Genomic DNA, 54,759 nt, shown 5'->3' with positions numbered 1-54,759 from the left:
CCGATCGCGCCGACCGGCACGCACAAGATCACCAGATCGGCATCGATCACCGCCGCGCCGGCATGGTCGCTCACATCGTCGAGCAGCCCCAGCGCGCGCACCGTCTCGCGCGCTTCCGCCGAGGCGTCATGGCCGGTGAGGCGCACGCCCGGCATGTCGGCGCGGACCGCGCGGGCGATCGACGATCCGATCAGCCCCAGCCCGAGGATCGCGACCCGCGCGAACGGCAGCATCAGCCGCCAACGATCTCGCGAAGCGCGGCGGCGACGCCGCGCACCTCCGCCTCGGTGCCGATCGAGATGCGCAGGCCGTTGGCAAGTCCCTGTCCGGGCAGCCAGCGGGTGATGAAGCCCTTGTCCATCAACCCCTGATAGGCGTCGCCCGCGCTGACCGGTCCATCGAACAGCACCAGCACGAAATTGGCCTTCGACGGGACGGCGCGCAAGCCCGCGTTGCCCATCGCGGCGATCTCGCCTTCGAACCATGTCCGCCATTGGCGGTTGTGTGCGCGGCTGGCCTCGACGAAGCTGGTATCGCGCACCGCCGCGATCGCCGCCTGCTGTCCGGCGGTCGTCACGTTGAACGGCGCGCGGATGCGGTGCATCGCGTCGATCGCCTCCGCCGAGCCATAGCCCCAGCCGATCCGCTCGGCGGCAAGGCCGTGGATCTTGGAAAAGGTCCGCGTGACCAGCACGTTCGCCTGCGTCCGGGCGAGGTCGAGGCCGTGATCGTCCTCGTGATCCTCCAGATATTCGGCATAGGCCTGATCGAGCACCAGCAGGATGTCGGGGCGCAGCGCTGCGTGCAGCCGGGCGATCTCCGCGCGGGGGCAATAGGTGCCGGTGGGATTGTTCGGATTGGCGACGAACACCACGCGCGTCCGGTCGGTCACGCAGGCGAGGATCGCATCGACGTCGGTCGCATGATCCTTGTCCGGCGCCACCACCGGCGTCGCGCCGACGCGCCGCGTCGCGATCTCATAGACCGCGAAGCCGTAGCGCACGAAGATCACCTCGTCGCCGTGCCCGGCATAGGCCCCGGCGGCCAGATGCAGCACCTCGTCCGATCCGGTGCCATAGATGATCCGCGCCGGGTCCAGCCCATGCGCCTGCGCGATCGCCGCGCGCAGATCGGCGGCACCGGGATCGGGATAGCGCTCAAGGCTGCGGTCGGCCTGCGCGAAGGCGGCGCGGGCGTGCGGCGAGGTGCCGAGCGGGTTCTCGTTCGACGAGAGTTTCGCCACCTGCCGCCCGTCGTCGGTCTTCGACCGGCCGGGGACATAGGGGGCGATGTCGAGGATCCATGGCTTGGGAGCGGGAGCGTTCATGGCCCCGCCCCCTGCGCCAAGCCGGCCATGAACGCAAGATCGAGGGACCGGGACCGCTACACCAAGAACACCAAGACCCGTTAACCATCGCCTGCTATGGCCGCTGCAACGCGGGACAAGCGGAACAGGGGCGGCAATGCGGGCGGGCGACACGATCTGGCGGGCGATGCAGGCGGCACGGCGTGCCAACCTGATCGATGAAGGTGCGCCCGCGCCTGTCCCAGCGAGTTGGAGCGCCACCCGGCGCGCGTTGTTGCAAGGGCTGGCAGCGACCGGGCTGGCCGGCGTGGCCGCGCCGCTGGCTGCCCGGCGGACCGCGCCTGGCCGTGTCGCAATTCTGGGCGGTGGCCTCGCCGGGCTGACCGCGCTGCACCATCTACGCGCGGCCGGGGTCGATGCGTGGCTGTACGAGGCGAAGGCGCGGCTGGGCGGGCGGGTCCATACCCGTCGCCTGCCCGACGGCGTCGCGTTCGAGCGCGGCGGACAGTTGGTCAATACTGACCATGCCGACATGCACGCGCTCGCCCGCCGCTTCGGCATCGCGCTGATCGATCGCAAGGACACCGCCCATCGCACGATTATCGTCGAGAATGGCGAGAGCGTATCCGACGCCCGGCTGGCGCGCGCGCTGCGCCCGATCGCACGGCGGATCGACCTCGACGCCAAGGCGCTGTCGGACAATTTCGAGGGCACCGCGCGCCGGCTCGACCGGCTGTCAATGGCCGCCTATTTCGATCTCCACGCCGCGCTGCTGCCCGACCCGTGGGTCCGTCGGCTGCTCGAACAGACCGCGCGCACCGAATATGGCGCGGAACCCGATCGGGTTTCGGCGATCGGGCTGTTGTTCAACCTGCCCGTCGTCGACGGGGACCGGGTGGAGGTGCTGGGCGGCAGCGACGAACGCTATGTGCTGTCGGGCGGCAGCTCGACGCTGGTCGAGGCGCTGGCCGCACTCCACGCCGACCGCATCGCCACCGGGCGCGAGGCGATCCGGGTCGAGGCGAATGGCCGACGCGCGGGCATCGTGTTGCGCGACCTGTCGCGCATCGCCTGCGATCATGTCGTGCTGGCGCTTCCCGCCAACGTCGCCCGCCGGATCGAGATCGCCGCCCCCCTGCCCACGCCATGGCGGCAGTTCCTCGGTTCGATGGAACTGGGCCGCAACGAAAAGCTGCAATGGGCGATGGCGAGCACGCCATGGCGCGCGGCGATCGGCGAGGGTGGCGAGCTGTGGTCGGCCGACCCGGAAGCCGCCGCGGCGCAAGGGTGGGACGCGACGGTACGCGGCGGACCCGAACGCCCGGTGTGGAACTGGTTCTTCGGCGGCGATCAGGCGGCGGGCTTCACCGCCCATGGCGCGCCGCCCGCTCCGGGGCAGCTCGACGCGCTGTTCGCCCCCGCGCTGGTGGCGCTGAACGCGCACCGCAGCGCCGACTGGAGCTTCGATCGCACCGGATGGAGCGCCGATCCGCTGATCGGGGGGGCCTATGTCAATTATCCGCCGGGGATGCTGACCCGTTTCGCGAAACTGTTGTGGCTGGAGGAAGCCGACGGCCGCGCGACGCAGGTGGCGCGCGCGGGGCGGATCGTGTTCGCGGGCGAGCATCTCTCCGATGCCTATCCCGGATACATGAACGGCGCAGCGCAGACCGGGCGGCTTGCCGCCGCCAGCCTGCTCGGACGGCGGATCGCCCCCGACGCGGCTTGAACCGGCCGGCGCGGACCGGTAGCGGCAAGCCCATGGATTCCCGTTTCGGTCCCGATCGCCGCGTCACGCTCGACACCCCCCTCGCGCTCGACGGCGGGGCGGTGCTCGACCGGATCGACATCGCCTATGAAACCTATGGCACGCTGAACCCGGCGCGCGACAATGCGGTGCTGATCTGCCACGCGCTGACCGGCGACCATCATGTCGCCTCGGCGCATCCGCGCACCGGCAAGCCCGGCTGGTGGTCGCGAATGATCGGGCCGGGCAAGCCGATCGATCTGGATAAACAGTTCGTCATCTGCTCGAACGTGCTGGGCAGTTGCATGGGATCGTCGGGTCCCGCCAGCATCGATCCCGCGACCGGCCGCCCCTTTGCGATGCGCTTTCCGGTGCTGACCATCCGCGACATGGTGCGCGCGCAGGGGATGCTGCTCGACCATCTCGGCATCGAACGCCTCCGCGCGGTGGTCGGCGGGTCGATGGGCGGCATGCAGGCGCTGTCATGGGGCGCGACGCTGCCCGACCGGGTCGAGGCGGTGGTGGTGATCGCCTCGACCGCGCGGCATTCGGCGCAGAACATCGCGTTCCACGAGGTCGGGCGGCAGGCGATCATGGCCGATCCCAACTGGGCCGGCGGCGAATATTACGACGGCGCGGCCCCGTCGGCCGGCCTGTCGGTCGCGCGGATGGCGGCGCACATCACCTATCTGTCCGAAGCGGGCCTGACCGCCAAGTTCGGCCGCAAGTTGCAGGCGCGCGCCGACGGACAGGCGGGGTCCAAGACGTTCGGCTTCGATGCCGATTTCCAGGTCGAAAGCTATCTGCGGCATCAGGGCCTTGCCTTCACCGACCGGTTCGATGCCAATTCCTATCTCTACATCACCCGCGCGCTCGATTATTTCGATCTGGCCGAGGAACATGGCGGCATTCTCGCCAACGCCTTTCGCGCGACGAAAGCGCGGTTCTGCATCGTCAGCTACGATACCGACTGGCTTTATCCGACGGCGGAGTCGCGCAGCATCGTCCATGCGCTCAACGCCGCCGGCGCGCCCGCCAGCTTCGTCGAGCTGTCGTCGCCGTTCGGCCATGATGCGTTCCTGCTCGAATCGCCCGATCTCGACCGGGTGATGCGCGGCTTTCTGGAGGCGCGGGCATGACGCTTCGCCCCGATCTGGCGATTATCGCGGCCCATGTCGCGCCGGGATCGCGCGTGCTCGACGTCGGCTGCGGCGACGGGCAGTTGATGGCGGCGCTGCGCGACACGCGCGGCGTCGATGCGCGCGGGCTGGAGATCGACGCGCGCAACGTCGCCGATGCGATGGCCAAGGGGCTGTCGGTGATGCAGGGCGACGCCGACCGCGACCTCGCCGACTATCCCGACGCCAGCTTCGACTATGCGATCCTCAGCCAGACGCTCCAGACCGCGATGCGCCCGCATGTCGTGCTCGACCATCTGCTGCGCATCGGTGGGCAGGCGTTCGTGTCCTTCCCCAATTTCGCGCACTGGCGGGTACGCGCCTCGCTGTTGTGGGGCGGGCGGATGCCGGTGACGAAGCTGTTGCCGCTCGAATGGTATGACACGCCCAACATCCATCATGTGACGATCGACGACTTCCGCGCCTTCGTCGGCAAGCGCGGCATCACCGTGGTCGACGCTTGGTTCCTGTCGGGCGGCAAGCGCACCACGGCGGCGGCGGCGAACTTCCGCGCCGAACATGCGGTATTCCTGCTGAAGCGCTGAGCGATCCGCCTTGTGGCTCCCCTCCCTGACAAGGGAGGGGTTTGAGGGTGGGTTGGTCCGCGAGGGAACGATACGCCTGCCACCGGCCGACCCACCCCCGGCCCCTCCCCTGTCAGGGGGGGAGTACAAATCACTGTCGTTAACCAAGCCTAAGTCATTGATGCCGATAGTCGTCACCGTCCGGGGTTCGGGGCAGAACGGGATTCGGTTCGATGCGTACACGGCTTTTCACGCTATTCCTCGCGGGCGGGGTCCTGCTGAACGGGTGCGCCAGAAAGACGCCCGAGGCGGTCGCTGCGCCGCCGGTGCCTCCAGTGGCCGCCGTGCCGCAACCGATGCCCAAGCCACCGCTGGGGGCGGCCGCCAACCTCGCCATTCCCGCCGCCACCCCCGATGGTGGCTATGCGACGATCAACCGCACGCTCTCTACCGACGCTGCGTTATGGCATCTGCGCTCGGCGCTGAATGTCGCCGCGCTCCAGTGCGACATCGGCGATCCCAACGGCGTCGCGCAGTATAACCGGTTGCTGAAGGTCCACGCCGCCCGCTTCGCCGCCGCGCACCGCGCGCTGGAGGCCGAATACCGGCGCGGCGGCGGCGACTGGCAGGACCGGTTCGACGATTCGATGACGCGGGTGTATAATTATTTTGCCCAGCCGCCGGTACGGGCACGGTTCTGTGCGACCGCGCTGCCGATGCTGGCGCAGGTCGCCGACCTGCCCGCCGGCAGCCTCGACGGCTTCGCCGCGCCGGGCCTCGGCTCGCTCGACGAGCCGTTCGTCGAATTCTACCGCGCCTATGACGCCTATCGTATCGCGCTCGCCCAGTGGCAGGCGGGGCAAGGGCCGAAGCTGGCGGTCGATCCGCAGGTGCTGGTCGCCTCGACCGAAGTGACCGGCGGCAGCTACCGCGTGGCGGCGCGCTGATTTCCCGGGCATACTGGCGGTAGAAAGAACGCCCGCGCGATACGCGCGGGCGTTCTTCGTTGGCGTTGGCGGCGTCCTGCTACTTCGCCGCAGCGCGACGCGGGGCCGTTCGCGGTGTCACGACCGGCCCCGCTCGAACGCCGGCTGGATCAGCCGCCGAAGCCGCGCGTCGTCTGATACAACAGGGTGATCGCGACGCGACGGTTGCGCGGATCATAGGGGTCCTTGACGATCATCGGTTCGCGATCGGCGACGCCCTCGATCCGTTCGAAACGGCGTTCGCCGACCCCGCCCAACGCCAGCCGGCGGCGGGTCGCCTCGGCGCGGCCCGACGACAACATCCAGTTGTTCATGTCCTGCGGCCGGCCATAGGCGACGGCATCGGTATGACCGCGGATCATGATGGTGTTCGGCAGGTCACGGACGGTATCGGCGATCAGGCGCATCAACTGGCTGGCTTCGGGAGCCAGCGCGGTGGTGCCGAGCGCGAACATCGAATAATCGGCATTGTCGACCAGATCGATCCGCACCCCGTCGCGCGTCGGCACGATGCGGACGTTCTTGGCAAGCTTGGCAAGGCGCACGTCGCTCTGCATCCGGCGCGACAGCGTGCGCTTGATCTTGTCGAACGCCTGCTTGTCCTGCGCCGCCAGTTGCTGGCGGTTCTTCATCGCGCCCTTGTCGCCGGCACCGGTCTGGGTGCCGCCGGTCGCATCGACCGGGATGGTCATCGACCGGGTGCCGGTCTGCTGCGCCTTGTGCGGATAATTGTCCTTGTCGATGATCGATTCGCCGCCGAAGATGCCGTTCGAGCCGGCCGAGTTCTGCTTCAGTTCGACCAGCGTCGGCGCGAAATAATCGGCGAGCGCCTTGCGCTGCTTCTCGTTGGTCGCACCGAGCAGCCACATCAGCAGAAAGAACGCCATCATCGCCGTCACGAAATCGGCATAGGCGACCTTCCACGCGCCGCCGTGATGGCCGCCGTGGCCGGCGTCGATGATCTTCTTGACGATGATGATCTTGGGCGGCTGGTTGTTGCCGTGCGGAGCGCGGGCGGCCATCAGCGGGTCCTCCTGGTCATCACCCTCACCGTCCGCGCAGGCCGTCGAACACCTCGGCGAAGCCGGGCTGGTTGTGATGGGCGATGCCCGAGCGCGCCGCTTCGATCACCAGCGGCTGCGGATGACCGTGCAGCGAGGCGATGATGATCTGCTTGACGACGTGATAGATCGCGGCGTCGGCATCGATCACCTGCTGCAACCGCGTGGCGAGTGGGCCGACGATGCCGTAGGCGAGCAACACGCCGAGGAAGGTGCCGACCAGCGCCGAGCCGATCATGCCGCCCAGAATCGACGGCGGCTTGTCGATCGAACCCATCGTCTTGACCACGCCGAGCACGGCGGCGACGATGCCGAGTGCGGGCAGCGCGTCGGCGAGACCCTGGAGCGTACCCTGCGGCCCCTGCACCTCATGGTGGTGGGTCTTGATCGAATTATCCATGACCTCCTCGACCGCATGCACGTCGAGCGTACCCGACGAAACGACGACGAGGCGCAGCGTGTCGGCGATCAGGTTGACCAAGGTGTGATCGGCCATCAGCCGGGGATATTCGGAAAAGATCGCCGACGACTTCGGGTCCTCGACATGCGGTTCGAGCGCGATCGGCCCTTCGGCGCGCAGCATCTTCATCAGTTTCGACACGAGGAAGATCGCGTCGAGATAATCCTGTTTCTTGTATTTCGGACCCTTCATCACCTTCATGAAGCCGCCGCCCATCGCCTTCAGCTCCTTGCCGGAGTTGCCGATGATGAGCGCGCCGACCGCCGCGCCGCCGATGATGAGCATCTCGTGCGGCAGTGCGTGCATGACGGGGCCGAGCGCGCCGCCGGTGATGGCGAACCCGCCGAACACCATCGCGATCAGCACGACGAAACCGATGGCCGGAAACATGTGGCACTAGCCCCTTTGGAATGGGATCGCCGAACGCGCGATCATGCTTTCCCGGTTATTCACCATGAAGGTCGAGAAATGGTTACCAAGGCCCCGAGTCGGGGTGGGTCGCGCTTATTTCAGGTAATCGAACAACGACATGCCGGCCAGTTTGGCCACGCTGGCCTGCGTCGCCTGCAGCACCGTCATCGTCTTTTGCAGCTCGACCATGGCGCTGGGCAGGTCGGTCGCCTCGATCGCGACGCGGGCTTCGGTGCGGTCTAGCGCAACCGTGTCGAGTCGCGCCGATTCGACCTCCAGCCGCGCGGCGCGGGCACCGGCCGAGGCGCGCGCGGTCGTGACCTGCGATTCGACCTTCGTCAGATCGTCGAGCGCCTTGCCGGCGGCGGCGGGCAAGGCGGCGGCGGGATCGCGCAGCGTGGCCACCAGCGTGGCGATGGTCGCGAAGATGTCGGTCGCGTCGGCGGCACCGCCGAACACCCGTCCGCCGTCGGCACCGACCTGTACCTGCGCGCCCTCGCCGATCGGCAGCGTCGCGACGTCGCCGGTGCCGGCATAGCCGATCGCGCCGCCCGTCCCCTTCGTGAACGCCGCATCGCCGGTGCCGCCGAAGATCGGCTGACCGCGCACGTCCTTGCTATTCGCGACCGAAAGCATGTCGTCGCGGATCGCCTCCAGTTCGGTGGCGATGCCCGCGCGGCCGTCCATGCTCAGCGTGCCGCTGTTGGCGCTGATCGCCAGTTCGCGGACGCGGACCAGCCGGTCGCTCACCTGTTCGAGCGCGGTATCGGTCTGCGACAACAGCCCGCGCGCCAGCGTGATGTTCGCCTTGTACGCGCCGTCGGCCGCGTCGTCGCGCTTGATGCCGCCGAGCCGGGTCCAGCCGGTCGCGTCGTCGGAGGCGATGTTGACCTTCTTGGTCGCGATTTCGGTCTGCAACCGTTCGGTGGTCGACGACAGGTCGGCCATGCGGGCGGCGGCGCGGTTGTAGAAGCCGGCGGTGGAGATTTGCATGGGCGGCCCTATCGGATCTGGAGCAGCGTATCGAGCGTCTCGCGCGCGACCTGGATCACGCGGCTCGACGCCTGATAGGCCTGTTGGAAGCGCATCAGGTCGATCGCCTCGGCATCGAGGTTGACGCCCGAGGCGGCATCGCGCGCGGCGACCGCCGAGTCGTGGATCGACCCTTGCGCCTGCGCCACCGTCTTGCGCGCGGCGAGCGCCGAGCCGTTGGCGGCCTGTAGCGCGACGGTGCGCGTCTCGAACTTCGCGGTCGAGCGCAGGTCGGCAAGCTTCGACAGATTGCCGTTGTCGCGCGTGCCCTTGCCCGGCGATGCGGCGGCGATGGCGGCGGGATCGCTCAGCACCGCCTTGATGGTGCCGCCGGTTTCCAGCGCGAACATCGGATTGCCGCCCTTGCCGGCAAGATCCTGCCCCCTGCCCTGCACGTCGTTCACGCCGTTCACGAATTCGGTGGCGAGCGTGGTGATCGACGCGCGCGCCTCGCCCAGCCGCGCCGCGCCCTCGGCGATGCCGGCGAGCGAGCCGCCGGTCGGCGTCAGGATCGATTCGACCCCGGCGCGGCTGCTGACGAAACTGACCGCGCCATCGGCGTTGCGGGCATAGCCGATCTTCGCCGCGTCCGACCCATGGACCAGCAGCGCGCCATCGGCCCCGCCGCCACGCACGCTGGCGCGGCCGGCGGAATCGAAGGTCGTGGTGACGTCGGTAAGGCCGCTCATCTCCTCCAGCAACCGGTCGCGCTGGTCGAGCAGTTGCGCCTGTCCCGCGCTGCCGTCGCTGACGCGGCCGAGGCCCTCGTTGATCTTGGCGAGGCCGCTCGACAATTCGCCGAGCTTCGCCGCATCGGCGGCGGCGGCGGTGTCGAGGTCGGCGATGGCCGAGTCGATCGCGCGGACCGTGCCGGAGAATGCCTGCGCGACACCGCTTGCCGCTTCCAGCATCGCCGCGCGCGGCGCGGTGGCGGACGGATCGGCGGCCAGCGCGGTGCCGGCGTTGAAGAAATCGCCCATCCGCTCGTCGAGCGCCTGCCCGCCCAGCGCGCTTTCGATCCGGTCGAGCCAGACCATGCCGGTTTCGGTGCGCGCCACGTCGCTGCCGGCGGCGCGGACCTGTGCCGAGCGGAACGAGTCAGCGGCGCGGGCGATGCCCGATACCGCGACGCCCATCCCTGCCCCCAAGCGGACCGAGGTGCCGCCGACCTGCGTCAGCGTGGCGGTGCGCCGGACATAGCCCGGGGTCGCCGCGTTGGCGATATTGTCGGAGGTGGTGGTCAGCGCCGCCTGATGCGCCCTGACCCCGCTCGCACCGATCGACAGCAGGTCGCTCATCCGTTCTTCCCTTCTCCAGAAGTAACGGCAGAAGCCGGCGCGGTTTCAGTGGTATTCGCGCCCTGTCCCTTCATCAGAAAGTCGGTCATCGCCTTGCCGATGCCGAGCGGCGTCGACACCGCCATGCTCTCGGCGACCTTCTGGTCCCACATGTCGCGGAACTGGTCGGCGGCCTTGCTCTCGAACAATGTCTCGGCGAGCTTGGTCTTGCGCATCGATTTCAGCATCATGCCGGTGAAGACCGCCTCGAAGCGTTCGCCCGCCGCCTTGAGGTTCTTTTCCCCGCCCAGACGGCTGGTGTCGGTATCGATGCCGGTGGTGGCGCCGATGATGCTCACAGGACCACCAGTTCGGCCTTGAGCGCGCCCGATTCCTTGAGTGCCTCAAGGATCGCGACGAGGTCGGCGGGCGAGGCACCGATGGCGTTGATCGCTTTCACCACATCCGCCAGCTTGGGGCCGGGGTCGAGCAGGAACATCGGTCGCGCCTCCTGTTCGATCGTCACGCCGCTCTTCTGTTCGAGCGCGGTCTGGCCCTGGCTGAACGGGGCGGGCTGGCTGACGCGCTGATCCTCGTCGATCCGCACGGTCAGCTTGCCGTGGGTGACGGCGGCGGGCGACACGCGCACCGCCGAGTTGATGACGACGGTGCCGGTGCGCGCATTGACGATGACGCGCGCCGCCGTCTCCGCCGCCTCGACCGCCAGATTCTCGACCTCGCTCATCAGCATCGACCGGGTGGTGGCCCCGGGCGCGGCGCGCATCGCGACCGATACCGCGTCGATCGCGGTGGCGGTGCCCATGCCGAAGCGGCGGTTGATCGCGCTCGCGACATTCTGCGCGGTGGTGAAATCGGCCTGCGCCAGATTGAAGGTCAGCGTCGGCGCGGTGGCGAAGCCGGTGTCGACGGTGCGCTCGACGGTCGCCCCGTCGGGAATGCGCCCGGCCGAGGGGATGTTGACGACGATCTTGGAGCCATCGGCCCCTTCCGCGCCCAGCCCACCGACCGCGAGATTGCCCTGCGCCATCGCATAGATCTGGCCATCCGCGCCCATCAGCGGGGTCATGACCAGCGCGCCGCCGCGAAGCGACTTGGCCTTGCCCATCGACGCGACGGTGACGTCGATCCGCTGGCCGGGCTTGGCGAAGGCGGGCAGTTCGGCGGTAATCATCACCACCGCCGCGTTCTTGAGGCCCGGATTGGCACCGGGCGGCAGTTGCAGCCCCATGCGCGACGTGATCGCCTTCACCGACTGCACAGTATATTCGAGATTGTCGTCGCCCGTCCCCGGCAGCCCGACGACGATGCCGTAGCCGGTCAACTGGTTCGAGCGGATGCCCTGGAACCGGCCGAGGTCCTTGACCCGTTCGGCATGGGCCGGCGCGGCGGCGACGAGAAACGCGAGAAGCGCGAGCAGGAAGCGCATGGATGCGGGTCCTAGAAAGGGCTGACGACCTGGAAGAAGCGGCTGAGCCACCCCTGCCGGCTGGCGCGGGCGACATCGCCCTTGCCGGTATAGGCGATGCGGGCATCGGCGACGCGGGTCGAGGGAACGCGGTTGTTCGCATCGACGTCGGCGGTGCGCACGATCCCCTTGATCGCGACGAATTCGTCGCCGCGATTGAGCGTCACCCGCTTCTGCCCCTGCACCAGCATGGTGCCGTTGGGATAGACGGCGGCGACCGTGACCGAGACTTCGCCCGACAGCGCATTGGCCTGATCCGCCTGACCGCCACCGTTGAAGTTGCGGTTGCCAGAGGCGCGCGCGATGTTCGGGTCGAACGACAGCGGCCCGACCGACGGCGGCGTGATGCCGAAGCCGCCGCCGCTGTCGAGCTTCGACGCCGCCGATTTCGACGCCGTCGTCCGTTCGACCAGCACGATCGTCAGCGGATCGCCGACTTTGCGCGCGCGCCATCCCTCGTACAGCGCGGCATAGCCGTCGTCGGCCTGAAAGATCGCGCCGGTGGCGACGCGCACCGGGGCGGGCGGCGTCGACAAGGTCGCGCTGTAATCCTCGGGCGGCGCTTTCTTGCCGAACAGCGGGCGCGCGGTCGCCGGGCTTGCCGCCAGCGCGACCACCGCCAGCGCGGCGAGCGCGTCAGATGTTCTGATTGACATATTTCAGCATCTCGTCGGTGGCCGAGATCATCTTGGAATTGACCTCATAGGCGCGCTGCGTCTCGATCATGTCGACGAGTTCCTCGACGACGTTGACGTTCGATCCTTCGAGCATCCCCTGCCGGATCTGGCCGCGACCATCCTGTCCGGCGATGCCCATCGCGACCGCGCCCGAGGCCGCCGTCTCGATCAGGTAATTGTCGCCGGTCGCCTGCAACCCCGCCGGATTGGCGAAGTTCGCGATCTGCACCTGGCCCAGTTGCTGCGCCTCGGTCTGGTTCGCGACCTTGGCCGATACCGTGCCGTCGCCGCCGACCGTCACCGCCGTGGTGCCTTCAGGGATCGTGATGCCGGGCATGACCTGATAGCCCTCGCTCGTCACCAGCAGCCCTTCGGCGCTGCGCGAGAAATTGCCGGCGCGGGTGTAGCCCAACTGCCCGTTGGGCAACTGAATCTGGAAGAAGCCGTCGCCGTCCATCGCCATGTCGAGGCTGTTGCCGGTCGTCTGGAGCGAGCCCTGCGTATCGATGCGCGCGGTGCCCTGCACCCGCACGCCGGTGCCGAGGTTCAGGCCGGTCGCATAGCGCGATTCCTGCGTCGATTGCGATCCGGCCGCCGTCACGACCTGATACGACAGCGTCTCGAACGCCGCGCGGTCGCGCTTGAAGCCGGTGGTGTTGACGTTGGCGAGGTTGTTCGAGATGACGCGCATCCGCATGTCCTGGGCGTCCAGCCCGGTGCGCGCGATGTGCATTGCCGCATTTGCCATGATCTAACTCCCTCTTATGCCTGGACGCGCATGAGGTTGGCGGCGCTCTCGTCCATCGATTTCGCCTCCTTGAGCAGGTTGGCCTGCACCTCGTAGCTGCGCTGGTTCTCGATCATGTCGACCAGCGCCTGCGTCAGATTGACGTTCGATTGTTCGAGCGCACCCGAACGGACCTTCGCCAGCATGTCGGCGGGCAGCGCGCCGCCCCCTTCGACATGCAGCAGATTGTCGAGGCCCTTGACGGTCTTGCTGCCGGTCGCGCTGACCAGCTTGACCTGTCCGATCTCCTGCGGCGGCGCGCCGCGCTCGGCACCCTGCGGCACGATCAGCACGCGGCCGTCCTCGGCGATCTCGATCGACTGGTACGGCGGCACGGTGATCGGCCCGCCGGCACCCATGACCGGGAAGTGATCCCCCGTCTCCAGCGTGCCGGCCAGCGTCACCTGAAGGTCGCCGCGCCGCGTATAGGCCTCCGAACCGTCGGCCGCCTGCACCGCGATCCACGAATCCGACTGGACCGCGATGTCGAGCTTGCGCCCGGTGGACGTGATCGCCCCGGCGCGCCGGTCCATGTCGACCACTTCCTCGGCGGCGGGGGCACGCGAGTCGAGCTCGTTGTTGCCGCCCTTCATGACCAGCCGCTCGAAGTTCACGCGGTCGGCACGGTAGCCGATCGTCGATGCGTTCGCGATATTGTTCGCGATCGCCGCCTGCGACGCGAGATGGCTCTTGAGCCCCGACAATGCGGTATAGACCAGACGGTCCATCGATGCTTTCCTCCGAATGACCCCTGCTTCGCAGCAAGGGTCATGCCAGTTTCATCAGGTGCGGATGTTGATGATCGATTCGGTGATCTGCCCGGCGGTATCGAGCGCCTTGGCATTCGCCTGGAAATTGCGCTGCGCCGCGATCAGCCCGACCAGTTCCTCGGTGATGTCGACGTTCGATCCCTCGATCATGCCCGATTTCAGGTCGCCCGCGCCATTCTGGCCCGAGGCACCCGCCACCGGCTGGCCCGACACGCCGGTCGCCGACCAGGTGCTGTCGCCCAACTGGCGCAGCGCGGCGGGGTTGACGAAGTTGACGATCGCCACCTGTCCCAGCGTCTTGCTCTCGCCGTTCGAATAGCTGGCCTTGACCAGCCCCTTCTCGTCCACCGCCACGCTCTGCAATTCGCCGACCGCCACGCCGTCCTGCGTCTGGGTCGCGACCTTGAACGGCGTCGCCAGCGACGTCGACTGGGCGAGGTTGAGCGAGAATTGCTGCTGCGCCACGCCGCTGGGCGGCATGAACGCCCCGAACGTCACCGCATCGGTCGGCGTGGTCAACTTGCCCGCCGCGTCGAACGTCATCTGGACCGACGTATTCTCGCCGGCTTTCAGCGGCTGGTCGCCGATGAAGCTGTGGACGTTCCACGTGCCCGACAGGTCGGCGGCGGCACCCGCGGCGGTTTCCACCGGCGCGGTCGCGCGCTGGAAATAGCTGGTCATCGTCATCGGATTGCCGCCCGCGTCATAGACGGTGGTGGTCGTCACCTGATTATAGCTGCTGGCATCGAAGCGATCGAACTGGGTGTTGGTCGGCAGCGTCGACTTGGCAGCGAGATTGACGTTCAGCCGGACCTCGCCGGTCGGCTTCGCCGTGCCCGACGTCTCGGCGAGCTTGAGATCGGTCAGCGCGCCCATCGTCTGGCCGATGACGTTGCCCGATCCGTCGACCGGATAGACCTGCAACCGCTTGCCGCCGGCGTCGGTCACGAACTGGTCGGCATCGACCCGGAACGATCCGTTGCGGGTATAGTTGACGCCGCTGCCCGCGCCCTTGACCGCGAAGAAGCCGTCGCCGGCGATGGCGAGGTCGAGCGCACCCGACGACTGGGCCAGGTTGCCCTCGCCGAACTGCTGGCGGTTGGCCTTCATCACGCTGCCCTGCCCGATCATCTGCGTCGGCGAGCGGGTGAAGTTGCTCGCCATCACATCGGCGAATTCGGCGCGGCTCTTCTTGAAGCCGGTGGTCGAGACGTTGGCGAGGTTGTGGCTGATCGACGACATGTCGTTCTGCGCCGACTTCAGGCCGGAGAGCGAGGTGTAGAAGGACATCGGATGCTCCTGTGGAGAAAGGGCTGGCTCAGGCGGCCTGGCGGATGGCGGCGGGGGCGATATGGCCGACCCCGGTGACGTTGAGGACGGGCTGGCCATCGGTCAGCGTGACCGAGGTGACCGGTGCCCAGACGAGATTGCGCGCGGCCACGGCCTTGCCGTCGGCCCCGGTGGCTTTCGCGGTGATGGTGAACGGACCCGATCCGGCGGGCGCGCCGCTGTCGGTCGTGCCGTCCCAGTCGTAGCCGACCGCGCCTTTCCCTTGCGCGCCCATCGCGACCTGCCGCACGACAGTGCCTGCCGCGTCCTTGATGGTCAGGTCCACGGCACTCGCATCGCCGTCTAGCTCGACCGCGCCGGTCACGCCGCCGTCGGTGCGGGGGTACGCGGTGGCCCCTTCGGTCAGCACGGTCTTGCCGACCCACGACAGCGCGTCGGCGGGGGTGGTGGCCCCCAGCTTGTCGGCGATCGCCTTCATCGTCGTCGACATCTCGGTGATGCCCGCCAGCGACGAGAATTGCGCCATCTGCGCGACCATCTGGGTATTATCGACCGGCTTGAACGGGTCCTGATTCTTCATCTGCGCGGTCATCAGCGCGAGGAAATCCTCCTGCCCCAGCGAACGCTGACCGAGCTTCGCGGTGCTGGTCGCATCGGTGCCGGTGCGCTGGATGCCCAGACCGGCGACGGTGGTTTCATAGCTCATGGGGTCAGCGTCCCAGCTTCAGGGTTTCGGTGATGAGCGTCTTGGCGGTCGACATCACCTCGACGTTGTTCTGGTAGGTGCGGGCGGCCTCCATCATGTCGACCAGCTCGCGCGATTCATCGACCGCGCTTTCCCACACGTTGCCGTTGGCATCCGCCATCGGGTTGCCAGGATCGTAGCGCTTCGTCGGGTTCTCGCCGGCGGTCACGACCTTCTCGACATCGACCGTCGCAAGTCCCGTCGCGCGATCGAAGCTGGTGCGGAACACCGGCTTCATCGTGCGGAACGCGCCGCCTTCGGTCGACGATACCGCGCCGGCGTTGGCGAGGTTGGAGGCGGTGGTGTTCATGCGGACGAGCTGCGCCGACATCGCGCGCCCGGCGACTTGGAACAGGTTCATGGGACCGGGCATCGCCTATTCTCCCTTCAGCGCGCGGGTGATCGTCGAGATGCGGCCGTTCAGGAACGAGAGCGTCGTCTGATACGCCACCGCGTTTTCGGCAAAGGCGGTCTGTTCGGTCGCGAGTTCGACGGTATTCCCGTCGAGCGATGCCTGGAGCGGCAGGCGATAGAGCGTGTTGCGCCCGATCGTCGCATCGGCGTCGCCGCCCATCTCGACGCCCGACAGCGCGGCGCGAAAGTCGATGTCCTTCGCCTTGAAGCCGGGGGTGGAGGCATTGGCGATGTTCGACGCCAGCACGCCCATGCGCTGTCCGCGCACTTCGAGCGCGGCACCATGTACCCCGAACAGACTGTTTTCGGCCATCGACCCTTGTTCCCCAACCGGCACGCCCGCTGCGCGTCGGGCATGGATCAGCAAGGGGCGTGCCAGTTTCGGGGTGTGAGCCGGGCGAGTGTTGCAGCGTACCCCCTCGTCATTCCCGCGAAGGCGGGAATCCATAGCCGCTGGGGTCGCGGCAGGAGCGTAAACGTCAGCGCATATGGATTCCCGCCTTCGCGGGAATGACGAAAAGAAGGAGGGCACGGTACGCATCAAAAGCCGTCATTCCGGCGCAGGCCGGAATCCATGGTTACGGGCGGCATCGAAGGAAGCGCATCGGCCCGTATCCATGGATTCCGGCCTTCGCCGGAATGACGGACGTGGTGAGTGCAACGCCGACCCGCGCCCGACCGGCAAGGCGGCATGCCGCCCGGCAATCGCTTGCCGCCCGCAAACTGGCATCGTGCTTGCAAGACCGAACGCGATGCTTGCCGCCCTTGCCCCCTTCGCCGATCCTCTCGCCGCCGCGTTCGTCGTTGGCGGGACGACGCTGGCGATCCTGATCCGCACGCCGGTCGCGGTCGTCGCCCGCGCGCTGCGCGCGGTCGGCGCGATCGGGCGCGCGCCGTTCCTCGCCGAACCGGTGCTGGAGCAAATCGACGCGCTGGGGCGGATCGCCAAGCGGCACGGAGTGATGGCGCTCGACAAGTCGCGGATCGCCGATCCCGATACCGCCGCCGCGATCGCCGCGATCGTCGATGGCGCCGGGCCGGGCCAGGTCGAGGCGCTGGTCCGCCACCGTGTCGCCGCGCGCGCCGAACGCCATCTCGCCGCCGCCGAGATGTGGGGCGCGGTCGCCGAGCTTGCCCCCGCGTTCGGCATGGTCGCGACGCTGGTCGGGCTGGTCAGGATGTTCATGGCGATGACCGACCCGGCGACGATCGGACAGGCGATGGCGATGGCGCTGCTCGCCACCTTATATGGCGCGGTGATCGCCGCGCTGGTCGGCATGCCGGTCGCCGGGCGGCTGCGCGCGCGCGCGCGTGCCGAGGCGTTCGAGCGCAGCCGGCTGGAAACGCCGCTGGTCGCGCTGGCGCGCCGCGAACGGCCGCAGTTTCGCGAGGCGGCGGAATGATGCTCGCCCGTTTCGATACCGCGCCGGGGCGGCCGCTGTGGCTGACGACGCTGGCCGATCTGTCGCTGCTGCTCGTCGGCTTCTTCGTCTTTCTACAGGCGACGCAGGGGACCGATCGCCCGGCGCTGGCCGAGGGTATCCGCGCCGCGTTCGATGCGCCGCCGATGACCGTCGCCGGCCTCGCCCTGCCCGGCTTCGCGGCCGGATCGGCGGTGTTGCCGCCCGATCACGCCCGGCTGGTCGCCGAGGTGCGCGATGCCGCGCGCGATCCGCGGATCGCGGTGACGCTGACCGGATCGAGCGACGGCGACAGCGATCCCGCGACCGGCAGCGCCGCGATCCTCGCCAGCGACCGCGCCCGCGCGCTCGCCGCCGTGCTCGTCGCGCAAGGGGCGGTCCGCCCCGCACAAATCGTCCTTGCCGCCCCGGCCACCGGCGGGCGCGGCGTCCGTATCGATCTGGGCTTTGCCGGCGACCCGGCAAGCGCTTGCCGCCCGGCAGATGCCGGTTGCCGGCCATCCACAGGAGTGACCCGATGATCCGCCCGTTCCTTGGCATCCCGCTGCTCGCGCTGGCGCTGCCCGCGATCGCGCAGGGGTTCCAGCCGACCGCGCAACTCGATGCGGCGGTCGCGCAGTTCACCGGCGTGGGCGTGGGTCAGGAAGGCGGCGCGCAGATGCCGGTCGATCCGCGCCTGAAGCTGGCGCGCTGCGCGATGCCGCAGTTCGGGTGGCTGTCCGATCGCAAGGACGCGGTGGTGGTGAGCTGCATGGCCCCGGCGTGGAAGATCTATGTGCCGGTGCGCCGCGCGGTGCCGGTGGCGCCGAGCGCACCGGCAGCGGCGGTGGTCGCCGCCGCGCCGGTAAAGGCCGAACCGGTGATCCGGCGCGGCGACCCGATCATGGTCGAGGCCGGCGCGCGCGGCTTTTCGATCACCCGCGACGGGGTGGCGATGGGCGACGCGCCCGCCGGGGGACGGTTGATGGTGAAGGTCGATCCCGCCAAACCACCGATTCAGGCGGTTGCGATCGAGGCGGGCCGCGCCGCGCTGCCGGGCTTTGCCGGCTAAATATTGCCCTTCGAAAAAATGCCGGTAATTTTTCCTAAAGGACTTTGCCGATCGGCCGTTACCCTCTGTGTCAGCAGTTCGTACAAGGACGAGGGACATGGTAGACCCGATCGGCAATCGCCCGATAGTAACGACAGGCCCGCGTGGCGTCACGCGGGTGCAAGCCCCGTCGCCGACCGCGCCCGTCGCGAGCGTCGATACCACCGCCCCCGTCGACAAGACGAGCGCGGTCGCGAAGACCGCCGCGTCGCTCGCCCAGTCACCCCCGGTCGATGTCGACCGGGTGGCGATGATCCGCCGCGCGATCGAGGAAGGCCGCTTCCCGATCTCGCCCGCGACCATCGCCGACAATCTCATCGCTCTCAAATTCGATTGGATCAGCCGTGAACCGTCGTGAAGCCCTGATCCGCGTCATCGACAGCCTGCATGCCGAGATCGCGGCATTGCAGGCCAACGACATGACCGCGCTCACCACCGCCACCGCGACCAAGCTGGCCAGCGTCGAGGCGGTGGCCGCCAACGACGACACGCCGATGGACGACGAGCTGCGCATGCTGACCGGCGAGGCGAAGCGGCTGAACGAGACCGCGCGCATCTACGTCAACCTGATGGCCGCCAACGTCCGTCGCCGGATCGAGCAACTGGGCGGCGGGGCGTTGCCGTCCTACCGGCCAACGGCTGCCGCCCGCAGCCCGCGCATGGCGCTGGTGGGGTAGAGTTGCATTACTCCCCTCCCTGACAAGGGAGGGGTCGGGGGTGGGTCGGCCCGCGAGGGAACGTCGGCACCCGCCCCGAGCCTACCCACCCCCAGCCCCTCCCTTGTCAGGGAGGGGAGCGGTTTAATCCCGACAACCGTTGGAACTGGCACGCCCCTTGCTCTGCGTATCCCCGAACAGGGGAAGCAAAGTCGAGCCGATGAGCGTCGTTCCGCTACACAACCGAGCATCCGTCCAGAACGCCATCGCCAGCGCGAGCGCGCGGACCGGCGTGGACTTCCACTATCTGCTGGGGCAGGCGCAGGTCGAAAGCGGCCTGCGCGCCGATGCGCGGGCGGGCACGTCGTCGGCGACCGGCCTGTATCAGTTCGTCGAGCAGAGCTGGCTGGGCGTGGTGAAGGCGCATGGCGCCGAACATGGCCTCGGCTGGGCGGCGGACAGCATCCAGCGCAGCAGCTCGGGGCGCTATTACGTCGCCGATGGCGCGACGCGACAGGCGATCCTGGGGCTTCGCAACGATCCGCAGGCCGCCTCGCTGATGGCCGCCGAACATGCCGCCGACAACAAGGCCGCGCTGGAAGGCACGTTCGGGCGCGAGGTGAGCGGCACCGACCTCTATATGGCGCATTTCCTCGGGCTGGGCGGCGCGCGGCAATTCCTTGCCGCCATGGCAGAAAATCCCGGCCGGTCGGGCGCGGCGATGTTTCCAGCGGCGGCTCGCGCGAACCGTTCGATCTTCTTCGGCGAGGGCGGGCAGCCGCGCTCGCTCACCGACATCTACCAGCGCTTCGCCGCCAAGCTCGATCGCGGAACGGTGGCGGGCGGCGGTTCGGGCAACGCATCGGGGATGATGCAGCGCGCGGTGCAGTTGAACGGCTTCGATGGCGAGGTCGTGCTGGGCAACGAGGCGCAGGGCAATGACGATGCGTGGCTGGCGACGACGCTCGCCAACCTGAACGTCGTACGCGGCAAGCGCAGCACGATGAACGTGCCGCTCTCCGTCGCCTCGCTCTATCGCCCGACGCCCGATTCGGCGCGGCTGGCCTATTCGATCCTCGCCAATCTGGGAGTGTCATGATGCAGGCGGTGCTGAGCAACCCCCGCCTGCTGCTGCCGATGCTGCGCGGATCGGCGCTGCCCGGCGCGATCCTGCTGCTTGTGCTGCTGATGGTCGTGCCGATCCCGGCGTTCATGCTCGACATCTTCTTCGTCATGAACATCATGATCTCGATCGCGGTCCTGATGGTCGCGCTCAACGCACAGAAGCCGCTCGACTTCTCCGCCTTCCCGACGGTGCTGCTGTTCGCCACGCTGTTTCGCCTGGGGCTGAACGTCGCGTCGACCCGCGTGGTGCTGGTCCACGGGCATGAGGGCGAGGCGGCGGCGGGCCATGTGATCGAGGCGTTCGGATCGTTCCTGATCGGTGGCGACTATGTCGTCGGGCTGTTCGTCTTCTCGATCCTCATCATCATCAACATGATCGTCGTGACCAAGGGCGCGGGGCGCGTGTCCGAAGTGTCGGCGCGCTTCACGCTCGACGCGCTGCCCGGCAAGCAGATGGCGATCGACGCCGATCTGAACGCCGGGCTCATCACCCCCGACGAAGCCCGCGCCAAGCGGATCGAGACCGGGGCCGAAGCCGATTTCTACGGCGCGATGGACGGTTCGTCGAAGTTCGTGAAGGGCGACGCGGTTGCCGGCCTGCTGATCCTCGCGATCAATATCGTCGGCGGCCTCATCCTCGGCGTGGTCAGCCACCAGATGGCGGTGGGTCAGGCGGCGCAGACCTATGTGCTGCTGGCGATCGGCGACGCGCTGGTCGCGCAGGTGCCCTCGCTGCTGCTGTCGATCGCCGCCGCCGCGATCGTCACCCGCGTCGCCTCCACCTCCGACCAGGATCTGGCCGGACAGATCGCCACGCAGTTCGCCTCGCACCGCACCTGGGCGCCGGTCGCCGGCATCCTCGGGCTGCTGGCGATGCTGCCGGGGATGCCGTTCCTCGTCCTCGCCCCCGCCGCCGGCATCGCCGGCTATGGCTCGTGGCGATTGAGCCGCGCCAAGGCCGCCCCCCCGCCCCCGCCGCCGGTGCCCGAAGCGGTCGACCTGTCGCGGATCGGCTGGGACGAAGTGGCCGACACCTGCAACATCATGCTCGACGTCGGCTATGGCCTCGTGCCGCTGGTCGACGAGCGCAAGGGCGCGCCGCTGATGGGGCGGATCACCGGGGTGCGCCGGCAATTGTCCAAGGATCTGGGCTTCGTGGTGCCGCAGGTGCGGGTGCGCGACGACATCAATCTTGCCCCCTATACCTATCGCATCATCATCGGCGGGGTCGTGGTGGGCGAGGACGTGGCGTCGGCGACCGAGATGCTGGCGCTCGATACCGGACAGGCGGTCGGCATGCTCGACGGCAAGCTCGCCAAGGACCCGACCTTCGGATTGGACGCGGTGTGGATTCAGCCGGGTGACGCCGATGCGGCGACCGGTGCCGGATACCTCGTCGTCGATCCGAGCACGGTGATCGCCACCCACCTCAATCATATCCTGACGACCAACGCCGCCGACCTGCTGGGACCGGACGAGGCGCAGTCGCTGCTCGACGGGTTGAAGGAGCGCGCCGCCAGCCTCGTCGCCGCGATCTGCCCGCAGCCGCTGACGCTGACCACGCTGACGCAAGTGCTGCGCGCGCTCTTGGCGGAGAACATCCCCCTGAAGGAGTTCCGCCGGATCGCATCGGCGATCGCGGTCGTCGCGCAGCGGACGCAGGATGCCGACGAGATCGTCGAGTTGATCCGGCCGCAACTGGGCGCGCTCATCATCCAGAAGCTGTGCAGCGTGCGCGAGCCGCTGCGGGTGATGACGCTCGACGGGCATCTGGAGGCGCTGCTGGGACAAGCGATGCGCGCCGATCCGTCGCGTCGCCATGCGATCGAGCCCGATCTCGGCCGGCGCATCGTCGACGCGCTGACCCATGCCGCGCAGCCGCTGATGGCCGAGGCCAAGCCGTTCGCGCTGGTCGTCCAGCCCTCGATCCGCCTCGCGATCCGCAAACTCGTCAAGACCTGCCTGCCCGACACCCCGGTGATGAGCTTCTTCGAGGTTCCCGAGGACAAGGCCGTCGAAGTCGTCGCCGTGATCGGCGCACCGGAGGCACTCGCCGCATGACGCAGCTTCAACCCGCGCCCGCGCTCTACACCCGTACCCAGCGGGCGAGCGGCGATACCGATGCGATCGTCCGCCGCCACCTTCCCCTCGTCCGCCGGATCGCGTGGCACGTCCATGGCCATATGAGCAGCATGGTCGACGTCGAGGATCTGGTGCAGATCGGCCTCGTCGCGCTGGTCGAGGCGGTGCCGATGTTCGAGGACCGCGGCCAGGTGACGTTCGAGCAATATCTCTCCACGCGGCTGCGCGGGGCGATGATCGACGAACTGCGCCGGCAAGCGACGATCAGCCGGGGGGCGATGCAGCGCCGGCGGCAGTATCAGAAGGCGGTGACGAGCCTGACCACCGAGCTGGGCCGGGCACCGGTGCCGGGCGAGATCGCGACGCGGCTCGGCGTGCCGCTGGCCAAGCTCCGGCAGGACTATGCCGACATCCAGTCGCTGCATTTCGATTCGATCGACGATGTCTATACCGACGAAGGGCCGTGGTTCATGGACGAAGGCCCCGATGCGTTCGAGGCGCTGGCGGAAGGCGAGTTGCGCACCCGGCTGATCGCGGCGATCAGCGCGCTGCCCGAGCGCGAGGCGCAGGTGGTGCAGCTCTATTACGTCGAGGAACTGAACCTCGAGGAGATCGGGCAGGTGCTGGGCGTCGGCGCGGCGCGGGTGTGCCAGATCAAAAAGAGCGCGCATGATAGGTTGAAGAAGGCGATGCGCGCCGGGTGAGGCGGAGCGCAGCTACGCCGAACCGCCCGAGGCGCGCACGGCCGGCGGCGCTGTAGGCGCCGTCCGACGACACGGGCTTTGCCCGTGGCGGGCCATGGGTCCGATCGACCTTCGAGTGGAACGCCGGCGATCTTGCCTCCCAGTAGGAAGGTTGCGCTCCACAACCGGCCGACCCACCCCCGCCCCCTCCCTTCCAGGGAGGGGAGGAACTGAACCACTGACGGGCAGGAGCCGCGACGTCAGCGTGTATGGATTCCGGCCTTCGCCGGAATGACGATGGTGGGTGGTACGGGCGGTTTGCCCTCAGTCGCCCGGGTCCGATCGATATTCGGCGCTCCGCAGCGCACCACCCGCTACTTCGGATCGAACGTGCTATCCGCTTCGTCACCCCGGACTTGTTCCGGGGTCCACCCGGCCGCACACGCTGCCGCACGAGGCTAGGGCGACACCGATTGCCGGACCGTGGACCCCGGAACAAGTCCGGGGTGACGATACGGGGCGGAATGTCGCGTCCGCCGTGGCATCCAATTCCCCCCAAAGTTGACAAAGTTTACACTAACGACGCGCCGGGCAAGGCGTAGCGCAGCTACGCCGAGCCGCACGAGGCGCGTCCGGCCGGCGGCGCGGAAAGCGCCGTCCGACGACGCGGGCTTTGCCCGTGGCGGGACCTCGAGTCCGTCGGAACCGCTCCCGGTCAGGAACCGCAGCGTCGGCGTATAGGGATTCCGGCCTTCGCCGGAATGACGATGGTGGGGGGTACGGACGGTTCGCCATACGACGCTCGCCGCCCGCGGGCTGCGAGCGAGCAGCACGGATCGCGGTGCGGAGCGGCGGCGGAGCGGCATCCGCCCGGCCTAGTATAAGGCGTACCCTGTAGGACAGCGCACGCGCGAAACCCCCGGGGGCGCATGGGCAACCGGGGGTTCGCGGTTCGCAGCCTTGGTCCGGTCCCGCCGCCTGTCGAGCAGGGGGGAGACGTCGGGACCGGACAGCGTGGGGCTTAGCCGAGCAGCTTGAGCACGCCCTGCTGCGACTGGTTCGCCTGGCTGAGCATCGCGGTCGAGGCCTGGGCGAGAATCTGCGACTTGGCGAGCTGCGTCGTTTCGGTCGAGAAGTCGGCGTCCTCGATGCGGCTGCGCGCGTCGGTGAGGTTCGTCATGTTCTGCGTCAGGTTGTTGACCGCCGAGCTGAGGCGGTTCTGCGTGGCGCCGAGCGACGCGCGCAGGCCGTTCACGTCCTTCAGCGCATTGTCGACGTTGGTCAGCGTGGTCGCCGATGCGGTCGCCGCCGATGCGTCGGCCGACTTCTGCGCGGTCGACACCACGATGTTGGCCGATGCCAGCATCGCCTTGGTGCCTGCCTTCAGCGCTGCGTCGGTCGCCGAGGGATCGCCGTCGACGACCTTCTGCGCGTCGTCGACAGCGGTCTGCTGTGCGGCGGTGTTGGTGCCCTTGGCGGTCGAGATGGCGAGCGATGCCTTGGCATCGTTCAGCGACTGCAGGCTGGCGTCGTAGTTGGTCTGCGCCGAAACCTGCTCGGTCTTGGCGGTCTTGAGCGCCGTGGCGGTCACGGTCGAACCGGCGACGTTCAGGCCGTCGGCGGTCAGCTTCGTGGCGTCGAGCGACTTGATCTTGATGTCGACCGTGTTGTCCGAGGTCGCGCCGACCTGGATCGTCAGCGACTTGCTGTTGGCGTCCTGGCCGGTCTTATCGAACAGCTTCACGCCGTTGAATTCGGTGCGGTCGAGCACGTCGTTGATCTGTGCGGTCAGCGCCGAGACTTCGGTCTGGATCGTGGCGCGGTCGTCGGTGCTGTAGGTGCCCGACTTGGCCTGCACGCCCAGTTCGCGAACGCGCTGCAGCATGTTCGACACTTCGTTCAGCGCGCCGTCGGCGGTCTGCGCGAGCGAGATGCCGTCGTTGGCGTTGCGGACGGCCTGGTTCATGCCGCGGATCTGCGAGGTCATCGACGACGAGATCGCCATGCCGGCGGCGTCGTCCTTGGCCGAGTTGATGCGCTTGCCGGTCGACAGGCGCTCCATGGAACTCTTCAGCGCTTCGTTCGCCTGGGTGTTGGCGTTGGCGGCGCGCAGCGAGCCGATGTTGGTACCGATAACACTCATGGTAATGTTCTCCAGTCTGTCTTCGGCGACCCCGCATCCCCCCTGAAAAGCGTTCGGGAACGAAGCTGCCACAGGGAGTAACGGCGGCCCGGCGGCGGATTTAAGCGAAAAAATGCGGGCTTTTCCGGCGGCTCGCGCGCGCGCGAGTACGTACGCGGAGTACAGAGCCGAATCGGGAGTCATTTTACCGGGTGTTAACCAGACTCGCGGCAAAGGATTGTCATCCAGTGGGGAACCATTCGCCGATGCGCTCGATCTATCCATCCGCCGCCGTGCTCGCTTCCAAGTTCACGCTCGTCTCGTCGCTGCGTGCGCAGGGCTTCGCGCTGGCGAATGCCGGGCAGAAACCGGGACCGGGCGATGTGTTCGTGGTGATGGACGGCGAGGTGCCGCCGATCGCGGCGCGCACGCTGATCCTCGCCGATGGCCCCTGCCGCGCGGTGCCGTTCGCCGACGGGCGTCCGGCGCGGCTCACCTACACCAACGGCGATGCCGAGCTGGCGCATGCCTTTGCCGCCGCCCTGCTGCGCGGCCGGCACGAGGCGGTGGCGGCGGACCCGGAAAGCCTCGCGCTCTATGCGCTCGCCCGCCGGGTGGCGACCGCCGACATCACCGTGCTGGTGAACGGCCCGACCGGCACCGGCAAGGAAGTGCTGGCGCGCACGATCCATGCCGAGAGCAACCGGTCGGACGGCCCGTTCATCGCGATCAATTGCGCCGCCCTGCCCGAATCGATGCTGGAGGCGATGCTGTTCGGCCATGTGAAGGGCGCGTTCACCGGGGCGGCGGCGGCGGGCGAAGGCTTCTTCCGCGCGGCGAACGGCGGCACGCTGCTGCTCGACGAGATCGCCGAGCTGCCCCTCTCCCTCCAGGCCAAGCTGCTGCGGGTGTTGCAGGAGCGCGAAGTGGTGCCGATCGGCGCGACGCAGGCCGAGGCGATCGACGTGCGCGTCGTCGCCTGCGCCAACCGCGACCTGCAGGAAGAGGTGGCGGCCGGGCGGTTCCGCGCCGATCTCTATTACCGGCTGAGCGTCTTTCCGCTCACCACCCGCCCGCTGAGCGAGCGGCCCGACGATGTGGCGGCACTGGCCGCCGCGATGATCGCGCGCCATGCCGGGCACCGGGGCGAGCTGCCATGGGTCAGCGACGACGCGCTCGCCGCGCTGGTCCGCCACGACTGGCCGGGCAATGCCCGCGAGCTGGAGAATGTGATCCAGCGCGCGCTGCTGCTGGGCGTGGGCGAGGCGATCGAGGCGCGCGACATCATCTTCGACCGGCCCGCCGGATCGGCGCGCGGCGCGATCGAGACGAAGGCGGGGACGCTGGGCAACATCGTGCAGATCCACGAATTCGCCGCGATCCGCCGGACGCTGGAGGAATGCGGCGGCAGCCGGATCGAAACGGCAAAGCGGCTGGGCATTTCCGAGCGCACGCTGCGCTACCGGCTGGCGAAGGCGCGCGAGGCCGGTGAGCCGATCGCCCGTGCGATGGCGGTGTCGGCATGAGCGGGATCGGCGGTGTCGGCGGTGCGATGAGCATCGACCGGGTGATGCAGCTTCGCGCGCAGATCCTCGAACGCAACCAGGCGCTGTCGCGCGCCAATGCCAGCATCGCGCCGCAGCCGATGCCGGCGGTGGCCGAACCGGTCCGCCCGGCGAGCTTCACCGATACCTTCACGCAGGCGCTGAAGGGGGTGAACACCCAGCAGAACCGTGCGAGCGAATTGTCGGCGATGTACGAGCGCGGCGAGACGGTCGACATCGCCAAGGTGATGATGGCGCGCCAGCAGGCATCGGTCGGCTTCGAGGCGACGCTGCAGGTCAGGAACAAACTCTTGTCCGCCTACAAGGACATCATGAGCATGCCGGTCTGATATGGAAAACGCGATCACTCCCGCCGCAGGTGGCGGTACCCCCGCCGCGCCCGGCCGCTTCGCCAATCCGGTGGGGCAGTTGGGCGGCCTGCTGAAACAGCCGGCGGTCAAGCGCAGCCTGCCGATGATCTTCATGATCGGCCTGATCCTGTCGGCGGCGATCGCGTGGATGGCGCTGGCCACCCCGCCGCAGCGGGTGCTGTTCCCGCAACTGCCCGACAGCGACAAGCAGGCGGTGGTCGATGCGCTGAGCGCGGCGAACATCGAGAACCATGTCGACGATTCGGGCGGCGTGACCGTGGCCGAGGACGATTACCACCGCGCGCGCATCCTGCTCGCCGGACAGGATCTGCCGAAGGCCGCGCCGGGCGGCTATGCGATCCTCGACCAGTTGCCGATGGGGGTGAGCCGCGCGGTCGAGGGCGAGCGGTTGCGGCAGGCGCGCGAAACCGAACTGGCCAAGTCGATCGGCGAGATCGATTCGGTGTCCGACGCCCGCGTCCATCTGGCCATGCCCGAATCGAGCGTATTCGTACGCGACAATGCCCAGCCGTCCGCCTCGGTCATCGTCCGGCTGGAGCCGGGACGCAGCCTCACCCAGTCGCAGGTGCGCTCGATCGTGAACCTCGTCGCCTCCTCGGTGCCGGGGATGAAGGCGGATCAGGTGACGATCATCGACCAGATGGGCGCGCTCCTCTCCAAGCCCGGCGATGGCAGCGGCAATGATTCGCTGACCGATGCGCGGATCGATTACCAACGCCGCGTCGAGGACAAGTATCGCGCGCAGCTGACGACGCTGCTCACCCCGCTGCTGGGTGCGAACAATTTCTCGGCCGAGATCCAGGCCGACGTCGATCTGGACGAGAGCCAGGCGACGCGCGAAAGCTATGACAAGCAGGGCACGGTCCGCGCCGAACAGGGCAACTGGCAGGGCAACAGCCCGGAAGCGGCGACGCCCGGCGGCATTCCCGGTGCGCTGAGCAACACGCCGCCCGCCGCTTCGACGCTCAGCGCGGCGACGCCGGGTCCGGCGGGGGCCACGGTCCAGCCGGGCACCGCGCCGGGCGCGACCGCCCCGGTCAAGACCGCCGAGAATTTCAGCCGCGCCTATGACACCGGCAAGGAAGTGTCGGTGACGCGCGCCGCGCCGGGCGGCATCCGCCGCCTGTCGGTCGCAGTGCTGCTGCGCGAGGCGGAGGGCGGCAAGCCGCGTTCGGCGGCCGAGGTGCAGCAGATCAACGATCTGGTGAAGGCGGCGGTCGGCTATAACGCGCAGCGCCAGGACACCGTCACCGTCATTAGCCGCAAATTCTCCCCCGACGTCGTCGAGATGGCGGCGCGGCCGTGGTACGACGCGGGATGGGTGCCGATGGCGGCGCGCAACGGCACCGCGCTGCTGATCGCGCTGCTGGTCCTGTTCCTCGGCGTGCGGCCGATGGCCAAGGCGCTGCTCAAGAAGCGCGAGGCGCCCGCCGACGCGGGGATGCCGATGGGCGGCGCGCTGCCCGCGCCCGATGCCGTGACGCTCGATGAGAATGGCGAGCCGCTGGCCGGGGCCGCCCCCGGCGCGCCGCCGCGCGAGGCGGTGAGCATCGAGATGCTGGAGAGCGCGCGCAGCTACGACGACCGCGTCGGGCTGGTGCGCGGCTTCACCCGCGACAATCCCGCCCGTGCCGCGCTGGCGGTGCGGGACATGATCCAGTCGGATGCCAAGCAATGAACGCGCCCACCCGAATCTATTCCGGCGTCGAACGTGCCGCCGTCCTGATGATGCTGGTCGGCGAGGAGGAAGCCGCCGCGATCCTCCAGAAGCTGGAACCCGAGGAGGTCCGCCAGCTCGGCAAGGCGATGTTCGCGGTGGCCGACGTCAGCGAACATGAAGTGACGCTGGTGCTCGACGATTTCGTCGACCGCGCGCGCGAGCGGACGGCAGTGGGCTTCGACCCGCGCCCGCATATCGAGACGGTGATGACCCGCGCGCTGGGGCCGGACAAGGCCGAGAGCGTGCTGGCGCGGATCATCCCGGCCGAAGCGGCGTGCGCGATCGACCTGCTCGACTGGCTGGATGCGGGCGAGATCGCGGGGCTCATCAAGGACGAGCATCCGCAGATCGTCGCCGTGCTGCTCGCCAACCTCGACTCCGGCATCGCCGCGCAGGTGCTGGAGAGCATGCCCGAGGCGATCCAGCCGCAGATCCTGCACCGGATCGCGCGGCTGGGGCCGATCACGCCCGAGGCGATCGAGACGCTGAAATCGATGCTGTCGCGGCGGATGGGCGCGCGCCAGTCGTCGGCCGGGCTGCAACTGGGCGGGACCAAGGACGCCGCGCGCATCCTGTCGTCGGGCCGCAAGGCAACCGAGACGCGGGTGATGCCCAAGATCGCCAAGATCGACCGCGACGTGGCCAAGGCGATCGAGGAAGCGCTGTTCGTCTTCGACAACCTGCTGGAGATGGACAACAAGAACCTCGGCGTGCTGATCCGCAACGTTGACAGCGACATGCTGGTGCGTGCGCTCAAGGGCGTCGACGAGAGCATCCGCGAACGCTTCCTCGGCTGCATGTCGGCGCGCGCCGCCGACGGCATCCGCGACGAGATGGAAGCGCGCGGCCCGATGAAGCTGTCCGAGGTGCTCGACGCGCAGAAGGGCGTCATCACCGTCGCCCGGCAACTGGCGAAGGACGGCACGATCATGATGGGCGGAGGCGAGGACGATTATGTTTGAGGGTGCCGTGCCGATGTCCCCCGCCCCCAGCGCCGATTTCGTCGCAGGGTTCGCCAGCCGCCATGTCGCCGCCGCCGACATCCTCGCGCGCGCGTTCGGCGCGCCCGGCCCGTTCGCGGCGACCGGCGTGGTGCCGGCCCCGCCGCGCGGCTTTGCCGGTGCGGCCCCCGAGCCGACCCCAAAGCATTTCCACCCGGCCGATCCCGATAGCAAGGCGACCGAGGGCTGGGACCCGTTCGACACGGTGGTCGAGGTGCCCGTCGTCAACGTGGTCGCCGAGGCGCATGCGGCGGGGTTCGCCGAGGGACAGGCGGCGGGCGATGCCGCCGCCCGCATCGACATGGCGCGCGATCAGGCGCTGCTGGTCCATCTGGCCGACGCGCTGGGCAAGGCGACGCATATCGACCGCGACGCGATGGCCGAACGGCTGCGACTGACGGTCATGACGCTGGTGCGCCAGATCGTCGGTGAGATCGGCGTGTCGGCCAATCACCTAGGCGACCGGATCGACGCCGCCGCCGACCTGCTGGCGGACGGGGCGGAGTCGGCGATCCTGCGGATGCACGCCGCCGATATACCGCTGGTCGAGGGCAAGCTGCCCAAGGCAGTGTTCCCGGTCGCCGACCCGGGCGTCGAGCGCGGCGGGTTCATCCTCGAATCGGCGTCGACCGTGGTCGAGGACGGACCGTCGCTGTGGCTCGACCAGTTGGGCGTGGCGATCGACCGCGTGCCGGTGCCGGCTTCATGCTGAATCATTTCGCCGAGGATTATCTGGGGGCGCTCGCCCCGACCGGCTATCGCCCGCAGGCGCGGGTCGCCGGGCGGCTGGCGTCGTATGACGGATTGCTGATGGAGGCGGTCGGGCTGTCGCTGCCGGTCGGCACCGTGTGTCAGGTCGCGACCGGCGACGGCGGCCATATCGAGGCGGAGGCGATCGGTTTCCGCAACGGGCGCACGCTGATGATGAATCTGGGCGGCCCCGCGCCGCTCCTGCCCGGCGCACTGGTGCGGCCGGGCGGCGCGCCGGGCGAGGCGGAGATCGGCGACGCGCTGCTCGGCCGCGTGGTCGATGGCGCGGGCAAGCCGATCGACGGCAAGGGACCGATCCGGGGGGCGGGCCGCTGGCCGCTGGGCGGCAAGCTGCAATCGCCGCTCGACCGGGGGCGCGTGCTTGAACCAATGGATGTCGGCGTCCGCGCGATCAACGGGCTGCTGACGATCGGTCAGGGGCAGCGTGTCGGCATCATGGCCGGATCGGGCGTCGGCAAATCGGTGCTGCTCGGCATGATGGTGCGCGCGGCAAAGGCCGATGTCGTCGTCGTCGGGCTGATTGGCGAGCGCAGCCGCGAAGTGTCAGACTTCCTCGAAACCAAGTTGAAGGGCGATGCGCGCCAGCGATCGGTGGTGGTGGCGGTGCCCGCCAACCATTCGCCGGTGCTGCGCATCCGCGGCGCGCTGCGCGCGACCGCGATCGCCGAAGGATTTCGCGAGCAGGGCAAGAAGGTGCTGCTCATCATCGATTCGCTGACCCGCGTGGCGCATGCCGGCCGCGAGATCGGCCTCGCGCTCGGCGAACCGGCTTCCGCACGAGGGTATCCGCCTTCGGCTATCGCGATGCTGCCGGGGCTGATCGAGCGCGCGGGAACGTGCGTGCGCAGCGGTGGATCGATTACCGCCATCTATACCGTGCTGGCCGATGGCGACGACAACAGCGATCCGGTGGTCGATTCGGCGCGATCGATCCTCGACGGGCATATCGTGCTCAGCCGGCAGATGGCCGAGCGCGGCGTCTATCCGGCGATCGACCTCGGCCCCTCGGTCAGCCGGGTGATGACCGACATCGCCGACAAGCCGCATCTGGCCGCCGCGCGGGTGCTGCGGCGGCATCTGGCGACGTTCGAGGAGAACCGCGATCTGGTGCTGATGGGGGCGTATCGCACCGGCACCGACGCGGCGATCGACCATGCCATCGCGGCGCAGCCGGCGGTGATGGAATATATCCGCCAGGACGCCGACGAGATCGTGTCGCTCCCCGATGCGGTCGCCGAGCTGACCGGCGTGTTCGGTGACGGATAAGGCCAAAAGACTGGCGCGCGTGCTGCGCGTCCGCACGCTGCAACTGGGGCTGACCCAGGCCGACGAGGCACGCGCCGCCGCGCGCGTGGCGGACGAGGCGGCGATGCGCGACCGTATCCTCAGTCTGGCGCAGGCGATCGCGCCGGTGACGACCCCGGTGGCCAGCGCGTCGAGCCTCGGTGCGGCGGCGCATTATCGCGAACGGCTGCATGTGTCGGCGCAACTGGCCGAACGGCGCGTGGCGCAGGCCGACGTCGGGCTGGAACAGGCGCGCTCCGCCACCCTCGAAGCACGGCGCGACCAGAGCGCGGTCGAAAAGCTGATCGCGCGTGCCGATGCGGCAAGCGCGCTCAAGGAAATGCGCGCGCTGGAAAATGCGCCGCCGGTGCGCAAGCCAAACCGGCACGATCCTTGCTGATGGGTCCGTCGAACTCTCGACGGACCAGCGCATGCAGCCACTTTCCCCTCTCGAACGATCGATCGCCCCGCCGGGCCGGCCTGCACGGCGCGATGCCGGCGATGACGCCTTTGCCGCGCTGCTCGCCGGGGTCGGCGAAGCGGCCGGCGGCGACGTACGGCAGCCCGCTGCCCCGCCGGGCGGCAAACGCTTGCCGGAAGGAGCGCCCGATCCGGCGTTGCTGCTGGCCGGGCTGATCCCGCCGCCGATGGTGCCGGTGGCGCCGCCGATGGTGCAGACGCCGCCCGCCGCCGTGGCCGGCACCGCGCCGGTGCCGCCATCGCCGGCCGGGATCGCGCCGCCGCCTGCTGTGCCCGGCGTATCGCCGGTGGCGGAGACGATCGACGGCCTGCCGCTGGCACCGCCGCCGGCCGAGGGCGCGCCGCCGCCGGCAATGGCGGAGGGCAAGGCGTTGCCGGCCGCTGCGTCCGACCTGCCGGTGGCCCCACGCCACCGGATGGCCGGGGAAGCCAGTGCGCCGGTGGTGACGATCGCCCCCCCTGCCCCGCCGGTTCCCGTCCAGGTCGCCCATGCCGCGCCCGCGCTGCTGGCCGACGCGCTGCCGGAGGAACGCGATTCCGCCACGCCGCGCGAGGGCGACGTGGCGATGCCGTGGAGCATCGCCGGCATGGCCGAGGCGGTGCCGCGCCCGATCGCCGCGCCCGCCGCCGCCGATGGCGCGCGGCTGGACCTGCGCGACGATCGCTGGATGCAGGGGATGATCGACCATATCGAGACGTTGCAGGGCGAACAGGCCGGGAGCGGCGAGACGCGCATCCGCCTGTCGCCCGATGCGCTGGGCGCGATCGAGATCGTGCTGAGCCACGGCGAGGACGGCGTGGCCGTCCGCTTCGCCAGCGACACCGCCGATGCCGGGCGGCTGCTGGCCGATGCCCAGCCGCGCCTTGCCGAAATGGCGGCGCAGCGCGGGTTGAAGCTGGGCGGCATGCAGGTGGACGTCGGATCGCGGCAGGGCGACCCCCGCCACGATCCGCCCCCCGCCCCGCGCCGGCCGCAACCGTTCACGGGCGCACAGACGCCCGACCCCGTTACCGACGACCTTCGTATCGCCTGAGGAAACTGAACCATGAGTGACAAGGACAAGCCGGCCGAGGCGCCGGTCAAGAAGAAGGGCAAGATGGGCAAGATGCTCGTCCTGGGGGTTGGCGTGCTGGTGCTGCTGGGCGGCGGCGTGGGGGCGGGCCTCTATGCCAGTTCGGCCGGGCTGATCGGTGGCGGCGGCCACAAGGAAGCGGCCGATCCCGATACCCCCAAGCTGGTGCCCAAGTCCGAAGAGGTTAAGGCCGGTGCCGAATCGGGCGGCGAATCGGGCGGCGGCGAAGGCGGCGAGTCGGGCGGCGGCAACGAAACCGTCGCCGAAGGCGGCAAGCCGACGCCCGAGGGCGAAGGCGGCGATCGCTATGCGTCGAGCTATTACGCGATGGAAAAGGAGTTCACCGCGAACCTGGCCGACAGCGTCCATTTCGCGCAGATCGGCGTCGCCATCTCGACACCCTATGACCATAAGGTGCTGGATAACCTCAAGACTCACGAGATCGCGGTGCGATCGGCGGTGCTGATGGCGCTGGGCGAGACGACCGAGGATCAGGTGTTCACCGCCGATGGCAAGAAGCAACTGGCGCTGCGGCTGAAGAAGGCGATCAACGACACGCTGGTGCAAAAGGAGGGATTTGGCGGGATCGGTAACGTCTACTTTACCAATTTCGTTGTTCAGTGAACGGGCATGGTTAACACGCCCGCAACCCCCGCCCCCGCCGACCGGCGCGAGAAGGCCCGACGCACCGCCACGGCAACGCATGTTGCGACGCTGGGGGCGACGAACCTCAACCCGTTCGGTGACCTGCATGCCTTCGAGCATCTGTCGACGCGCATGGCGCGGTCGATGCGGCAGGTGTTTGAACCGCTGCTGCGCCGCGCCGTGCGAAGCTGGGCCGAACCGGTCGAGGTCGACCGGTTCGCGGGGTTCTGCGCGGGGCGCAAGGGGACGGGGCTGACGGCGTGGGTGCCGCTGACGCTGTCGAGCGGGGGCAGCCCGGCGATCCTGGTGATCGACGGCGCGTTCCTGCTCGAAACGCTCGACCTGTTCTTCGGCGGGTTCGGCGACGTGCCCAATCCGTTGCCGAGCGAATTCTCGCCCGCCGCCGAGGCGATGCTGCGCCGCCTCGCCCGGGCGATCGCGCAGCCGCTGTCGGAAGCATGGGGGCCGCTGGCCGGCATCGCGTTCGAGGCGGGCAACCCGGAAGCCAATCCGGCGATGCTCAGCGCGATCGACGGCGAGGACGCGGTGGTCGCGACGCGCTTCGGCATCGCCGCGCACGAGGGCCGCCCGACCTTCATCGACATTCTCTATCCCGTGGCGGCGCTCAAGCCGCACGCGCCGCAGCTCACCACCAAGGTTCACGGCAAGACCGCGACCCCCGATCCGCGCTGGCGATCGGGCCTGACCCGCGCGGTCATGACCGTGAAGCTGCCGGTGCGATCGGTGCTGGCCGAACCGGTCGTGTCGCTGGGCGTGCTGCTGGAGCTGAAGGAAGGCGACGTCATCCCGATCAGCTTCGGCCCCGAAGTGCCCGTATGGGTCGCCAACCAGCGACTGGGCACCGGCACCGTCGGCACCGCCAACGGGCAGGCCGCGATCAAGCTCATCTCCATCGACCCCGGTTTCGAAGAGGATTTCCAATGAACGACATGACCGGCGGCTTCCCCGCCGAGGCGTCGCTCGCCGCCAATTTCAAGCTGTTGCAGGACGTCGACGTGCGGCTGACCGTCGAGATCGGTTCGACCCACCTGACGCTACGCGAACTGCTGGCGCTGGGCGAATCGAGCGTGATCGAGCTGGACCGCGCCGCCAACGAGCTGCTCGACGTGTTCGTCAACGGCACGCTGATCGGCCGGGGCGAGGTGGTGACGGTGGGCGACCGCTTCGGCGTGCGCATGACCGAACTGGTCAGCCCCGACAAGCGGGTCCAGCGCTGATGATGTGGTCGTACATCCTCAAGCTGGTCGTGCTGCTGCCGCTGGTGTGCGGCCTGATGATCGGCTGCCTGTATCTCTGGCGTCGGCTGGAAGCGCGGATGCCGGGCAACCAGGGCGAGCGGCTGGTGAAGGTGCGCGAGACGATGATGGTGTCGACCGGCACCAAGATCGCCGTGCTGGAATTTCAGGGCCGCCAGTTGCTGGTGTCGGTCAGCCGTAGCGGCGTGACGTTGCTGGATGGGGGCAACAAGTGAACACGCTGCCGATCGCGAAGGTGGTGAAGGTCCGCCGGCCCGCGCGCGCACGACCGCAATGGCGGCTGGAGCTGGTGCTGGCAGCCATCGGCCTGCTGCTGATGCTGTTCCTCGCGGTGCCGGCGTTCGCGCAAGCGGTGCCGGCGGCCCCTGCCCCGGTCGCCGCGCCGGGTGCCGCCGACGCGCTCGACCGGGCGCTGGGGCAGTTGGGCGGGGCCAACGACGCGCCGATGGCGCTGTCGTTGCAGGTCCTGATCCTGATGGGGCTGTTGTCGGTCCTGCCCGGCATCCTCCTCATGATGACCAGCTTCACCCGGATCATCATCGTGCTGTCGGTGCTGCGTCAGGCTTTGGGGTTGCAGCAGACGCCGCCCAACCAGGTGCTGATCGGCCTGTCGCTGTTCCTGTCGTTCTTCGTAATGGCCCCGGTCTTCACCCAGATCAACGACAGCGCACTCAAGCCCTATGCCGCCGGGCAGATGACCTCGACCCAGATGATCGAGACCGCCGGGCGTCCCTTGCACGCCTTCATGCTCAAGCAGACGCGGACCAAGGACGTGACGATGTTCGCCGACATGGCGAAATCGGGGCCGATCGCGACGCCCGCCGACACGCCGTTTTCGATCCTGCTGCCCGCGTTCGTCACCTCCGAACTCAAGACCGCGTTCCAGATCGCGTTCCTGATCTTCCTGCCGTTCATCGTCATCGATCTGGTGGTCGCGACCGTGCTCATGTCGCTCGGTATGATGATGTTGTCGCCGACGATCATCTCGCTGCCGTTCAAGCTGCTGCTGTTCGTGCTGGTCGATGGCTGGGCGCTGACGATGGGCAGCCTTGCCGCAAGCTTCGTGAGGTAACATGGACGCGGGCTATTTCATGACCGTCGCGCGCGAGGCGATGTGGGTGCTGGCGCTGGTCGCCGCCCCCATCCTGATCCCGGCGCTGCTGAGCGGCCTTATCCTTGGCATGATCCAGGCGGCGACGTCGATCAACGAACAGACGCTGTCGTTCGTGCCCAAGCTGGCGGTGGTGGGTATCAGCCTTGCCGTGTTCGGGGGCATGATCCTCGGGCTGCTGGGGGACTTCACCACCAGCATCTTCGAGCGGATCCCGGAACTGGTCCGGTGAATTTTCTTTCGTCCTCTCTCCCCGTCACGCCGGCGGAAGCCGGAGTCCATGGATGGGGGGACGGCTGCGCTTCCTCGATGACACCCGACACAATGGATTCCGGCCTTCGCCGGAATGACGGAGTCGACATTCAGCTAAGGGTTCGACTCCTCCCCTCCCTGGAAGGGAGGGGTCGGGGGTGGGTCGGCCCGTTGGCGGGCGTGACCTTCCCTCGCATGCCAACCCACCCCCAACCCCTCCCTTCCAGGGAGGGGAGCAATTTTGCTAGCTGTTCGACTGAACGTCGATCGGCCCTCGCGGTCGCGATCGTGGCACTGGGTCCCCGCCTTCGCGGGGATACGGCAGCAGGACGGGGCCGGCCATGCTAGGCCTTGGCCTCGCGGTCGAGCCGCAGCTCTGGGCGTTGCTGTTCACCATGGTGCGGGTCGGCGCGGCGTTCGTCGTGGCGCCGGTGTTCGGCGCGGTGGCGATGCCGGTGCAGGTGCGCGTGCTGCTGTCGGGGGCGATCGCGGTGCTGGTGCTGCACGCGCAGAGCTTCGCCATTCCGACCGAGATATTTTCGTTCACGACCTTCCTCGGCATCGCCGCCGAGGCGCTGGTCGGGTTGGCGCTGGGCTTCGTGCTCCAGATCGCGTTCGCCGCACCGCTGATCGCGTCGGAAGTGATCGGCATTTCGATGGGCATCGGTTTCGCCGCGATGGTGAACCCGCAGAGCGGCGCGCCGACGCCCGCGCTCGGCACCTTCCTGTCGGTGCTGCTGACCTTGCTGTTCCTGTCGCTCGACGGGCATCTGATCCTCGTCGACCTGATCGTGCGGTCGTATGAAATCCTGCCGCCGGGCGCGGCATGGCTGTCGGCGGGCAAGCTTCAGAACATCGCGATGTTCGGCGGCTATGCGTTCCTTGCCGGATTGCTGCTGGCACTGCCGGTCGGCTTCCTGCTGCTGTGCCTCAACCTCGTCGTCGGCATGTTGTCGCGCTCGGCCCCGGCGCTCAACCTGTTCGCGGTGGGGCTGCCCGCCAGCCTGTTCGTCGGGGTCGTCGCGCTGTTCGTCGCGATGCCGGCGATGGGCGATTACATGCTGGTAATCGTGCGCGAATCGCTCGACGCTACCAAGACCTTGGTGCTGGGATGAGCGAGGACAAAACCGAAAGCCCAACCCAGAAGCGCCTCGACAAGGCGCGCGATGACGGCGACATCCTCAAGTCCAAGGAACTGGGCACCGCGCTGGTCATCCTTGCCGGGTGCGGCTGGCTGGCGATGTTCGGGCCGTCGCTGGTCGCGGCGTGCAAGGCGGTGATGACCGCGAGCTTCACCTTCGGCCGCGGTGACATCGAGGATTTCCAGCCATGGCGGCCGCTGGTCGAAGCGGGGTGGAAGCTCGCCCCCTCGCTCGGCGCGATCCTCGCGTTCGCGGTGGTGGCGGGGATCGCCGCGCAGGCGGGGCTGACCGGCATCCGCTTCGATGGCAAGGCGATGGCGCCCAAGGGGTCGCGGATCAACCCCGCCTCGGGCCTGAAACGTATCTTCGGGCCGCAGGGGTGGATCGAACTCGGCAAGTCGTTGCTGAAGGTCGTGCTGCTCGGGTCGATCGGCTATGTCATGCTCAAATCGGCGTCGCACAGTTCGCTGGGGCTGGTGTCGTCGAACGTCGAGCAGGCGGTCGGCGATCTCGGCGGCACGTTCCTGACCTTGCTGTTCGTGATGGCCGGCGGGCTGGTGCTGATCGCCGGGCTGGACGTGCCGCTGGCGCTGTTCCAGCGGATGAACCGGCTGCGCATGACCAAGCAGGAGGTGCGCGACGAGCATAAGGAGAGCGAGGGCGATCCGCATGTGAAGGGGCAGATCCGCCAGCGCCGCCACCAGATATTGAAGGGCGGTTTCCGCAAGGCGGTGGGCGAGGCGCATGTCGTGCTGACCAACCCGACCCATTTCGCGGTCGCGCTGCGTTATGACCGGGGGCGCGATTCGGTGCCGGTGGTGGTCGCGCGGGGGCGTGGCGCGACCGCGCTGGCCATCCGCGAACTGGCCGGCGAGGCGAAGGTGCCAGTGCTGGAATATCCGCAGCTCGCGCGTGCGGTCTATTATACCAGTCAGGATGGGCAGGAGGTGCGCGACGATCTGTACCTCGCCATCGCCACCGTGCTGGCGTTCGTGTTCGGGGTGAACGTTCAGGCCGGCGGCATCCAGCCGCCGATCGACGTGCCCGCCGCCGCGCGGTTCGACGAAAACGGCAATCTCGCCGGCGCATCCGCGTGAGCGGGCCGGCACCGCACAGGAAACCCGGGTTTCCGAACGGAATCTCTAAAGAAATCCGCGTCGCTGCCGCTTGATGGATAGAGACGCGCGGGGACAAGTACGATGGCCATCACCACCAGCACCAGCACCGCGACGCCGGCCACCACCACGGCGGCCAAGACGACGACCACCGGCACCAACAGCACGACCGGCAACATCGCCAAATCGCTGGGCCTCGGATCGGGCACCGACACGGTCGCGCTGGTCAAAAGCCTGGTCGACGCGCAGTTCGCCGGCAAGACGGCGCAACTGACCAAGCGGCAGGATACGCTGACCTCGCAGGTGTCGACGCTGTCCGAGGTCAAGAGCGGCATCACCGGCTTCGCCAATGCGCTGACCACGCTGGTCAAGAACGGCACGCTGGCGACGCAGTTGACCAGCAGCAGCGGCGTGGTGCGGGCATCGGTGCTGCCCGGCGCGCGCGTGGCGGGGACGATGGCGAGCGTCAGCGTCACCAGACTGGCGAGCGCGCAGGTGGCGGTGACGCGCGAGGCGGTTCCCGAGGGGACGGCGCTCGGCACCGGCAGCCTCACGCTGAAATTCGGCAAGATCGACGGCAACGGCAGCTTCGCGTGGAACGGCAAGGACATCGACCCGATCGTCCTCACCAGTGGCGATACCGCCTCGCTGCAAGGGATCGCCGACAAGATCACGTCCGCCAAGGCCGGCGTGACCGCCAGCGTCGTGTCGGACGCCAATGGCCAGCGGCTGGTGCTGAAAGGGGCCAGCGGCGAGGAACAGGCGTTCACCCTGACCGCGACCCCCGATACCGCCAACAACGGCCTCGAAAAGCTGAACGTCGGTTTCGACGGTTCGACCAGCGGCGCGCGGATGGTGACGCAGGCGGGCAATGCGCAACTGACCGTCGACGGCGTCGAGCTGTCGCGCGACACCAACAGCGTGACCGGCGCGATTCCGGGCGTGCGGCTGGAGCTGACCGGGCTGACCGCCGGCGTGCCCGCGACGATCGGCACCACGCCGCCGACCGATGCGATCAGTCAGGCCGTGACCGATTTCGTCGCGACCTATAACGAAGTGATGGCGACGGTGCAGAAGGCGACCGATCCGATCACCGGCGCGCTGCGCGCCGATCCGGCGACGGCGTCGCTCAAGCGGTCGCTCCAGCGCCTGACGCTGACCGAACTGACCACCGCCGGCGACGACACCCCCAGCCGGCTGGCGCAGATCGGCGTCGCGACCAACCGCGACGGCACGCTGCGCGTCGAGACGGCGCAACTGGCCAAGGCGCTGGCGGACAACCCCGCCGCGCTGGAGGCGATGTTCGTGGCGGGCACCGGTGCGACCGGCAAGGGGCTGTCGGCGGCGCTCAACGCGATCTCGCTGGCGGCGGTGGATACCCAGACGGGTCTGGGTGCGACCTCGGCCCGCTATACCAAGGCGCAGAGCGCGATCGACGACGAAAAGACCAAGGTGACGACCCAGTCCGAAACCGTCAGCACGCGGATGACGCAGCAGTTCGCCGCGTCCGAAGCGCGCGTCGCGGCGTACAAGGCGCAACAGGCGCAGATGGAGACGATGGTCAAGATGTGGACGGCGGATCGCTGATGGCCCGCTATGCCACCGTCCTTGCCGGTGATCCGGCGCAGACCTATCGCCAGGTCGATCTGGCCGGACGCACTGGCGGGGCCGATGCCCACGGCCTCGTTTCGCTGTTGTACGAGGAAGCGATCCGCGCGCTGCGATCGGCCGCATGGGCGGCGACCAACTACCGGTTCCAAATGAAGAGCGAACGGGTGACGCGGGCGATGGCGATCCTGTTCGCGCTGGAGGCGGGGCTCGATTTCGACAAGGGCGGCGACCTGTCGCGCACGCTGTCGCGGCTGTACGCCGGCCTGCGCCAGCAGATCGCCGACGCCAGCATCGGTGACGATCCGGTGCCGTTCACCGACGCCGCCGCCTCGATCGCCGACATCGCCGAGGCGTGGGAGATGGTGCGGCCGAAGTAGCCGGTCCGTCATTCCCGCGCAGGCGGGAATCCATAGACACTGACGTTCCGGCTCCATCGCAACCGCTGCGTGTATGGATTCCCGCCTTCGCGGGAATGACGGGGAATAGCATCCCGAGCCTAGCGCCGCGCCCCGCCATCGGGTAGCGCACGCGCCATGACGCAACCGCATATCGTCGCGCTGGGCGGCACGCTTCGTCCGACCTCCGCCACCGCCACCGCGCTGGAACAGGCGCTGGCCCATGCCCGGTCGCTCGGCGCGCGCACGACTCTGCTGACCGGGCCGGCGATCGACTTTCCCAATTACGAACCGGAAAGTGCTGCGGGCCATGCCGGCATCCAGGCGTTCGTCGCGGCGCTGCGCGGGGCGGACGGGGTGATCGTCGGCTCGCCGGGCTATCACGGGACGCTGTCGGGCCTCGTCAAGAACGCGCTCGACCATGTCGAGCTGCTGCGCCGCGACGACCGCGTGTATTTCGACGGGATGCCGGTGGGCATCGTGGCGACGGCGGCGGGCTGGCAGGCGGCGGTGGCGACGATGGCGACGCTGCGCACCGTCGCCCACGCGCTGCGCGGCTGGCCGACTCCGGTCGGCGTGGCGATCAACACCGCCGAGGACGGCGCGCTCGACCGCGCCGATGCGCAGTTGCGGTTGATGGTCGAACAGATGCTGGGGTTCATCGGGCGGTAGCGTGCCCACCAATCAGGGACGGGGGTGGCCCATGCGGATCGTGACGGTCGTGCTGTTTCTGGCTGCGATCGGCCTGGCTTTCGTGGCCGGCTATGGCTTGCGCCGCTCGGCACCATCGGCGTCGCCTTACGACCCCGAATACTGGCCCGGTTCGGAAGCGCAGATCGACGACGCCTATCGACGCTGGTCCGTCAAGGCGGGCGCGCCGGTCGATCAGGTGAAAGGAATGTGGTTTCCGCAGTTGATGTTCCTTCCGACGCGCAACCAGGGCATCGGCCTGTCGTGCGTGAAGCTTCGGATCGAACGCGGGGCAATCGGCGATTCACCGGTATATTGCTACGATAACGATACCATGAAACTCGTGGCGGAATACAGCGACGTGGAATGATCCTTCGTCAGCGTGACGAAGAGGAACTACCCCCCTACCCCGCCCGCAGCGGCGCGCTGCCGTCGGCCACCATCCGCTCGCCGTCGATCACGATCGGTCCGGCCAGCCCCGGCAGTCCGTCGGGCGCGATCCGCATGCTGCGCGCGATCACCTGTGGGTCGGCGAACACCTCATTCAGCAGGTTGATCGGCCCCGCCGGAATGCCCGCCGCCTCCAGCACGTCACTCAGCGCCGCCTTGCGCCAGCCGCCGACCGCCGCTTGCACCATCGGGATCAGCGCACCGCGATTCACCACCCGCCCCGGATTGGTCGCGAACCGCGCATCGTGGTGCAGGTCGAGCCCGAGGATGGCGCACAGCCGCGCGAACTGCGTGTCGTTGCCGACCGCGATCACCAGCGCGCCGTCCGCCGTCTCGAACGCCTGATACGGCGCGAGATTGGCGTGGCCGTTGCCCATCCGCCCCGGCACGGTGCCGCCCGCCAGATAGTTGAGCGCCTGATTGCCCAGCACTGCCACCTGCGTATCGAGCAGCGCCATGTCGATATGCGCGCCCTCCCCGGTCAGGTCGCGGCGGCGCAGCGCGGCGAGGATCGCCACGGCCGAATAGACGCCGGTGAACAGGTCGGCATAGGCGACCCCGGCCTTTTGCGGCGGCCCGTCGGGCTCGCCGGTCAGCGACATCGCCCCGCCCATCGCCTGGATGACGAAGTCGTAGCCGGCACGGTGCGCATAGGGCCCGGTCTGGCCGAAGCCGGTGATCGAACACGTCACCAGCCCCGGCCGCACCGCCGACAGCGCGGCATGGTCAAGGCCGTATCGGGCGAGGCCGCCGACCTTGTAATTCTCGATCACGACATCGGCCCCGGCCACCAGCGCGCGGACCTCGGCCTGACCCTCGGGCGTGCCAATATTGATCGCGACCGAGCGTTTGCCGCGATTGGTCGCGTGGAAATAGGCTGCGTCGCGGTTGCGCCCTTCGCCATCGGTCACGAACGGCGGTCCCCAGTGGCGGGTGTCGTCGCCCGCGCCCGGCCGCTCGACCTTCACCACCTCCGCGCCCAGATCGGCGAGCAACTGCCCGCACCATGGCCCGGCAAGAATCCGCGCCAGTTCGACGACCCGAACCCCGGCGAGCGGCTTCACGGCCGGCGCAGCGCGTACACGACATGGGGGACCATGCGCCCGCCGCGCAGCACATCGATGGTGCCGGGGCGCAGCACCGCGCCCAGCGCCGCCACCGCGGTGCGGGACCGGGCATTGGCCTCGCCGATATGGAAGGTGACGGTTGCCGCATCCCGGGTGATATGATCGATCATCAACCGCTTGGTTTCGCGGTTATACCCGCGCCGCCAGCGGTCGCGCGCGAAAAAGGTCCAGCCGATCTCGATCTCATCGGCGTCAGGGTCGTAGGGACCGTAGCGGCTCGACCCGATCACGCTGCCGTCTTGGGCATCGCGGATGGTCAGCATGCCGCCGCCCGCCATCCCCTCGTCGAAGAAGGCGCGGAAGACGTCCGCCCGCCAGCGGTCGTGCGCGGGATGCTGTTCCCAGATCGCCGGGTCGGACGCGACCGCGAACAGCGCGTCGTAATCGTCCGCGACGCTCGGCGCGATCGTGACCAGTTGGCCGCGCAATACCAGCTGGCGGTTCATCAGAACGCGGCGATGCCGGTGATCGCCCGGCCTTGGATCAGCCCGTGGACGTCGTGCGTGCCCTCATAGGTGTTGACCGTCTCAAGGTTGATCGCATGGCGCATCACATGAAATTCGGCGGCGATGCCGTTGCCGCCGTGCATATCGCGCGCGACCCGCGCGATCGCCAGCGCCTTGCCGCAATTGTTGCGCTTGATGATGCTGATCGCTTCGGGGGCCAGCGTCCCTTCGTCGAACATCCGCCCTGCGCGCAGCGCCGCCTGCAACCCCAGCGCGATCTCGGTCTGCATGTCGGCCAGCTTCAACTGGATCAGTTGCTTCGATGCCAGCGGCACGCCGAACTGCTTGCGGTCGAGCGTATATTGCCGCGCGGCGTGGAGGCAGAACTCCGCCGCGCCCATCGTGCCCCATGCGATGCCGTAGCGCGCGCGATTGAGGCAGCCGAACGGCCCCTTCAGCCCCTCGACATTGGGCAGCAGCGCGTCCTCGCCCACCTCGACGCCGTCCATCACGATCTCGCCGGTGACGGACGCGCGCAGCGACAGCTTGCCCTCGATCTTCGGCGCGGACAGCCCCTTGGTGCCCTTCTCCAGCACGAAGCCGCGAATCTTGCCGTCATGCGCGTCGGACTTGGCCCATATGATGAAGACGTCGGCGATCGGTGAGTTGGTGATCCACATCTTGGACCCGCTCAACCGGTAGCCACCGTCGATCCTTTCGGCGCGCGTCCGCATCCCCGCCGGGTCGGAGCCGGCATCGGGTTCGGTGAGGCCGAAACAGCCGACCCATTCGCCGCTGGCGAGGCGGGGCAGATATTTGCGTTTCTGCGCCTCCGAACCATAGGCGTTGATCGGGTGCATCACGAGGCTCGACTGCACGCTCATCGCGCTGCGATAGCCCGAATCGACCGCCTCGACCTCCCGCGCGACGAGGCCGTAAGCGACATAGCCCAGCCCCGCGCCGCCATATTCGGGATCGATCGTGGGACCCAGCAGCCCCAGTTCGCCCATCTCGCTCATGATCTCGCGCGCGAAATCCTCGTCGAGAAACGCGCGGGTCACGCGCGGCAGCAATTTCTCGCGGACATAGCCGTGCGCCACGTCGCGAACCATCCGTTCCTCGTCGGTCAGTTGCTGATCGATCAGGAACGGGTCCTGCCAGTCGAAGCGGCCCATATCGGCCATGGTGATTGTCCTTACAGCGTGGGGGCGAGCGGGTCGGGCGTCGCCGACGGGGTCGGGAGCGGGACGGGTGGTGGCGCGATCTGCGCCACCGGGGCCGGGGCCACCTGCGGCAACGGCGTGTCGAGCGCCAGCGCCTCCAGCTCGATCAGCGCCTTGCGCGCATCGACATAGCGTTTGGCCGCGGCGTTCCAGTCGGTGGCGCTGGCCCCGCCCGGCATCCGCTCGACCTCACCGATCGCCAGTTCGACGCGGCCGGTGTCGAGCCGGCGGCGCGCCCGCTCCAGCCGGTCGGACGGGCGGCTGCTCGGCGTCGGCCCCTGGCGGATCACGATCAACTGCCCCGCCTCGCGCCGCAGCGACTGCCACCAGTTCTGATCGGCGGGACCGGCCAGCAACTGGTTGGCCGAGGAATCGAGCCCGCTGCGCAGATCGTCGAGCGTCACCGGCTGGCGTGCGGCGGCGAGGATGGTACGCACCGCATCGCCCCGCGCCGCGCCGAAGCGCACCCGCAACTGGTTTTCGAGATAGCCGAGCGGCAACCCGCGATCGAGCGCGCGGCGCGCGGCGATCACGATCATCATATTCTCTGCACGCGCGGCGAAGCCCGCCGCCGATCGCGCGCCGGTGTCGATCGCGGCGATCCGCGTCTCCAGCTCAGCCACCTGTGCCGACAGCGTCGCCTCGCGCGCCGACAGCGCAGCGAGGTTCGGCAAGGCGGCGGCAACCGGCGCGGCGCTCGCCGCCGGGGTCGGCTGGGCGACCGGCGTCGTGGTCGCGGCACGCAGCGTCCAGCCGAGGCGCGGGGCGACATAATAGAGCACCGCCAGCGTCGCGCCGATTCCGATCAGGAAGGCGACGCATGCCGCCGCCATCCATCGCCCGCCCTTCGCCCGCCGGGTCGGGCCGTTTGCCGCCATGAAAGGCGCGTCGTCGCTGGTCATGCGCGCCTTATCCCCGTGCGCGCCGACCGGGTCAATCACCGGCAAGCGCAAGGCCGGCGGCGATCACCGCCGGATCGCTCGGCATGGCGGCCACCGCGACCGCGCGCCAGCCGTTGCCGAGCATCGCCGCCGCCGCCGGTGAGATCGCCGCGACCGCGGTGGTGCCGCGATCCGCCACCAGCGCCGCCAGCCGCACCGCCGCGCGCGGCGAATGGACCAGCGCCACGCTGCCCGCCAGCCGATCCATCCCAACCGGTTCGGTGGGCACGGCGGCATAGACCGCGCGGATCGTCGCCACCACGCCATGCGCCGCCACCGCCCGGTCGCGCGCGGTCAGCAGCAGCGCGCGCCGCACCCCCGCCGCGCCCGCCGCATCGAGCAGCGTGCGACCATCGCCCGCCCCGGTCGCGACCACGCGCAATCCCGCGTCGCGCGCCGCCCGCGCGGTCGCTGCACCGACCGCATGGACCGGCAGATGCGCGAGCGCGGCCAGCCCCGCCCCGGCATGGCGCACCGCATTGGCGCTGGTCAGGACCAGCGCGTCGTGGCCGTCCGCCGGCAGTTCCCACGCCAGCGGCACGACAGCGAACAACGGCAGCGCGATCGCCTCCCCCCCCAGCGCCCGGATCGCCGCGACGGTCGCCGCATTGCCCGGTTCGGGGCGCAGCACCGCCAACGGCACGCTCACCGCGCGAACAGCCGCGCGACGCTTTCGGGCGCTTCGTCGAGCAGCCGTTCGGCAAGGGCGCGCGGCAGGTCGATGTCGTCGATCGCGCCGCTCGTGCTGCCGGTGACATGCGCGCTGCCGTCCTGCGCCAGCAATTGCGCGGTCAGCGTGAGCACGTCGCCCTCGATCCGCGCCAGCGCGCCGACCGGCGAATGGCAATCGGCGCCCAGCGCTGCCAGGAACCCGCGCTCGGCACGCACCGCCTGATGCGTCGGCAGGTCATCGATCGCCGCGACGAAAGCGAGCGCGGCGGCATCCTCGGCGCGCACCTCGATCCCGACCGCGCCCTGGGACGGGGCGGGCAGCAGCGTGTCGACCGGCACGGCATGGCCGACGGCGTGCCGCCCCAGCCGTTCGAGCCCGGCGGCGGCGAGCAGCGTCGCATCGACCTCGCCCGCCGCCAGCTTGGCGAGGCGCGTGTCGACATTGCCGCGAAACAGCACGATCCGCGCATCGGGGCGGTGGCGCAGCACCTGCGCCGCGCGGCGCGGACTACTGGTGCCGACCACGCCGTTCGGCGGCAGATCGGCCAAGCTCGCGATCCCGACCAGCCGGTCGCGCACGTCGGCGCGCGGCAGCATCGCGGCGATGCGGATCTCGGTCGGGCGGATCGTCTCGACATCCTTCATCGAATGGACCGCCGCGTCGATCTCTCCGCCACACAGCGCCCGGTCGAGTTCCTTGGTCCACAGCGCCTTGCCGCCGATTTCGGCCAGCGCGCGGTCCTGCACCCGGTCGCCGGTGGTGCGGATCGGCACGATCTCGATTTCGCCCGGGTCCACCCCATGCGCCGCCGCCAGCGCCGCGCGCGTGGCATGGGCCTGTACCAGCGCCAGCGGCGATCCGCGCGTGCCCAGTCTGAACATCATGGCGTTGCTCGCTACGCATCGTTGGCGTGTTGGGCAAGGCGGATGGGTTCACGCGAAGGCGCGAAGGACGCGAAGGGGTTGGTTCACGCGGAGGCGCGGAGACGCGGAGGGAGTTGCGATCCGGGCCAGCCGCCCGCGACCGGGAGACGACAACGCCAGCGGACGACGGGGCAAGCCCCGCCCCGAACGCGACCCCCTCCGCGCCTCTGCGCCTCTGCGCCTCTGCGCGAAAATCACTTCTTCCTGCTTTCTGGCAGACGGAGAAAAAGGGAAGGAATTTTCGCGCAGAGGCGCAGAGGCGCAGAGGCGCGGAGAATGTTGCGTTCCGGGTAAACCGGTCGCCTCCGGCAGACGAACGACGATAGCCGCTACGCGGCAAGGCCAGTCCCGAACGCAACCCCTCCGCGTCTCCGCGCCTTCGCGTGAACCGCCCTTCTTCGCGCCCGTCGCGTGAACCAAATATCGCCCCCGCCTCCAAACCACGCTAGAGCAGCAAAAATGCCCTATCCCCTCATCCTCGGCATCGAATCCAGTTGCGACGAGACCGCCGTCGCGATCGTGCGTGGCGACCGTACCATCCTGTCGCACCGCCTCGCCGGACAGGAAGCCGCCCACGCCCCCTATGGCGGCGTCGTGCCCGAGATCGCGGCGCGCGCCCATGTTGAGATCCTGCCCGCGCTGGTCGAAGGCGCGCTCGCCGACGCGAACGTCACGCTGGCGCAGGTCGACGCGATCGCCGCCACCGCCGGCCCCGGCCTGATCGGTGGGGTGATGGTCGGCCTCGTCACCGCCAAGGCGCTGGCGCTGGCGGCGGGCAAGCCGCTGGTCGCGGTCAATCATCTGGAGGGGCATGCGCTGTCGCCGCGCCTGACCGATCCCGACCTCGCCTTTCCGTACCTGCTGCTGCTGGTGTCGGGCGGACATTGCCAGTTGCTGCGCGTCGACGGGGTCGGCACCTATCGCCGGCTCGGCACGACCATCGACGACGCGGCGGGCGAGGCGTTCGACAAGACCGCCAAGGTCCTCGGCCTCGGCTACCCCGGCGGCCCGCGCGTCGAGGCGGCGGCGGCGCAGGGCGATCCGCGCGCGGTGCCGCTGCCCCGCCCGCTGACCGGCACGCCCGATCCGCATTTCTCGTTCGCCGGCCTCAAAAGCGCGGTGCTGCGCGCGCATGAATCGGGCCGCTACAGCGTGCCGGACATCGCCGCCTCGTTCAGCCAGGCGGTGATCGACTGCCTCGTCGACCGCACCAGACTGGCGCTGGCGCTGGCCGGCCCAGTCGAGGCTTTGGTGGTGGCGGGCGGGGTCGCCGCCAATCGCGGCGTGCGCGGCGCGCTGGAGGCGCTCGCCACCACGCACGGCCTGCGCTTCGTCGCCCCGCCGTTATGGCTGTGTACCGACAATGGCGCGATGATCGCATGGGCCGGGGCCGAACGGTTCATGGCCGGGCACAGCGATCCGCTCGACGTCGCCGCCCGCCCGCGCTGGCCGCTCGACCCGAGTGCGGAAAAGGTGCGCGGTGCGGGAGTGAAGGCATGAGGATCGGCGTCATCGGCGGCGGGGCGTGGGGCACCGCGCTGGCGCAGGTCGCGGCGCGCGGTGGCGACGTGACCCTGTGGGTCCGCGACGGCGCGCTGGCCGACACGATCAACACCGCGCGCGAGAACCCGCTCTACCTGCCCGGTATCCCGCTTTCCCCCGCGATTCACGCGACGACCGACAGCGCGGCGCTGGGCGACGCCGATGCGTTGCTGGTCGTCTGCCCGGCGCAGCACGTCCGCGCGGTCCTCTCTCAAATCGACGTCGGCACCCGCGCACTGGTGCTGTGCGCCAAGGGGATCGAGGCGGGCAGCAAGCTGCTGGTCGGCGAGGTTGCCCGCGCCGTCCACCCGAACGCCCCGGTCGCGGTCCTCTCCGGCCCCACCTTCGCGCACGAGGTCGCCCGCGCCAAGCCGACCGCCGTCACCCTCGCCTGCGCCGATCCGGTCTTGCGTGATCGCCTTGCCGCGCGCCTCGCCGCGCCGGGGTTCCGCCCCTATGCCAGCGACGACGTGATCGGCGCGGAGATCGGCGGCGCGGTCAAGAACGTCCTCGCCATCGCCTGCGGCGTGGTGGAGGGCGCGGGGCTGGGGCAGAACGCCCGCGCGTCGGTGATCGCGCGCGGCTTCGCCGAGATGACCCGCTTCGGCATGGCGCGCGGCGCGCGGGCGGAGACGCTCGCCGGCCTGTCGGGCTTGGGCGATCTGGTGCTGACCTGTTCGTCGACCGCCTCGCGCAACTATTCGCTGGGTGTGGGGCTGGGGCAGGGCCGCGCCGCCACCGACCTGCTGTCCGATCGCCGCACCGTGGCCGAAGGCGCGTTCACCGCGCCGGTGCTGGCACAGGCCGCCGCCGACGCGCGGATCGACATGCCGGTGACGCAGGCGGTCGGCGCGCTGCTGGCCGGCACCCCGGTCGGCCGAGTGATCGAAGCGCTTCTCAGCCGCCCGCTGAAACCCGAGGGACGGTAATCACAAACTCGCCGCCAGCGCCTCCAACTGGTCGGCGCACTGGTTCCAGCCCGGCTCGAACCCCATCGCCGCATGCTGATCGCGCGTCTCGGCGGTCCAGTGGCGGGCGCGGGCGATATAGCGGGTGCCGCCATCCTCGTCGGCGAAGGTCATCGTCGCGACCATGAACGGCGCGCCGTCGCGCGGCACGAAGCCGGCGGTGAACGCATCGGTCGTCACGATCCGCTCGTTCGCCACCACGTCCAGAAAGACGCCGTGATGCGGCATGTCCGCCCCCTCGGGGCTGCGCATCGTCACGTCGAACGCCCCGCCCGGTCGCGGATCGACCACCGCGTCGGCGATCGTCCATGGCGCGGGCACAAACCAGCGCCGCAGCAGATGCGCCTCGGTCCAGCAGCGTAAGATGGCCTCGCGCGGGGCCTGTAGCAGCCGGTCGAGCACCAGTTCGCGCTCGGCGGGGAAATCGGTCATCGTCATCGCTCCCGACAGGATCGGCACCATGCTGCCGCATTCCCGCGCGCCGATCAAACCCCAAGACAGATCGACCTTCAGCCAATGCCACCGCGTTTCGTCGTTCACGCGCAGGCGGGAACCCATAGACGCAACGGGCGCGATGCTATCACCGGCGTCGGCGTATATGGATCCCCGCCTGCGCGGGGATGACGCGGGGTTCGACGGCAAATTTCCCCTGCCAAAGTTGAATGTCGATCCGGCCTACCGCATCGCCCGCGCGATCAATGCGCCGCAGTTCGCGTCACTGGCCAGCGGGTCCTGCCGCCCGCCGATCGCCTTGCCCAGCATCCTGAGGACGCCGCCGACGCTCTTGGTGCCCGGCGGGATCGCAACTTGCGGCGATTGCAGCCGCCCCGTCACCATGACCGGCCGGTCGAGCCGCAACAGCGTCGCCTGTTTCGGTGCGCCGGTCAGCGACAGCGACAGCGTCTCGTCGGCAAGGTTCACTCGGCCCTGCCCTCGCGTCTGCGCACGCGACGTGTCGATCACCAGCGGATCGACCCGGCCGATCCCGTTGGTCACGTCGAGCCGCAGCGCGAGGCAGCGCAGCCGCGCCTGCGCATCGTCATCGGTCGTCACCCCGCGCGCTACATCGGCACCGAGCAGCGAGGCCAGCTTGGCGGGCAGCGTGCCATTGCTGGCGGCGAAACCGATCGTGCCGTCCGCCCGGCCGATCGCCGCGCGCACCGTATCGCCGCTGCCGACCAGCTTCAGCCGCGCGCGCAGCGGCGCGTCGACCGGCGCCCCCCCGGCAAAGGTCGAGATGCGCGAATCGGACAGCGTCAGGTCGAAGGTCGCGCGCGGCACGCGCCGCCCGCGCTGGTCGACGATCACTTGTCCCGCGATCTTCCCCTGCGACAGCGCGATCGTCAGCGGCGCGACGGTCAGCCGCCGATCGGCGATCGCTAGCGTCGCATCAAGGCCGCGCACCGCATCCGCCTCGCGCAGCCGGTCGACATGCACCGCCAGCCGCCCGTCGAGATTGGCGAGCTTGGCAAGGTTGATCCGCGTGCCGGGCACCACGCGCGACCCGATCCGCGCCTCGATCGCCGCCGCCCGCGCCCGCCCCTCGTCGGTTTCCAGATCGGCGAACGCCAGCGAGGCGAAGCGCAGCCGGCCGTCGATCTTCGTCGTGTCGCCATCCTTGGTCACGCTCGCCCGCGCATCGGACAGCCGCGACGCACCGATCGTCCCCGACAGCCGCTCGACCGTCCATGTCGGATCGTCGTGGCGCACCTTCGCGCTCAACCGCACCGGCTGCGTCCCGAACAGCCCGGCCTCGATCAGCGCATCGAGCGTCTTGAGATTGTCGGCGCGTGCGGTCAGCTCGACCGTCATCCGCTTCGTGTTGAGCGGTGCGGCCATCACCCCCTTGGCGTCGACGGTGATCGTCGGCCCGTCGACCCGCGCGACGAACGGCCAGTCGCCGTCGCTGCGGATGACCGGGCCGGTCAGCGACACCCGCACCGGGCGATCGTCGATCGCCCCGGTCCCGCTCGCGCGGAAGCCCTGATCGTTCGACGTGACCGTCACCGCGAATTGCCGGTTCTGCACCGCGTCGCGATAGTCGATCACGAGGTCGCGCACGGTCAGGCTGGTGATGTCCGACGCCGATCCGCCCTTGCCCCGCTTGTCGGGCGCCCAGTTCTTGGTGCCGTCCTTCGCGCGCACCATCGCCACCCGCCCGCCGTCGATTGCCAGCGCGGTCAGGTCGAACTTGCCGCGCAGCAGCGGCAGGACGCGGAAGCGCAGGTCGATCCGGTGGAGCCGCACCAGATCGCCGGGACCGGCCCAGCTCGGCTGGGCGATGCGCAAGTCACGCACGATCAGTGTCGGCGAGAACGACAGCGGCTGGACGCGCTCGATCGTCCCGATCGACACATCGGCCCCGAACCGCTCGGCCAGTTTCGCACTCACCCGGTCGCGCAGCACGCCCCAGGGAAAGGCGGCCAGCACCAGCAGCACGAGCAACAGAAGGGCGGCGATACCGCCCAGAAGATACCGCCAGAATCGGGGAAGCGAAGCCATGGAGCGACAAGCCCGAACCCGGCGGTTCGTTCCATGGGCGCAATGGAATTACTGACAGGGGTGAAGGTTGCGTACGCCCGACACCTCTTCCCCCAAAGCGAAGGAAGCACCCGACAACCGACCGCCTTCTTTCATCGTCACCCCCGCGCAGGCGGGGGTCCATAAACGCTGCCGTCGCGCAACCAGCCGAGACCCCGGCGTGTATGGATTCCCGCCTTCGCGGGAATGACGAGTGCAGGATGTCTTGCCACCCCCCCTAAAAATCGACCGCGATGCCCTTGTGCGTCCAGTCGCCATAGCGCGTCGGGCTGAGGCCCAAGGGATCGTCGGTGTCGTTTTTGGGCGGCAGCGGTTCGGGGGTGGGCACCGGCGGCGACTTGGAGAGATGCGCAGGCGGCTTCACATGAGCGGGGCGGTTGCCCATAGGGGAGTCCTTATCCGGTTCCGTCGAGCATGATCTCGGCGGACCAGCGACAGGATTCAAGTGATCGATCTTTTCATGCCCCGTTCGGAGGCGCGCTGACATGGCCCGCCCCCGCCTCGCTCCCGAAGCGCCCGGCGTTCCCGCCCGCCGCGCCGCGCTGCGCCTGCTCGATGCCGTGCTACGGCGCGGCCTGCCGCTCGAAGCCGCGCTCGCCTCGGCGACCGGCGATCTCGACCGGCGCGAGGATCGCGGGCTTGCCCACGCGATTGCCGCCGCCGTGCTGCGCCGCCTGCCTGATCTCGACGCGCTGATCGACAGCGCGACGCAGCGCCCGCTGCCCGACGATGCCAAGGCGCGGTTCGCGCTGCGCATCGCATTGGGGCAGGCGCTGGTGCTCGGCACCCCGCCGCATGCCGCGATCGCCACCGTGCTGCCGCTGGTCGACGGCGGCCCGCGCAAGCTGGTGCACGGCGTGTTCGGCACGCTGATGCGCGGCAACGCCCGCCTGCCCGATGCCGCCAGCCTGCCCGCCGATACGGATGCCCGCTGGGTAACGGCATGGGGCGAGGACATGGTCATCGCCGCCGCGCAGGCGATCGCCCAGCAACCTCCGCTCGACCTGTCGCTCAAGGGCGATAGCGGTCCCGAGGGCGTCACCCTCGCCCCGCGCCACCGCCGCCTTGCCGAAGCCGGACCGATCGCCGATCTGCCGGGCTATACGGCGGGCGACTGGTGGGTGCAGGACCTTGCCGCCTCGATCCCCGCGCGGCTGCTGGGACAGGGGCCGGGCACCGCGCTCGACCTGTGCGCCGCGCCGGGCGGCAAGACGCTGCAACTCGCCGCCGCCGGATGGGACGTGACCGCGCTCGATTCGTCGGCAGCGCGGCTTGCGCGGCTGGAGGAGAATATGGCGCGCACCGGCCTGTCGGCGAAGATCGTCACCGGCGATGCTTTGGTGTGGAAACCGGCCGAGCCGGCCGACGCGGTGCTGCTCGACGCGCCGTGCAGCGCGACCGGCATCTTCCGCCGCCACCCCGACGTCCTCCACCGCGTCCGCCCCTCGGTGATCGCCGAGACGGCGGCGCTGCAAAAGCGCCTGCTGGGCCGCGCCGCCGACTGGGTGAAGCCCGGCGGGCGGCTGGTCTATGCCACCTGCTCGCTCGAACCGGCCGAAGGCGAAGTGCAGCTCGACCGTTTCTTAAGCGAGCGCAGCGATTTCACGGTCGAACCGGCGCGCGTGGACGAACTGCCCGAAGGCGTCATGCCGCACGAACGCGGCTATGTCCGCACGCTGCCGGGCATGCTGGCCGAGGCCGGCGGCATGGACGGTTTCTTCGTCGTCCGTCTGCGTCGGGCCGGGTAAGGGGTTTCACGCGAAGGCGCGAAGGGCGCGAAGAAGTAAAGTAGATTGGTTCGCGCAGAGGCGCAGAGGCGCAGAGGAAGTATTGCCCCGGGCGACCCGCTCGCTATCGGGAGACGTTCCCACCGGACAGCCGCTACGCGGCGAACTCCGCCCCGAAAGCATTCTCTCCGCGCCTCTGCGCCTCTGCGCGAACCAATCTACTTTCTACTCCGCGCCTCCGCGCCTCCGCGTGAACCAGAACTTCTTCTCCCTTCGCGCCCTTCGCGCCTTCGCGTGAACCCAATCGATCGCCACACCCGCCCCGACCCTTGCCGCCCCCAAAGACCATGCTAGGACAACAACCT

The 54,759-nt window shown here is 69.1% G+C and carries 60 protein-coding genes (1 of these 60 only partly in view); 35 read left to right on the top strand and 25 right to left on the bottom strand.

The genetic code is table 11. The features are described from left to right. Both ASG37_RS08490 and hisC read right to left on the bottom strand, forming a co-directional pair. Nucleotides 1–233, bottom strand: the beginning of a protein-coding gene (locus ASG37_RS08490) for a prephenate/arogenate dehydrogenase family protein (RefSeq protein WP_055758227.1). 676 nt of this gene lie to the left of the window's left edge; only the first 233 of its 909 coding nucleotides appear in the window; it begins with the start codon at nt 231–233; its stop codon lies off the left edge, out of view. Further along, nucleotides 233–1,327 carry a histidinol-phosphate transaminase gene (hisC, locus tag ASG37_RS08485; protein ID WP_055758224.1) on the bottom strand — a complete coding sequence of 365 codons (1,095 nt, stop codon included), beginning with the start codon at nt 1,325–1,327 and terminating at the stop codon, nt 233–235. Before hisC ends, ASG37_RS08490 begins: the two co-directional genes overlap by 1 nt. A 136-nt stretch (nt 1,328–1,463) precedes the next feature. Between hisC and ASG37_RS08480 the strand changes: the two genes are divergently transcribed. The 4 genes from ASG37_RS08480 to ASG37_RS08465 all read left to right on the top strand — a co-directional run bounded on the left by ASG37_RS08480 (nt 1,464) and on the right by ASG37_RS08465 (nt 5,702). Next, nucleotides 1,464–3,035, top strand: coding sequence for a flavin monoamine oxidase family protein (locus tag ASG37_RS08480; RefSeq protein ID WP_055758221.1), 1,572 nt, complete (start codon nt 1,464–1,466; stop codon nt 3,033–3,035). Between the two features lie 32 nt (nt 3,036–3,067). Beyond that, nucleotides 3,068–4,192 carry a homoserine O-acetyltransferase MetX gene (gene metX, locus ASG37_RS08475; protein WP_055758218.1) on the top strand — a complete coding sequence of 375 codons (1,125 nt, stop codon included), beginning with the start codon at nt 3,068–3,070 and terminating at the stop codon, nt 4,190–4,192. Then, complete coding sequence (metW, locus tag ASG37_RS08470) at nt 4,189–4,776, top strand: methionine biosynthesis protein MetW (protein ID WP_055758216.1); 588 nt, start codon at nt 4,189–4,191, stop codon at nt 4,774–4,776. The genes metX and metW overlap by 4 nt, the downstream gene beginning before the upstream one ends. A gap of 212 nt (nt 4,777–4,988) precedes the next feature. Then, nucleotides 4,989–5,702 (top strand): hypothetical protein, encoded by a 714-nt coding sequence (locus ASG37_RS08465; protein WP_055758213.1) that lies wholly within the window; start codon nt 4,989–4,991, stop codon nt 5,700–5,702. A 149-nt stretch (nt 5,703–5,851) separates the two neighbouring features. Here ASG37_RS08465 and ASG37_RS08460 read toward each other — a convergent pair whose 3' ends face one another. The 13 genes from ASG37_RS08460 to flgB form a co-directional block, all read right to left on the bottom strand. Further along, nucleotides 5,852–6,763, bottom strand: a complete 912-nt coding sequence (locus ASG37_RS08460; RefSeq protein ID WP_055758210.1) for a flagellar motor protein MotB — start codon at nt 6,761–6,763, stop codon at nt 5,852–5,854. A gap of 25 nt (nt 6,764–6,788) precedes the next feature. Continuing rightward, entirely contained in the window at nt 6,789–7,652 is an 864-nt protein-coding gene (gene motA, locus ASG37_RS08455; RefSeq protein ID WP_055758208.1) for a flagellar motor stator protein MotA, read from the bottom strand. A gap of 114 nt (nt 7,653–7,766) precedes the next feature. After that, entirely contained in the window at nt 7,767–8,666 is a 900-nt protein-coding gene (locus ASG37_RS08450; RefSeq protein WP_055758206.1) for a flagellin, read from the bottom strand. Between the two features lie 8 nt (nt 8,667–8,674). Further along, on the bottom strand, nt 8,675–10,003 hold the full coding sequence (gene flgK, locus ASG37_RS08445) for a flagellar hook-associated protein FlgK (RefSeq protein ID WP_055758202.1): 1,329 nt from the start codon (nt 10,001–10,003) through the stop codon (nt 8,675–8,677). Next, the gene (locus tag ASG37_RS17320) at nt 10,000–10,341 is read right to left on the bottom strand and encodes a rod-binding protein (protein WP_156349080.1); all 342 of its coding nucleotides are present in this window, start codon (nt 10,339–10,341) and stop codon (nt 10,000–10,002) included. The genes flgK and ASG37_RS17320 overlap by 4 nt, the downstream gene beginning before the upstream one ends. Continuing rightward, a complete protein-coding gene (locus tag ASG37_RS08435) occupies nt 10,338–11,429 on the bottom strand; it encodes a flagellar basal body P-ring protein FlgI (protein ID WP_055758196.1) in 1,092 nt (363 codons plus the stop codon). Before ASG37_RS08435 ends, ASG37_RS17320 begins: the two co-directional genes overlap by 4 nt. 11 nt (nt 11,430–11,440) lie before the next feature. Next, nucleotides 11,441–12,124 (bottom strand): flagellar basal body L-ring protein FlgH, encoded by a 684-nt coding sequence (locus ASG37_RS08430; protein WP_055758193.1) that lies wholly within the window; start codon nt 12,122–12,124, stop codon nt 11,441–11,443. After that, nucleotides 12,105–12,893, bottom strand: coding sequence for a flagellar basal-body rod protein FlgG (gene flgG / locus ASG37_RS08425; RefSeq protein WP_055758190.1), 789 nt, complete (start codon nt 12,891–12,893; stop codon nt 12,105–12,107). Before flgG ends, ASG37_RS08430 begins: the two co-directional genes overlap by 20 nt. A gap of 14 nt (nt 12,894–12,907) precedes the next feature. Then, entirely contained in the window at nt 12,908–13,660 is a 753-nt protein-coding gene (locus ASG37_RS08420) for a flagellar basal body rod protein FlgF (RefSeq protein WP_055758187.1), read from the bottom strand. 54 nt (nt 13,661–13,714) lie between these two features. After that, nucleotides 13,715–14,992 (bottom strand): flagellar hook protein FlgE, encoded by a 1,278-nt coding sequence (locus ASG37_RS08415; RefSeq protein ID WP_055758184.1) that lies wholly within the window; start codon nt 14,990–14,992, stop codon nt 13,715–13,717. Nucleotides 14,993–15,020: 28 nt separating this feature from the next. Next, complete coding sequence (locus ASG37_RS08410; protein WP_055758181.1) at nt 15,021–15,698, bottom strand: flagellar hook assembly protein FlgD; 678 nt, start codon at nt 15,696–15,698, stop codon at nt 15,021–15,023. Nucleotides 15,699–15,702: 4 nt separating this feature from the next. Continuing rightward, nucleotides 15,703–16,110 carry a flagellar basal body rod protein FlgC gene (flgC, locus tag ASG37_RS08405; RefSeq protein WP_082448126.1) on the bottom strand — a complete coding sequence of 136 codons (408 nt, stop codon included), beginning with the start codon at nt 16,108–16,110 and terminating at the stop codon, nt 15,703–15,705. 3 nt (nt 16,111–16,113) lie between these two features. Further along, nucleotides 16,114–16,464 carry a flagellar basal body rod protein FlgB gene (gene flgB, locus ASG37_RS08400; RefSeq protein ID WP_055758174.1) on the bottom strand — a complete coding sequence of 117 codons (351 nt, stop codon included), beginning with the start codon at nt 16,462–16,464 and terminating at the stop codon, nt 16,114–16,116. Between the two features lie 439 nt (nt 16,465–16,903). Here flgB and ASG37_RS08395 point away from each other — a divergent pair, with 439 nt between their 5' ends. From ASG37_RS08395 to ASG37_RS08360, 8 genes are all read left to right on the top strand, one after another. After that, entirely contained in the window at nt 16,904–17,554 is a 651-nt protein-coding gene (locus ASG37_RS08395; protein WP_055758171.1) for a motility protein A, read from the top strand. Next, nucleotides 17,551–18,093: an OmpA family protein gene (locus ASG37_RS08390; RefSeq protein WP_055758168.1), complete on the top strand. Its 543-nt coding sequence runs from the start codon at nt 17,551–17,553 to the stop codon at nt 18,091–18,093. Before ASG37_RS08395 ends, ASG37_RS08390 begins: the two co-directional genes overlap by 4 nt. Then, the gene (locus ASG37_RS08385; RefSeq protein ID WP_055758165.1) at nt 18,090–18,623 is read left to right on the top strand and encodes a flagella basal body P-ring formation protein FlgA; all 534 of its coding nucleotides are present in this window, start codon (nt 18,090–18,092) and stop codon (nt 18,621–18,623) included. The genes ASG37_RS08390 and ASG37_RS08385 overlap by 4 nt, the downstream gene beginning before the upstream one ends. A 97-nt stretch (nt 18,624–18,720) precedes the next feature. After that, nucleotides 18,721–19,020 carry a flagellar biosynthesis anti-sigma factor FlgM gene (gene flgM, locus ASG37_RS08380; protein ID WP_082448124.1) on the top strand — a complete coding sequence of 100 codons (300 nt, stop codon included), beginning with the start codon at nt 18,721–18,723 and terminating at the stop codon, nt 19,018–19,020. Beyond that, nucleotides 19,007–19,339 (top strand): hypothetical protein, encoded by a 333-nt coding sequence (locus tag ASG37_RS08375; RefSeq protein WP_055758158.1) that lies wholly within the window; start codon nt 19,007–19,009, stop codon nt 19,337–19,339. Before flgM ends, ASG37_RS08375 begins: the two co-directional genes overlap by 14 nt. A 199-nt stretch (nt 19,340–19,538) precedes the next feature. Continuing rightward, nucleotides 19,539–20,417, top strand: a complete 879-nt coding sequence (locus tag ASG37_RS08370; protein WP_055758156.1) for a hypothetical protein — start codon at nt 19,539–19,541, stop codon at nt 20,415–20,417. Then, nucleotides 20,417–22,504, top strand: coding sequence for a flagellar biosynthesis protein FlhA (gene flhA, locus ASG37_RS08365; protein ID WP_200909729.1), 2,088 nt, complete (start codon nt 20,417–20,419; stop codon nt 22,502–22,504). The genes ASG37_RS08370 and flhA overlap by 1 nt, the downstream gene beginning before the upstream one ends. Next, nucleotides 22,501–23,229 (top strand): sigma-70 family RNA polymerase sigma factor, encoded by a 729-nt coding sequence (locus tag ASG37_RS08360; protein ID WP_055758153.1) that lies wholly within the window; start codon nt 22,501–22,503, stop codon nt 23,227–23,229. The genes flhA and ASG37_RS08360 overlap by 4 nt, the downstream gene beginning before the upstream one ends. A 1,000-nt stretch (nt 23,230–24,229) precedes the next feature. Here the strand turns inward: ASG37_RS08360 and ASG37_RS08355 are convergent. Beyond that, entirely contained in the window at nt 24,230–25,351 is a 1,122-nt protein-coding gene (locus ASG37_RS08355) for a flagellin (protein WP_055758150.1), read from the bottom strand. Nucleotides 25,352–25,596: 245 nt separating this feature from the next. On the opposite strand from ASG37_RS08355, the gene ASG37_RS08350 reads away from it, so the two are divergent. The 20 genes from ASG37_RS08350 to ASG37_RS08255 all read left to right on the top strand — a co-directional run bounded on the left by ASG37_RS08350 (nt 25,597) and on the right by ASG37_RS08255 (nt 42,203). After that, a complete protein-coding gene (locus ASG37_RS08350) occupies nt 25,597–26,856 on the top strand; it encodes a sigma 54-interacting transcriptional regulator (protein WP_055758147.1) in 1,260 nt (419 codons plus the stop codon). After that, nucleotides 26,853–27,224: a flagellar hook-basal body complex protein FliE gene (gene fliE, locus ASG37_RS08345; RefSeq protein WP_055758144.1), complete on the top strand. Its 372-nt coding sequence runs from the start codon at nt 26,853–26,855 to the stop codon at nt 27,222–27,224. Before ASG37_RS08350 ends, fliE begins: the two co-directional genes overlap by 4 nt. Nucleotide 27,225: 1 nt before the next feature. Further along, nucleotides 27,226–28,944, top strand: coding sequence for a flagellar basal-body MS-ring/collar protein FliF (gene fliF, locus ASG37_RS08340; protein WP_055758140.1), 1,719 nt, complete (start codon nt 27,226–27,228; stop codon nt 28,942–28,944). Continuing rightward, nucleotides 28,941–29,948, top strand: coding sequence for a flagellar motor switch protein FliG (gene fliG / locus ASG37_RS08335; protein WP_055758138.1), 1,008 nt, complete (start codon nt 28,941–28,943; stop codon nt 29,946–29,948). The genes fliF and fliG overlap by 4 nt, the downstream gene beginning before the upstream one ends. Before the next feature lie 13 nt (nt 29,949–29,961). Next, nucleotides 29,962–30,699 (top strand): FliH/SctL family protein, encoded by a 738-nt coding sequence (locus ASG37_RS08330; protein ID WP_055758770.1) that lies wholly within the window; start codon nt 29,962–29,964, stop codon nt 30,697–30,699. Then, nucleotides 30,693–32,024: a FliI/YscN family ATPase gene (locus ASG37_RS08325; protein WP_055758135.1), complete on the top strand. Its 1,332-nt coding sequence runs from the start codon at nt 30,693–30,695 to the stop codon at nt 32,022–32,024. Before ASG37_RS08330 ends, ASG37_RS08325 begins: the two co-directional genes overlap by 7 nt. Continuing rightward, complete coding sequence (locus ASG37_RS08320; protein ID WP_055758132.1) at nt 32,014–32,442, top strand: hypothetical protein; 429 nt, start codon at nt 32,014–32,016, stop codon at nt 32,440–32,442. Before ASG37_RS08325 ends, ASG37_RS08320 begins: the two co-directional genes overlap by 11 nt. A gap of 31 nt (nt 32,443–32,473) precedes the next feature. Beyond that, the gene (locus ASG37_RS08315) at nt 32,474–33,556 is read left to right on the top strand and encodes a flagellar hook-length control protein FliK (protein WP_055758131.1); all 1,083 of its coding nucleotides are present in this window, start codon (nt 32,474–32,476) and stop codon (nt 33,554–33,556) included. A gap of 12 nt (nt 33,557–33,568) precedes the next feature. Beyond that, nucleotides 33,569–34,219 (top strand): flagellar basal body-associated protein FliL, encoded by a 651-nt coding sequence (gene fliL / locus ASG37_RS08310; protein ID WP_055758127.1) that lies wholly within the window; start codon nt 33,569–33,571, stop codon nt 34,217–34,219. 6 nt (nt 34,220–34,225) lie between these two features. Beyond that, the gene (locus ASG37_RS08305) at nt 34,226–35,185 is read left to right on the top strand and encodes a flagellar motor switch protein FliM (RefSeq protein WP_055758124.1); all 960 of its coding nucleotides are present in this window, start codon (nt 34,226–34,228) and stop codon (nt 35,183–35,185) included. Next, nucleotides 35,182–35,478 (top strand): flagellar motor switch protein FliN, encoded by a 297-nt coding sequence (gene fliN, locus ASG37_RS08300; protein ID WP_055758121.1) that lies wholly within the window; start codon nt 35,182–35,184, stop codon nt 35,476–35,478. The genes ASG37_RS08305 and fliN overlap by 4 nt, the downstream gene beginning before the upstream one ends. Beyond that, entirely contained in the window at nt 35,478–35,732 is a 255-nt protein-coding gene (locus tag ASG37_RS08295) for a flagellar biosynthetic protein FliO (RefSeq protein WP_055758118.1), read from the top strand. The genes fliN and ASG37_RS08295 overlap by 1 nt, the downstream gene beginning before the upstream one ends. A gap of 5 nt (nt 35,733–35,737) precedes the next feature. Then, nucleotides 35,738–36,589 carry a flagellar type III secretion system pore protein FliP gene (gene fliP, locus ASG37_RS08290; RefSeq protein WP_414888055.1) on the top strand — a complete coding sequence of 284 codons (852 nt, stop codon included), beginning with the start codon at nt 35,738–35,740 and terminating at the stop codon, nt 36,587–36,589. 1 nt (nt 36,590) lies between these two features. Beyond that, entirely contained in the window at nt 36,591–36,860 is a 270-nt protein-coding gene (fliQ, locus tag ASG37_RS08285; protein ID WP_055758114.1) for a flagellar biosynthesis protein FliQ, read from the top strand. A 361-nt stretch (nt 36,861–37,221) separates the two neighbouring features. Beyond that, entirely contained in the window at nt 37,222–37,995 is a 774-nt protein-coding gene (gene fliR / locus ASG37_RS08280) for a flagellar biosynthetic protein FliR (RefSeq protein WP_055758112.1), read from the top strand. Then, nucleotides 37,992–39,119 (top strand): flagellar type III secretion system protein FlhB, encoded by a 1,128-nt coding sequence (gene flhB, locus ASG37_RS08275; protein ID WP_055758109.1) that lies wholly within the window; start codon nt 37,992–37,994, stop codon nt 39,117–39,119. Before fliR ends, flhB begins: the two co-directional genes overlap by 4 nt. 102 nt (nt 39,120–39,221) lie before the next feature. Beyond that, nucleotides 39,222–40,724 (top strand): flagellar filament capping protein FliD, encoded by a 1,503-nt coding sequence (gene fliD / locus ASG37_RS08270; protein ID WP_055758107.1) that lies wholly within the window; start codon nt 39,222–39,224, stop codon nt 40,722–40,724. Continuing rightward, nucleotides 40,724–41,125 carry a flagellar protein FliS gene (locus ASG37_RS08265; protein WP_055758765.1) on the top strand — a complete coding sequence of 134 codons (402 nt, stop codon included), beginning with the start codon at nt 40,724–40,726 and terminating at the stop codon, nt 41,123–41,125. The genes fliD and ASG37_RS08265 overlap by 1 nt, the downstream gene beginning before the upstream one ends. 156 nt (nt 41,126–41,281) lie before the next feature. After that, complete coding sequence (locus ASG37_RS08260; RefSeq protein WP_055758104.1) at nt 41,282–41,815, top strand: NADPH-dependent FMN reductase; 534 nt, start codon at nt 41,282–41,284, stop codon at nt 41,813–41,815. Nucleotides 41,816–41,846: 31 nt separating this feature from the next. Next, the gene (locus ASG37_RS08255) at nt 41,847–42,203 is read left to right on the top strand and encodes a hypothetical protein (protein ID WP_055758100.1); all 357 of its coding nucleotides are present in this window, start codon (nt 41,847–41,849) and stop codon (nt 42,201–42,203) included. A 34-nt stretch (nt 42,204–42,237) separates the two neighbouring features. Here ASG37_RS08255 and ASG37_RS08250 read toward each other — a convergent pair whose 3' ends face one another. Genes ASG37_RS08250 through hemC form a run of 6 tightly spaced genes read right to left on the bottom strand, consistent with a single transcriptional unit; the run spans nt 42,238 to nt 47,577 of the window. Beyond that, entirely contained in the window at nt 42,238–43,347 is a 1,110-nt protein-coding gene (locus ASG37_RS08250; RefSeq protein WP_055758097.1) for a CaiB/BaiF CoA transferase family protein, read from the bottom strand. After that, complete coding sequence (locus ASG37_RS08245; protein WP_055758094.1) at nt 43,344–43,856, bottom strand: GNAT family N-acetyltransferase; 513 nt, start codon at nt 43,854–43,856, stop codon at nt 43,344–43,346. The genes ASG37_RS08250 and ASG37_RS08245 overlap by 4 nt, the downstream gene beginning before the upstream one ends. Beyond that, on the bottom strand, nt 43,856–45,040 hold the full coding sequence (locus ASG37_RS08240) for an acyl-CoA dehydrogenase (RefSeq protein ID WP_055758091.1): 1,185 nt from the start codon (nt 45,038–45,040) through the stop codon (nt 43,856–43,858). The genes ASG37_RS08245 and ASG37_RS08240 overlap by 1 nt, the downstream gene beginning before the upstream one ends. 11 nt (nt 45,041–45,051) lie before the next feature. Beyond that, nucleotides 45,052–45,981: a hypothetical protein gene (locus ASG37_RS08235; protein WP_156349078.1), complete on the bottom strand. Its 930-nt coding sequence runs from the start codon at nt 45,979–45,981 to the stop codon at nt 45,052–45,054. A gap of 31 nt (nt 45,982–46,012) precedes the next feature. Then, on the bottom strand, nt 46,013–46,669 hold the full coding sequence (locus ASG37_RS08230; protein ID WP_055758085.1) for a uroporphyrinogen-III synthase: 657 nt from the start codon (nt 46,667–46,669) through the stop codon (nt 46,013–46,015). Further along, nucleotides 46,666–47,577, bottom strand: coding sequence for a hydroxymethylbilane synthase (gene hemC / locus ASG37_RS08225; RefSeq protein ID WP_055758082.1), 912 nt, complete (start codon nt 47,575–47,577; stop codon nt 46,666–46,668). The genes ASG37_RS08230 and hemC overlap by 4 nt, the downstream gene beginning before the upstream one ends. A gap of 498 nt (nt 47,578–48,075) precedes the next feature. On the opposite strand from hemC, the gene tsaD reads away from it, so the two are divergent. Then, nucleotides 48,076–49,116, top strand: a complete 1,041-nt coding sequence (gene tsaD / locus ASG37_RS08220; protein ID WP_055758079.1) for a tRNA (adenosine(37)-N6)-threonylcarbamoyltransferase complex transferase subunit TsaD — start codon at nt 48,076–48,078, stop codon at nt 49,114–49,116. Then, the gene (locus tag ASG37_RS08215) at nt 49,113–50,087 is read left to right on the top strand and encodes an NAD(P)H-dependent glycerol-3-phosphate dehydrogenase (protein WP_055758076.1); all 975 of its coding nucleotides are present in this window, start codon (nt 49,113–49,115) and stop codon (nt 50,085–50,087) included. The genes tsaD and ASG37_RS08215 overlap by 4 nt, the downstream gene beginning before the upstream one ends. Here the strand turns inward: ASG37_RS08215 and ASG37_RS08210 are convergent, their stop codons facing one another. From ASG37_RS08210 to ASG37_RS17315, 3 genes are all read right to left on the bottom strand, one after another. Next, on the bottom strand, nt 50,088–50,666 hold the full coding sequence (locus tag ASG37_RS08210; RefSeq protein ID WP_235525150.1) for an SRPBCC family protein: 579 nt from the start codon (nt 50,664–50,666) through the stop codon (nt 50,088–50,090). It abuts the gene before it with no gap. Nucleotides 50,667–50,801: 135 nt separating this feature from the next. Next, entirely contained in the window at nt 50,802–52,628 is a 1,827-nt protein-coding gene (locus tag ASG37_RS08205; protein WP_055758073.1) for an AsmA family protein, read from the bottom strand. 256 nt (nt 52,629–52,884) lie between these two features. Beyond that, nucleotides 52,885–53,052, bottom strand: coding sequence for a DUF1674 domain-containing protein (locus ASG37_RS17315; protein WP_082448120.1), 168 nt, complete (start codon nt 53,050–53,052; stop codon nt 52,885–52,887). Between the two features lie 100 nt (nt 53,053–53,152). Between ASG37_RS17315 and ASG37_RS08200 the strand changes: the two genes are divergently transcribed. Beyond that, nucleotides 53,153–54,415 (top strand): RsmB/NOP family class I SAM-dependent RNA methyltransferase, encoded by a 1,263-nt coding sequence (locus ASG37_RS08200; protein WP_055758071.1) that lies wholly within the window; start codon nt 53,153–53,155, stop codon nt 54,413–54,415. Nucleotides 54,416–54,759 lie beyond the last annotated feature (344 nt).

The organism is Sphingomonas sp. Leaf407, assembly GCF_001425385.1.
Lineage (GTDB): Bacteria > Pseudomonadota > Alphaproteobacteria > Sphingomonadales > Sphingomonadaceae > Sphingomonas.
Note: the sequence above shows the minus strand (reverse complement) of the source record. Positions and strands in the feature narration are given on the sequence as shown.

Bases quoted from the DNA above. Each gene is read 5' to 3' on its own strand.
- hisC (WP_055758224.1), bottom strand. From the start codon at position 1,327: ATGAACGCTCCCGCTCCCAAGCCATGGATCCTCGACATCGCCCCCTAT.
- ASG37_RS08480 (WP_055758221.1), top strand. From the start codon at position 1,464: ATGCGGGCGGGCGACACGATCTGGCGGGCGATGCAGGCGGCACGGCGT.
- metX (WP_055758218.1), top strand. From the start codon at position 3,068: ATGGATTCCCGTTTCGGTCCCGATCGCCGCGTCACGCTCGACACCCCC.
- metW (WP_055758216.1), top strand. From the start codon at position 4,189: ATGACGCTTCGCCCCGATCTGGCGATTATCGCGGCCCATGTCGCGCCG.
- ASG37_RS08465 (WP_055758213.1), top strand. From the start codon at position 4,989: ATGCGTACACGGCTTTTCACGCTATTCCTCGCGGGCGGGGTCCTGCTG.
- ASG37_RS08460 (WP_055758210.1), bottom strand. From the start codon at position 6,763: ATGGCCGCCCGCGCTCCGCACGGCAACAACCAGCCGCCCAAGATCATC.
- motA (WP_055758208.1), bottom strand. From the start codon at position 7,652: ATGTTTCCGGCCATCGGTTTCGTCGTGCTGATCGCGATGGTGTTCGGC.
- ASG37_RS08450 (WP_055758206.1), bottom strand. From the start codon at position 8,666: ATGCAAATCTCCACCGCCGGCTTCTACAACCGCGCCGCCGCCCGCATG.
- flgK (WP_055758202.1), bottom strand. From the start codon at position 10,003: ATGAGCGACCTGCTGTCGATCGGTGCGAGCGGGGTCAGGGCGCATCAG.
- ASG37_RS08435 (WP_055758196.1), bottom strand. From the start codon at position 11,429: ATGCGCTTCCTGCTCGCGCTTCTCGCGTTTCTCGTCGCCGCCGCGCCG.
- ASG37_RS08430 (WP_055758193.1), bottom strand. From the start codon at position 12,124: ATGTCAATCAGAACATCTGACGCGCTCGCCGCGCTGGCGGTGGTCGCG.
- flgG (WP_055758190.1), bottom strand. From the start codon at position 12,893: ATGGCAAATGCGGCAATGCACATCGCGCGCACCGGGCTGGACGCCCAG.
- ASG37_RS08420 (WP_055758187.1), bottom strand. From the start codon at position 13,660: ATGGACCGTCTGGTCTATACCGCATTGTCGGGGCTCAAGAGCCATCTC.
- ASG37_RS08415 (WP_055758184.1), bottom strand. From the start codon at position 14,992: ATGTCCTTCTACACCTCGCTCTCCGGCCTGAAGTCGGCGCAGAACGAC.
- ASG37_RS08410 (WP_055758181.1), bottom strand. From the start codon at position 15,698: ATGAGCTATGAAACCACCGTCGCCGGTCTGGGCATCCAGCGCACCGGC.
- flgC (WP_082448126.1), bottom strand. From the start codon at position 16,110: ATGCCCGGTCCCATGAACCTGTTCCAAGTCGCCGGGCGCGCGATGTCG.
- flgB (WP_055758174.1), bottom strand. From the start codon at position 16,464: ATGGCCGAAAACAGTCTGTTCGGGGTACATGGTGCCGCGCTCGAAGTG.
- ASG37_RS08395 (WP_055758171.1), top strand. From the start codon at position 16,904: ATGCTTGCCGCCCTTGCCCCCTTCGCCGATCCTCTCGCCGCCGCGTTC.
- ASG37_RS08390 (WP_055758168.1), top strand. From the start codon at position 17,551: ATGATGCTCGCCCGTTTCGATACCGCGCCGGGGCGGCCGCTGTGGCTG.
- ASG37_RS08385 (WP_055758165.1), top strand. From the start codon at position 18,090: ATGATCCGCCCGTTCCTTGGCATCCCGCTGCTCGCGCTGGCGCTGCCC.
- flgM (WP_082448124.1), top strand. From the start codon at position 18,721: ATGGTAGACCCGATCGGCAATCGCCCGATAGTAACGACAGGCCCGCGT.
- ASG37_RS08370 (WP_055758156.1), top strand. From the start codon at position 19,539: ATGAGCGTCGTTCCGCTACACAACCGAGCATCCGTCCAGAACGCCATC.
- flhA (WP_200909729.1), top strand. From the start codon at position 20,417: ATGCAGGCGGTGCTGAGCAACCCCCGCCTGCTGCTGCCGATGCTGCGC.
- ASG37_RS08360 (WP_055758153.1), top strand. From the start codon at position 22,501: ATGACGCAGCTTCAACCCGCGCCCGCGCTCTACACCCGTACCCAGCGG.
- ASG37_RS08355 (WP_055758150.1), bottom strand. From the start codon at position 25,351: ATGAGTGTTATCGGTACCAACATCGGCTCGCTGCGCGCCGCCAACGCC.
- ASG37_RS08350 (WP_055758147.1), top strand. From the start codon at position 25,597: ATGCGCTCGATCTATCCATCCGCCGCCGTGCTCGCTTCCAAGTTCACG.
- fliE (WP_055758144.1), top strand. From the start codon at position 26,853: ATGAGCGGGATCGGCGGTGTCGGCGGTGCGATGAGCATCGACCGGGTG.
- fliF (WP_055758140.1), top strand. From the start codon at position 27,226: ATGGAAAACGCGATCACTCCCGCCGCAGGTGGCGGTACCCCCGCCGCG.
- fliG (WP_055758138.1), top strand. From the start codon at position 28,941: ATGAACGCGCCCACCCGAATCTATTCCGGCGTCGAACGTGCCGCCGTC.
- ASG37_RS08330 (WP_055758770.1), top strand. From the start codon at position 29,962: ATGTCCCCCGCCCCCAGCGCCGATTTCGTCGCAGGGTTCGCCAGCCGC.
- ASG37_RS08325 (WP_055758135.1), top strand. From the start codon at position 30,693: ATGCTGAATCATTTCGCCGAGGATTATCTGGGGGCGCTCGCCCCGACC.
- ASG37_RS08315 (WP_055758131.1), top strand. From the start codon at position 32,474: ATGCAGCCACTTTCCCCTCTCGAACGATCGATCGCCCCGCCGGGCCGG.
- fliL (WP_055758127.1), top strand. From the start codon at position 33,569: ATGAGTGACAAGGACAAGCCGGCCGAGGCGCCGGTCAAGAAGAAGGGC.
- ASG37_RS08305 (WP_055758124.1), top strand. From the start codon at position 34,226: ATGGTTAACACGCCCGCAACCCCCGCCCCCGCCGACCGGCGCGAGAAG.
- fliN (WP_055758121.1), top strand. From the start codon at position 35,182: ATGAACGACATGACCGGCGGCTTCCCCGCCGAGGCGTCGCTCGCCGCC.
- ASG37_RS08295 (WP_055758118.1), top strand. From the start codon at position 35,478: ATGATGTGGTCGTACATCCTCAAGCTGGTCGTGCTGCTGCCGCTGGTG.
- fliQ (WP_055758114.1), top strand. From the start codon at position 36,591: ATGGACGCGGGCTATTTCATGACCGTCGCGCGCGAGGCGATGTGGGTG.
- fliR (WP_055758112.1), top strand. From the start codon at position 37,222: ATGCTAGGCCTTGGCCTCGCGGTCGAGCCGCAGCTCTGGGCGTTGCTG.
- flhB (WP_055758109.1), top strand. From the start codon at position 37,992: ATGAGCGAGGACAAAACCGAAAGCCCAACCCAGAAGCGCCTCGACAAG.
- fliD (WP_055758107.1), top strand. From the start codon at position 39,222: ATGGCCATCACCACCAGCACCAGCACCGCGACGCCGGCCACCACCACG.
- ASG37_RS08265 (WP_055758765.1), top strand. From the start codon at position 40,724: ATGGCCCGCTATGCCACCGTCCTTGCCGGTGATCCGGCGCAGACCTAT.
- ASG37_RS08260 (WP_055758104.1), top strand. From the start codon at position 41,282: ATGACGCAACCGCATATCGTCGCGCTGGGCGGCACGCTTCGTCCGACC.
- ASG37_RS08255 (WP_055758100.1), top strand. From the start codon at position 41,847: ATGCGGATCGTGACGGTCGTGCTGTTTCTGGCTGCGATCGGCCTGGCT.
- ASG37_RS08245 (WP_055758094.1), bottom strand. From the start codon at position 43,856: ATGAACCGCCAGCTGGTATTGCGCGGCCAACTGGTCACGATCGCGCCG.
- ASG37_RS08240 (WP_055758091.1), bottom strand. From the start codon at position 45,040: ATGGCCGATATGGGCCGCTTCGACTGGCAGGACCCGTTCCTGATCGAT.
- ASG37_RS08235 (WP_156349078.1), bottom strand. From the start codon at position 45,981: ATGACCAGCGACGACGCGCCTTTCATGGCGGCAAACGGCCCGACCCGG.
- hemC (WP_055758082.1), bottom strand. From the start codon at position 47,577: ATGATGTTCAGACTGGGCACGCGCGGATCGCCGCTGGCGCTGGTACAG.
- tsaD (WP_055758079.1), top strand. From the start codon at position 48,076: ATGCCCTATCCCCTCATCCTCGGCATCGAATCCAGTTGCGACGAGACC.
- ASG37_RS08215 (WP_055758076.1), top strand. From the start codon at position 49,113: ATGAGGATCGGCGTCATCGGCGGCGGGGCGTGGGGCACCGCGCTGGCG.
- ASG37_RS08205 (WP_055758073.1), bottom strand. From the start codon at position 52,628: ATGGCTTCGCTTCCCCGATTCTGGCGGTATCTTCTGGGCGGTATCGCC.
- ASG37_RS17315 (WP_082448120.1), bottom strand. From the start codon at position 53,052: ATGGGCAACCGCCCCGCTCATGTGAAGCCGCCTGCGCATCTCTCCAAG.
- ASG37_RS08200 (WP_055758071.1), top strand. From the start codon at position 53,153: ATGGCCCGCCCCCGCCTCGCTCCCGAAGCGCCCGGCGTTCCCGCCCGC.